The following is a 56078-nucleotide window of genomic DNA, read 5'->3' on the forward strand; positions in this document are numbered from 1 at the left end:
CAGCCGCGCGCGGCGGGCGTGTCGACGGCGGCGACCTCGGCCGGGGCGGCCTCGGCGATCTTCTGCCCGGGGCGCAGCTTCACCGTGCCGTCGACGACCACGCGGTCTCCGGCGGACAGGCCCTCCAGCACTTCGACGCGGCCCGCCTCGCGGGCACCCAGCTTGACCGGTGCCATCTGCGCCACGCCCTCGCCATCGACGCGGTACACGAAGCTCAGGGTGCCGTTCTGCTGGACGGCGATCTCGGGAACGACCAGCGCTTCGCGCTCCTGCTGGAGCACGTTCAGGGCCAGCAGCATGCCTGGCAGCAGCTTTCCGTCGGTGTTCTCGACCGCGGCTCGGACCATCACCGAACGGGTCGCGATATCGACGCGCGAATCGACGCTCAGGATCCGTCCGAGGAAGACCTCGCCCGGCCAGGCGTCGCTACGGGCTTCGACCACGAGGCCGTCCGCCAGCTTGGCCAGGTGAACCTCGGGCACCGAAAAGTCGACCTGCATGGTGTCGATCGCGTCGAGCGTCGTGATCGTCGTCCCCGGTCCGAGCAGCTGGCCGGGGCTGACCTCGCGGAGGCCGAGCACGCCGGCGAACGGCGCCACGATGACTCGGTCCGAGACGCGGGCCATCGCCTGCTGCACCTGGGCCTGCGCGGCGTCGCGCGCGGCACGCTGGGCATCGAGCTGGCTGGTGGGGATGAGCTTCTGCTCGGCCAGCTGGCGCTGGCGCTCGTACTGGCGCTGCGCTTCGCGGGCCGCGGTACGCGCCGAGTCGAGGTCGGCGACATCGCCCCCGACGTCGAGGTCGACGAGCACCTGGCCGGCCTCCACGCGCTGGCCGCTCTCGAAACGGACCCGCTCGACGCGCTCGGACAGCTTCGAGGTGATCGCGATCGATTCGCTGGCGCGGGCGGTGCCGATCGCATCGAGACGATCGGTCCACGTGGCCATCGCCGCGGGCTGCGTCGTGACTACCGCCGGCGGCCCACCGGGTCCGCCCTGGCCGCCGCCCTGGCCACCGCAGGCAGCGAGGCCGGCACAGCCGATCATCAACACGAAAGACCGCAGGTTCATTCGGATTCCTTGTACGCAACCCTGCTGGCCAGGGCGTTCGGGGGCGGAGGATGCACGAGAGGGCGTCAGGGTCGCATCGAAAGCCGTCGCACTGCTGCAACGGTGCATTGCGGTAGAAGGCTGGTGGACCGCGGAAACGACGACGCCGGCGCGGCGGCCGGCGTCACGTGGGGGGAAGCAGCCTTCCATCCCCCACCCGCCGCAGCGCGGCGGGCGTTCGTACCGATCAGCGAGCGCTGCTCGCCGAGCGGCGAGTGGTTACCCTTCCCACTCGCCAAGGGCAGCGAGGCCGTTTTCCTTCGCGCGGGCATAGACGGTCTTCTGGGCCTCGGCGACGTTGTTCGCCGGGTCCTTCGCCCAGATCTTGAGTGCGGCGGCCTGCATCGCGCGGCCGTAGCTGAAGGAGAGCGGCCACGGGTTGCCTTCGAGCTGGTTCATCTCGTTGAGGTGGCGCGTGGCCTGCTCGTCGCTCTGGCCGCCCGACAGGAACACGATGCCCGGCAGGGTGGCCGGCACGGTGGCCTTGAGGCAATGCACCGTCTGAGCGGCCACTTCCTCGGCATCGGCCTGCTCGTCGCAGTCCTTGCCCGAGATGACCATGCTGGCCTTCAGGATGGTGCCCTCGAGCATCACGTTGTGCTCGTACAGGGCCGAGAACAGGCTGCGCAGCACGGCCTCGGTGACGTCGTAGCAGGTGTCGATGTCGTGGTCGCCGTCGATCAGCACTTCCGGCTCGACCATCGGCACGATGCCGGCTTCCTGGCACAGGGCCGCGTAGCGGGCCAGGGCGTGGGCGTTCGACTCGATGCAGGTGCCGGTCGGGATGTCCTCGCCGATCGAGATCACGGCGCGCCACTTGGCGAACTTGGCGCCGAGCTTGGCGTACTCCTGCAGGCGCTCGCGCAGGCCGTCGAGGCCTTCGGTCACCGTCTCGCCCGGGCAGCCGGCCAGCGGCTTGGCGCCGGTATCGACCTTGATGCCCGGCAGGATGCCGGCGTCCATCATCACCTTGGCGAACGGCACGCCGTCCTTGGTGCTCTGGCGCAGCGTCTCATCGAACAGGATCGCGCCGGAGATGTAGTCGGACAGGTTCGGCGTGGTGAGGAGCATCTCGCGGTAGGCGCGACGATTCTCCTCGGTGTTTTCGATGCCAACCGAGGCGAAACGCTTCCCGATCGTGGCGGTGGATTCGTCGATGGCGATGATGCCCTTGCCGGGGGCGACCATGGCCTGGGCGATGTCGGCGAGTTCTTCGATGCTCATTAGCGGGGGCTCGTCGGGTGGGAGAGACCCAGGATTATAGCCGAGCCCCGGCCCCGCCCCGGCCCGGCCACGCCGGTCCGCCAACAGGGCGCGGCACCATGGATCAGAGCTCGCCGAGACCCTCGACGTGCCCGCCGACCCCGATCTCGAGCAATCGCAGCGTGTTGGTGGCGCCGCGGCGCTCCATCGAGTCGCCGTTGGTGACGATGATGCGGTCACCGGCATCGAGCAGCCCGAGGTCATGGAGCTGCTTCGCCGCGGAACGGGCCGCCACCCCGGGTGACAGGCCGCGGGTATCGAAGTGGATCGGGAAGACGTCGCGCATCAGCGACATCTTGCGCCTGGCCTCGTCGAAGCGGCTCAGGGCGAACACCGGCACGGCGGCGCGGAAGCGCGAAAGGTGGCGTGCCGTACCGCCGGATTCGGTCAGTGCGACGATGCCCTTCAATTCGATGTGCTCGGTCAAGAACATCGCGGCCATGGCGATGGCCTCGTCGGCGCGCGTGAGGCCGCGGCGGGCGGCTTCGAAATCGGTGTCGTGCCGGAACTGGCGCTCGGCGCCAAGGCAGATGCTGGCCATCGCCTCGACCGACTTCACCGGGTACAGGCCGCTCGCCGTCTCGGCCGAGAGCATCACCGTGTCGGTGCCATCGATGACCGAGTTGGCCACGTCGAGCACTTCCGCGCGGGTCGGGATCGGGTTGTCGACCATCGACTGCAGCATCTGCGTCGCCGTGATGACGATGCGGTTCCGCGCCACCGACTCGCGGATGATCTTCTTCTGCAGGCCGGGCAGCTCGGCGTAACCGATCTCCACGCCGAGGTCGCCGCGCGCGACCATGATCACCTCCGCGGCCTCGACGATCTCGACGAGGTTTTCGATGGCCTCCGCACGTTCGATCTTGGCGACGATCTGCGCATCCGAACCGGCGGCGCGCGCCAGCTCGCGGGCCAGCTCGATGTCGGCCGCCGAACGGCAGAAGGAGACGGCGATGAAGTCCACGCCGAGCTTGGCGGCCGTGGCGATGTGGCCGCGATCCTCGTCGGTGAGGGCGCCAAGGCTGAGGCCACCACCGAGGCGGTTCAGACCCTTGCGGTTCGAGAGCGCGCCGTCGGTCATCACCTCGGTGTGGACGACGTCGCCGACGACCTTCTCGACCCGCAGGCTGATGAGGCCGTCGTCGAGCAGCAGGGTGTCGCCAGGCCCCACGTCGCGCGGCAGGCCGAGGTAGCTGCAGCCCACCTGCGTGGCATCCCCTGGCGGCGCGTCGGCGCGGCACACGAGGGCGAAAGCCTGGCCGGCCTTGAGCAGAACCTTCCCTTCGGCGAACTTCTCGATGCGGATCTTCGGCCCCGGAAGGTCGGCGAGCACGCCGATCTCCCGGCCGGTGCGCGACGCCACCGCCCGCACCGCGGCGATGCGCTGGGCATGCTGCTCGGCGCCGCCGTGCGAGAAGTTCAGGCGGACGGCATTGAGGCCGGCCGCCAGAAGCGCGTCGATGACGCCCGGGGCATCGGTGGCTGGGCCGAGGGTGGCGAGGATTTTGGTGCGGCGCAGCGGCTGGCTCATGGTCACGCGGTGTTGGGGGCGATCCACCGTACGCTACCAGACCTTCACGGATCCCAATGCCATCGACGCCATGCACACGATTGCACTGCCCCCGGCACCTCGCCGTCGGCGCCTCGCGCTGGGTGGCGCGCTGTTCCTCGCCGCGGACGCGTTGTTGATGGGGGTGGCCATCGGCTGGATCACCCGAGGCGAGCACCTCGGCCTCGCAGCCGCGCTGGCCGCCGCCGGGGTGGTCGTCTCCCTGCTGCTGGCCCGGGCCCTCTCGCGTCCGCCGCGCGCGACGCTGTCCGCCGAGGCCCTGCGGGTCGAGGCCGCGCATCGAACGTTCGTGCTCGACCACGCCGCCCTGCGCGGCGCGCGGATCGAGGAGATCGACCTCGCCACCCTGCCTGCTTCGGCGTTACCCAAACCCCTCGTCTCGACCTCGCCCTGGCGGACCGGGGATGCGCTCGGCTGGCAAGCCGATGGCCGAGGGCAAGCCTTGTTCTGCGCGGTGACCCGGCTCGGTCCCGCGCTGCGGATCGATGCGGGTGACGCCGGCGTCCTGCTGTGGACGCCGAGCGATCCGGCGGCAGCGCGGCAGGCGATCGCCGACGCCCTCGCCGGGTGATTCAGCCGCCGCGGGCTTCGAGCGCGGCCACCGCCGGCAGGGTCTTGCCTTCGAGGAACTCGAGGAAGGCGCCGCCACCGGTCGAGATGTAACTGACGTCATCCTCGACGCCGTACTTGTCGATGGCGGCCAGGGTGTCGCCACCGCCGGCGATCGAGAAGGCCTTCGAGGCGGCGATGGCCCGGGCCAGGGCCTCGGTGCCCTTGCCGAAGGCGTCGAACTCGAACACGCCGACCGGGCCGTTCCACACGACGGTGCCGGCCGTCGCGATCAGCTCGGCGTAACGGGCGGCGGTCTTCGGGCCGATGTCGAGGATCATGTCGCCGTCCTGCACGGCGTCGACCGCGCGCACGGTCGCCGGGGCGTCGGCGGCGAAGGCCGGGGCCACGACGACATCATCGGGCAGCGGGATCGACGCGCCGCGGGCACGGGCCTTATCGACAATGCCGCGGGCCGTGTCGAGCAGGTCCATTTCCACCAGCGATTTGCCGACCTTGTGGCCCGCCGCGGCGATGAAGGTGTTGGCGATGCCGCCGCCGACGATCAGCTGGTCGACCTTGTCGACGAGGCTGCCGAGCAGTTCGAGCTTGGTGCTGACCTTCGAGCCCGCGACGATGGCCAGCAGCGGGCGCGCCGGGTGGGCCAGCGCCTTGGCCAGCGCGTCGAGCTCGGCCATCAGCAGCGGGCCGCCGGCGGCGACCTTGGCCGCGCGGATCACGCCGTGGGTCGAGGCCTGCGCGCGGTGCGCGGTGCCGAAGGCGTCCATGACGAAGACATCGCAGAGCGCGGCGTATCGGGCCGACAGCGCCGCGTCGTCCTTGCCCTCGCCGACGTTCATGCGGCAGTTCTCGAGCAGCACGACCTCGCCGGGCTGCACGGCCACGCCGCCCACCCAGTCGCGCACCAGCGGCACCGGACGGCCGAGATGGGCCGACAGGCGCTCGGCGACCGGCGCCAGCGAGTCCTCGGCGGTCCACTGCCCTTCCTTCGGGCGGCCCAGATGCGACGTGACCATCACCGCGGCGCCCTTCTCCAACGCCAGGCGGATCGTCGGCAGCGAGGCCGTGATGCGCTGCTCGGAAGTGACCTTGCCGCCCTCGATCGGCACGTTGAGGTCCTGGCGGATCAGGACGCGCTTGGCCGTGAGGTCGAGGTCGGTCATGCGGAGGATGGCCATTGGGGGCTCCGGGGCGATGGGAAAGGCGCGCATTGTCGCATCGTCGGCGGCGCGGCTAGCATGGCCGCATGGACGGAAAAGCCCCGCGCGCTGCGACCCTCGACGACGCCCTCGCGGCCCTGCGCCGCGGCGAGCCGATCGGCCTCCCCACCGAGACGGTGTACGGCCTTGCCGCCGACGCCCACGACCCGGCGGCCGTCCGACGCATCTACGAACTGAAGGGCCGGCCCTCGGACCACCCATTGATCGTCCACGTGGCCGACGCCGTAACCGCCTCGCGCTGGGCCGGCGCCTGGCCCGACGCCGCCGAAGCGCTGGCCGAAGCCTTCTGGCCCGGCCCGCTCACCCTGATCCTGCCGCGCGCCGCCAACGTGCCGGACGAAGTCACCGGCGGGCAGGACACCGTGGGCCTGCGCGTGCCGGCGCACCCCGTGGCCCAAGCCCTGCTGCGCGCGTTCGAGGGCGGCGTGGCCGCGCCGTCGGCCAACCGCTTCGGCCGGCTCTCGCCGACCACCGCGGCCCATGTACGCGAGGAGTTCGGCGACGCCGTGCCGATCGTGCTGGACGGCGGCGAATGTGAGATCGGGCTCGAAAGCACCATCGTCGATCTGTCGACCGAAACACCGCGCATCCTGCGCCCCGGCAGGATCAGCCGCCCCGAGATCGAAGCCGTGATCGGCCCCGTCGCCGAGGGCAAGGACGGCGACAGCCCCCGCGCCTCCGGCACGCTGGCCTCGCACTACGCGCCGCGCGCCGGCGTCGAGGTGCTGGCGCGTGCGCCACTCGTGGCCCGCTACCACGAGCTCGCCAAGCGTGGGCAGAAGGTCGCCGCCCTGCTGCGCGGCCAGCCCTTCAAGGACATCGACGGCGAAGTGCTGCCAAGCGACCTCGCCGGCTACGGCCATGCGCTCTACGCGGCGCTGCGCCGGCTCGACGCGCGCGGCTTCGACGTTCTGCTGGCCGAGCTGCCGCCGCACACCGCGGCCTGGGCGGCGGTGAACGACCGGCTGAAGCGCGCCGCCGCGCCGCGCGATGCCGATGGCACCTGAGGGTGCTCAGCCATCCACCAGCCGAACCTCGGCCGTCGCCAGCCGCCTCAGCGCGGAGCGCCGCTGCCGGTGCTCCCAGGTGTCGAACAGCACCCACTCGACCGGCCGCCACAGCGCCACCCAACCGAGGATGAGCAGGCCCTCGCGCAGCACCTCGGCCATGCCGCCACTTTCCGCGAAAAGCCCGCGAAGGCCGAGCGCGGCGAGCAGCACGATGACGCCCAGCAGCATCGCGAGGCGGTGCATGCGCACACGGGCAATGCGTCGCTTTTCCGCTCGCTCCCATAGCCATTCGAAGTGGGCATGCACGGCCCCGGCCACTTCCGCCTCGCGCACCACCAGGGCCGGGGGCATGCGAACACGGAGCCGCAGCGGCTCGTCGCCCGGCGCGTCCTCCGCGCACTCCAGCAGGTAGGCCTCGGCGGCGCGATCGAGCGCCTTGTCGCGGAACGGCGCCGGGTCGAGCAGGTCGTAGAGCTGCTCGAGCCGTTCAAGGCGGATCTCGATGTCGGCCACGGGCCGCTGCTGGGGCGGATTACTTCGCCGCCATCAGCGCCAGCGTGGTGTCGAGCATGCGGTTGCTGAAGCCCCACTCGTTGTCGTACCACGAGAGCACCTTCACCAGCGTGCCGCCCATGACGCGGGTCTGCGTGCTGTCGTAGATCGAGCTGCGCGGGTCGTGGTTGAAGTCGATCGACACCAGCGGCTTGGTGTTGACGCCGAGGATGCCCTTCAGCGCGCCGTTCGAGGCCTCGAGCACGGCGGCGTCGATCTCTTCCTTGGTCGTGGCGCGGGCGGCCACGAACGACAGGTCGACCACCGAGACGTTGATCGTCGGCACGCGCATGGCGAAACCGTCGAGCTTGCCGTTCAGCTCCGGCAGCACCAGGCCCACCGCCGCGGCGGCGCCGGTCTTGGTCGGGATCTGGCTCATCGTGGCCGAGCGGGCGCGACGCAGGTCGGAGTGGTAGACGTCCGTCAGCACCTGGTCGTTGGTGTAGGCGTGGATGGTGGTCATCAGGCCGTGGACGATGCCCACCTTCTCGTGCAGCACCTTGGCGAGCGGCGCGAGGCAGTTGGTGGTGCAGCTGGCGTTGGAGATGACGGTGTCCGAGGCCTTCAGCACGCCGTGGTTGACGCCGTAGACGACGGTCGCATCGACATCGCTGCCGCCCGGGGCCGAGATCACGACCTTCTTGGCGCCACCGGCGAGGTGCGCAGCGGCCTTGGCCTTCGAGGTGAAGATGCCGGTGCACTCGAGGACGACATCGACGCCGTTCGCGCCCCACGGCAGCTTGGCCGGGTCGCGCTCGGCGAACACCTTGATGCGGTCGCCGTTGATGACGAGGTCGCCGCCGTCCACCGCAACCGTGCCCGGGAACTTGCCGTGGGCGGTGTCGTACTGGGTCAGGTGGGCATTGGTCTCGGCGTCGCCGAGGTCGTTGATCGCGACGATCTGGATCTCGCCATTCCGCTGCGACTCGTACAGCGCGCGGAGGACGTTGCGACCGATGCGGCCGTAGCCGTTGATGCCGACCTTGATGGCCATGGAGCGCTCCTGTGGGCGTTGAGGGGGAAAGCGCGCTAGTTTACCCGCCCCGCCGAGACACTGCCCCGCCCGCCGCCCCATGCCCGTTGCACGCCGTTCCTCCCCGCGATCCTCCCTCTTGAACGCCGGCCTCCTCGCCGTCGCCACTCTGGCGTCGCCCCCGCTGGCGGCCTGGGGCTTCGACGGGCACCGCATCGTCGGGACGCTGGCGGAATCGGCGCTCAGCCCCGCCGCGCGTGCCGAGGCCCATCGCCTGCTCGCCGGCGAGCCGGAGCCCACCCTCGCCGGGGTTTCCACCTGGGCCGACACCCTGCGCGACGATCCGGCGTGGCGCCATACCGGCCGCTGGCATTGGGTGAACCTGCCGAGGGAGAACCCCTGCACCTTCGTCGCCGAGCGTGACTGCCCCGGCGGCGACTGCGTGGTCGGCGCGATCACCGCCCAGCGCGCGATCCTCGCCGACCGCGCCCGCAGCGACGCCGAGCGCCGTGATGCGTTGAAGTTCCTCGTGCACTTCGTCGGCGACGTGCACCAGCCCTTCCATGCCGGCTTCGGGTTCGACCGCGGCGGCAACCAGACCCAGCTGCGCTTCGACCGCCAAGGCTGGAACCTGCACAGCCTCTGGGACAGCGCGATGGTGAAGCATGCGGGCCTCGACCCCGAGGCCTACGCACGGCAGCTGCGCGGCGGGCCGGCGTTGCCGCCCGACGCCACGCTCGCATCGACTCGCCCGGAAGAGCGCTGGGCGATCGAAAGCTGCCAGGCGATCCACGACCACAGGCTCTATCCCGAGCGTCGCACGATCGGCCGCGGCTACCTCGAGCAGCATCGGCCCTTGGCCGAAACCCGTCTCCGGCAGGCCGGCAACCGCCTCGCGGCGCTGCTCGACGCGGCGTTGGCCCCCGCTGATTGACCTCGATCAAATGACCCGTTGATCGATATCAACGGTGCCTCGTGGCACTCGTCGGAGGATGGCCGGGACCGCACAACGGCCTTGTCCACAGGAGTCCCGAGATGAACCGCTTCCGCTTTGCCCCGATTGCCGCCCTCGCCGCCGCCCTCGCCCTCGCCGCGGGCTCCGCCCACGCCTCGGACGACTGGTTCGTGCGCGCCGGCGCCACCAACGTCAACCCGACGTCGGGCAACGGCACGCTCGCCGGCACGCTCGCGCTCGACATCGACAGCCAGACGACGCTGGGCTTCACGATCGGCCGCTACCTCACCGACAACGTCGCCGTCGAAGTGCTGGCGGCCGCGCCGTTCAGCCACACCGCGACGCTCAACGGCGCGCGCTCGGTCGACTTCAAGCACCTGCCGCCGACGGTGAGCCTGCAGTACTACTTCGGTGCCCGCGAGGCGACGGTGCGTCCGTTCGTCGGCGCCGGCCTGAACTACACGTGGGTCTACGACGAGCAGGAGCGCGGCCCCGTCGCCGGCACCCGCGTCGACCTCGACAACAGCTGGGGCTTGGCCGCACAGGCCGGCCTTCTGTGGAACGTCAGCGACACCTGGCACGCCACGGCCGACGTCCGCTGGATCGACATCGACGCCGACGCGCGCCTCAACGGCGCCAACATCGGCACGGCGAACGTCGATCCGCTCGTCGTCAGCCTGATGATCGGGACCACGTTCTGATCGACGGCTCGCCGCACGTCGGCCCGGGCTACGCTGTGCGCCCAACCGGCCGACGCGAACGCGAGCCATGAGCGCACCCCTGCTGCACCGGGCGTCCCGCGCCTCCCCCGCGGGATCGCCCACCTCCGATGCGGCGCTCGATGGCGCCATCGAGCACCTGCTGAAACACGCCGGCCACCATCTGGTGGTCGGCGCGCCTCTGGGCCTCGGCAAGCCGCACCGCGTGCTCAATGCCCTGTACGCCCGCATCGCCGCCGACCCGTCGCGGCGGCTCACGATCCTCAGCGCCCTCTCGCTATCCCGCCCGAAGGCGAAGGCCGGCCTCGAAGGGCGCTTCCTCGCGCCCTTCGTCGAGCGCCACTTCGGCGCGGATTTCGAGGACCCGGCATGGTTCCTCGCCCAGCAGCGCGACGCGCTGCCGCCGAACATCGAGGTGCAGGAGTTCTACCTGCCCTCCGGCGCCCTGCTCGGCTCGCGGCAGGCACAGCAGCATTACGCCAGCTTGAACTACACGCACGCGGCGCGCGGCATCGCGGCGCGCGGCTGCAACGTCATCGTGCAGTCGGTAGCCCGCGGCCCGGACGGGCGCCTTTCGTTGAGCTGCAACCCCGACCTCACCTTCGACCTCCTCGATGGCTTGGCGGCGCGTGGACTGCCGCGGCCGCTGATGCTCGCCGAGGTGCATCCCGACCTCCCCTACGTTGAGCGCGGTGCGTCGGTCGAGCCCGGCTTCTTCGACATCGTCCTGGAGCCGGGCCCGCTGCCGCCGCTGTTCGCCGTGCCGCGGCAGCCGGTGTCGCTCGCGGAATTCGCGATCGGTCTGTACGCGAGCACGCTGGTGAAGGACGGCGGCACGCTGCAGATCGGGATCGGCGCGCTGTCGGATGCCCTGACCCACGCCATCGTGCTGCGACACACGCGCAACGCGGACTACCGGCGGATCGTCGCGGCCCTCTGGCCCGATGCCGCGACCTCCGCGCTGGTGCGCGACACCGGCGGGCTCGCGCCGTTCGAGCACGGCCTGTTCGGCTGCAGCGAGATGGTGATGGACGGCTTCCGCGTGCTGGCCGAAGCCGGCGTGCTGAAGCGCGCCGTCGTTCCGGATGCCGCGGCGCAGGGGCGACTCAATGCCGGCACCGCCACGCCCGCCGACCTCGCGCTGCGCGAGGCGCAAGGCGAAACACTGCACGGCGGCTTCTTCCTCGGCAGCCGCGAGCTCTACCGCTGGCTGCAGCGCATCGGCGGCGCCGACAGTCCGTTCCGGCTGCGCATGACGCGCATCAGCGAGATCAACCAGCTCGGCACCGACGACGCCCGGCTGCGGGCCGCCCAACGCCGGCACGCCCGATTCATCAACACGACGATGATGCAGACGGTGCTGGGCGCCGCCGTGTCGGATGGCCTCGCCGACGGCCGCGTGGTCTCCGGCGTGGGCGGGCAATACAACTTCGTGGCGATGGGCCACGCACTTCCGGATGCGCGCTCGATCCTGCTGTTCCGCGCCGTGCGCGAGAGCGGCGCGGAGGTGTCGAGCTCCCTGCTCTGGCACTACGGGCACACCACGATCCCGCGCCACCTGCGCGACATCGCGATCAGCGAGTACGGCATCGCCGACCTGCGCGACCAGGGCGATGCCGACTGCATCCGCGCGATGCTCGCCATCGGCGACGCCCGATTCATGCCGGTGCTCGCGGCGAAAGCCGTCGCCGCCGGCAAGCTCGACTGTGCGGATCCGACCCCGTGGGCGCGCAATTCCCCGGAGGCGATCGAGGCCACGCTGGCGCCCTTCCGTCGCGACGGCCTGCTGCCCGAGTACCCGATCGGCAGCGACTTCACGCCCATCGAGCAGGATCTCGTCCGCGCCTTGGGCCGACTGAAGCGCGACACCGCGACGCGGGCTGGCAAGGCCCGGGCCCTGTGGGCAGCGCTGTGGCTCGACGAATCGACCGCGGACGCCCGCGAAGACGCGACCATCGCCCGCATGGGCTACGACGGCCGCGAGACCTGGCGCGAGGCGCTGCAGCGGAGGCTGCTCCGCGGCGCGCTTCGCGCGACGACCGCCTGAAACGAGCACGGCGCCCGAAGGCGCCGTGTCGCGAATCCCGCAGGTCGGGGTCGAGGTCGAAGGCAGCGCGAGGCCGCCCGCCCGTTCAGCGGAGGGCTTTCGCCGCCGCGACGACGTTCTCGACGGTGAAGCCGAAGTGCTTCATCAGGGTGTCGCCCGGCGCCGATTCGCCGAACCGGTCGATGCCGATCACCGCACCATCGAGGCCGGCGATCGCGCGCCAGTGCTCGGTGCTGCCGGCTTCGACCACCACGCGCTTGCGGCACCACGACGGCAGCACGCCCTCGCGGTACTCCAGCGGCTGGCGCTTGAAGGCCTCGAAGCAGGGCATCGACACGACGCGGGCCTGGATGCCTTCTTCGGCCAGCTTCACCGCGGCAAGGCGGGCGAGTTCCAGCTCCGAACCGGTGCCGACGAGGATCAGGTCGAACTTGGCCGAGGCCGGGTCGCTGAGCACGTAGCCGCCGCGAGCGATGTCGGCCACCTGACCGGCCGTGCGCTGCTGGTGGGCGAGGTTCTGGCGCGAGAACACGAGGCTCGACGGACCGTCGGCACGCTGCAGCGCGCAGGCCCACGACACCGCCGACTCCACGGCATCACCGGGGCGCCACACGTCGTGGTTCGGGATCAGGCGCAGCGAGGCGAGGTGCTCGATGGGCTGGTGCGTCGGGCCGTCTTCGCCCAAGCCGATCGAATCATGCGTGTAGACGTGGATGGCGCGCACCGGCAGCAGCGCGCTCATGCGCACGGCGTTGCGCGCGTAGTCCGAGAACACGAGGAAGGTCGCGTCGAACGGGATGAAGCCGCCATGCAGCGCGAGGCCCGAGCCAATCGCCGTCATGCCGAACTCGCGCACGCCGTAGTGCACGTAGCGGGCGTCGGCGTCGGTCGTGGTGACGGCCTTCTGGCCCTTCCACGTGGTCAGGTTCGAATGCGCCAGGTCGGCCGAGCCGCCGACGAGCTCGGGCAGGCGCGGCGCGAAGGCCTCGATGGCCATCTGCGAAGCCTTGCGCGAGGCGACGACCGGGCCTTCGGCCTGCAGCTTGGCGATGTAGTCCTTGGCGGCCTGGGCGAAGTCGGCGGGCAGTTCGCCGGCCATGCGACGCTCGAACTCGGCGGCGAGTTCCGGGTGCGCGGCCTGGTACGCGGCGAAGCGGGCGTTCCACGCGGCCTCGGCCTTGGCGCCGCGCTCGCGGGCGTCCCACGCGCTGCGGATCTCGGCCGGGATCTCGAAGGCCGCGTGCGGCCACTTCAGGGCCTCGCGGGTCAGGGCCACCTCGTCCTTGCCCAGCGGCGCGCCGTGGCTGCTTTCCTTGCCCTGCTTGTTCGGCGAACCGAAGCCGATGTGGGTGCGGCAGCAGATCAGCGTCGGGCGCTCGGCTTCCGCCTTGGCCGTGGCGATGGCCTGCTGGATCTCGTCCGGATCATGGCCGTCGACGTTCTTGATCACCTGCCAGCCGTAGGCCTCGAAGCGCTTGGCGGTGTCGTCGGTGAACCAGCCCTGCACCTCGCCGTCGATCGAAATGCCGTTGTCGTCCCAGAAGGCGATCAGCTTGCCGAGGCCCCAGGTGCCAGCGAGCGAGCAGACCTCGTGCGAGATGCCTTCCATCAGGCAGCCGTCGCCGAGGAAGCACCAGGTGTAGTGGTCGACGACGACGTGGCCGTCGCGGTTGAAGCGCTGCGCGAGCAGGCGTTCGGCCAGCGCCATGCCCACGGCGTTGGCGATGCCCTGCCCCAGCGGCCCGGTGGTCGTCTCGACGCCGGCGGTGATGTGGCGCTCCGGGTGGCCGGCGGTCTTCGAATGCAGCTGGCGGAAGCGCTTCAGCTCGTCCAGCGGCAGGTCGTAGCCGGCGAGGTGCAGCAGCGCGTACTGCAGCATCGAGCCGTGGCCGTTCGACAGCACGAAGCGGTCGCGGTCCGGCCACTTGGGGTTCGCCGGGTTGTGCGTGTGGTGGTCGTTCCACAACACCTCGGCGATGTCCGCCATGCCCATGGGCATGCCGGGGTGGCCCGATTTGGCGGCCTCGACCGCGTCGATGGCAAGGAAACGGACGGCATTCGCGAGGTCGCGGCGGGCGGGACGGGTCATCGGCAGGCCTGGGCAGGAGGCGGAGAGGGAGGCCGGCGACCCGCAGGCGCGGGGCGCGGCCGCCCATTGTCCCACCGCGAGGCACCTGACGTCGCCCTTGCAAGCTCGAGGCGGGACTGTTAACCCCGACGCCCCGTTCAGGCGGTCGGCGCAGACACGCCGTCGACCGGGTCCGGCGGCTCGCCTCGGGACACCACGACGGTGCCGACGAGGTCGCCGGTGACATTGACGGTGGTCCGGCACATGTCGATGAAGCGGTCGACGCCGAGGATCAGGGCGATGCCCTCCGGCGGGATGCCGAACATCACGAGGATGGAGGCGATCACCGGCAGCGAGCCGCCCGGCACACCCGCCGCGCCGATGCCGCCAAGGACGCACATGAGCAGCACCAGTACCTGCTGGCCGAGGCTCAGCTCGACCCCGAAGAACTGCGCCAGGAACAGCACCACCACGCCCTCGAACAGCGCTGTGCCGTTCATGTTCGCGGTAGCGCCCAGCGTGCAGACGAAGCGGCCGATGCGCCTCGGCGTGCCCAGCACCTCCTCGGCCACGCGCAGCGTCGTCGGCAGCGTGGCGGAACTCGACGACGTCGAAAAGGCGGTCAGGATGACCGGCTCCGCCTTCCTGAAGAACTCGATCGGGTTCATCCTACCGACGAACCAAAGCAGCAGCGGGAACACCACGAACATGTGGACCGCGAGGGCGCCGACCGCCACCGCGACGAACTTGGCCAGCGGCAGCAGGGCCGCGAAACCCTTCACGGCGATCAGGTTGAACAGCAGCGCGGCGACGGCATATGGCGCGAGCTGGATCACCTTGTTGATCAGCAGCAGGGTGATGTCATAGACGCCTTGGAGGGTGCCGACGAACGTGCGTACCCCCTCCGTTTTCACCATCGCCGCGGCGATGCCGAAAAGCAGGGCGAAGAACATCACCCCGATCAGGTTGCCCTCGACGCCCGCCTGCAGCGGGTTGCGCGGCACGATCGAGAGCAACACCTGCATCGCCGACGCCGCTTCGCCGCGTTCGACGATGCCGGCCGCCTGCGTCGACGACTCCGCGATGAGCTGCTGTCCAACCGCCGGATCGATTCCCACACCCGGCTGGAACACGTTGACCGCCACGAGCCCGATCGTCACGGCCATTCCCGTCACCGCGAGGATGAACCCGAGCGTTTTCAGTCCGATGCGACCCAACGCCTTCGGGTCGCCGATCTCGACCACGCCGAGCACCAGAGCCGAGAACACGAGCGGAAGCACCAGCATGAACAGCAGGTTCAGGAAAATCGACCCGACCGGCTGCGTCACCCACGTCAGCGTCGCGTCGAGCCAAGGCAGGACCTGCTGCGCACCGCTCGCGTCGATCGTTTGCCCGAACGTGAAGGCCAGACCGCCGGCCAGCGCGCCTGCGGCAAAACCGATCAACATCTTGGTGTGGAGGGCCATGCCCCCCGGTTCGTTCGTGTTGCCTAGGCCCATCGTCACCACCTCACACCCGCGCCGGGCGGATTTCGCCCAACTTCAGCCTGGCAAAGTACCTGTCTGCCTCCTCGCGCACCACAGGCAGCAACCGATGAACCCCGATCCGTTCCAGGCTGGCCATCGGGGCGGTCAGGCCCGGCGAGAGCTCGATGGGCGACGAGCGGCCCGTCCCCGCGTGGCATCGACGCGGGCTGGGGTCGAAGCCGGGAGCCGCCTACGTGAACAACATCCCGGGATTCCGGAGCAGTTCGTCGCGGGACCGCGGCCTGCCCACCAGCCAGCCTTGGGCGTAATCGCAACCGAGGCGCTTCAGCACCGCCAACTCGGCTTCGCTCTCGACGCCCTCGACCACGATGGAGGCCCGTAGCGCCCTCGCCATCGCGACGATGGCCTCGACGATCGCCATCGCGCGCGCGTCTCCGAGCATGCTGCGGACGAACCCTTGGTCGACCTTGAGGGTGTCGAAGGGCAACAGGTGCATCTGCGTCAGGTGCGAGTAACCGGTGCCGAAATCGTCCAAGGCCACCTTCACGCCATGGCCGTGGCAGAGGGCGATGAATCCCCGCATCAGTACCGGGTCCATCGCTTGGCTTTCGGTGATCTCGATCTTGATGCTGCCCCTCGGCAAGCCGGCCGCATCGATCCGCGCGATGACCCGCTCCAGCAACCCGGGCTCGCGCAGCTGCCTCGCGCTGACGTTCACCGCGACGAACAGCGGCCGTCCGGCGGCGTCGATGAAGTCACGGGCCGCCGCGCAGGCAATGTCGAAAACGTATTCCCCCACCGGCACGATCAGCGACGTCTCTTCCGCCAAGGCAACGAACTCGACCGGGGAGACCGGGCCTCGTTCCGGATGGTTCCAGCGCACGAGGGCTTCGAAGCCCGCGATCCGGCCGGACGCGACCTCCAACAACGGCTGGTAGCGGACGTCCAGGCCACCGTCACGAAGCGCCGCGCGCAGTTGGGATTCCAGCCTCATCTTGCCAACGCCCGCAGTGTCGTCCACCACGTCGGACGCGACCGGCCGCGTGGGGCCGCCCTGAAGTGCGGAAAGCACGCTTCGGTAGCGCTGCAGCGTGCCCTGCAGCAGTGCCCTGACCACGGGGTCGGCGCCCGCGATGCGCTCGGCGATCTGCGCACGGTCCAGCGCGATCAGTCGGCAGGCGGTCAACGCGACCGCGGTCGCCGTGCGCGGCGCCGAATCGATCACCGCCATCTCGCCGAGGATGGCGCCCGGCCCCAGAAGGGCCAGCAGCACTTCCTGCCCACGCTGCGTCGCGCGGATCTCGACCTGCCCTGCGTCGAGGATGAACGCGGTGGTGGGCGCATCCCCCTCGCGGAAGAGCACCTCCCCGGGTTGAAGTCGGATTTCCCCGCTCATCACGCCCTCCATCGGCACGGCACGGCCATGGCGCACCCTACAACGAAAAACGGGGCCGAAGCCCCGTTCTCCTGCCTGCGCCCCGAACGGGACGCCGCAATGGCGCCTTAGCGGCTGGCGCCCGCGACCTGAAGGATGCGAGGAGTAACGAAGATCAGGAGCTCAGCCTTCTCGCTGGTACGCCCCTTGTTTCGGAACAGATTGCCGAGACCCGGGATGTCGCCGAGGAAGGGCACCTTCGACAGGTCCTCGCGCTTCTCGAACTCATAGATGCCGCCGACCACGACCGTCTGGCCGTTGTTGATCAGCACGGCGGTCGTGACCTCGCGCTTGGTGATCTGCGGGACGCTGCCACCACCGGGAACCTCGATGAAGCCGGCCACCTCGTCCTTCTTCACGCCGAGGGACAGGAACACGCGGTTGTCCTGCGTGATGGTGGGCGTGACCTTCAGTTCGAGCAGGGCTTCCTTGAACTGCACGGTCGCGGTCTGCGAACCGGCCGAACCCGTGATGGTGACATAGCCGATCTCGTCGCCCTGCTTGATGATCGCCTCGCGCTGGTTGGCGGTGATCACGCGCGGGTTGGCCACCACCTCGCCGCGACCTTCCTCCTGCAGCGCCTGCAGCTCGATGTCGAGGTCCAGCTCGTTGCCCAGGATGGTGAAGGCCAACGCGGAGGCCGTGCTGTTCGCAAAACGCGTGCTGAGGATGTTCGTGAACGTCGGCAGCGGCGTGTTCGGCAGGGTCGGACGGGTCGCCGTCTCGCCATTCGCGATCGCCTGGTTGTACAGGTCCAGCTCGAACTGATAACGGGCCAGCGCAGCGTTGGCGTTCGCGACACCGTTCAGGTAATTCCGGTTGCTCTCCGTGCTACCCGAGACGACGACGTCGCTTTCCTGGCCGCTGAGGCCGAATCGGGCACCGACCTCGCGGGCGAAGCTCTCCTGCGCGATGACGATCCGGGCTTCGATCAGCACCTGGTCGACGGGGCGGTCGAGCACCGTCACCAGTGCCTTGATTTCCTCGACCTTCCTAGCCGTATCGGCCACGAGGAGAGTGTTGGAGCGGGTGTCGAAGCTGACGCTGCCGCGCGGGGACAGGAAGCCGCTGTCGGCCTCGCCACCGCTAGCGCCACCGCTGCCGCTGCCGCTGCTGCCGCCACCACCGGCCTTCTTCGCACCCTCCGTCAGCAGGGTCGCGATTTCCTCGGCATTGGCGTAGTTGATCGGAATGATCTCGTTGACGAGTTCGGCCTTACCCTCGAGGTCGATCCGGGCCTGTTCACGGGCCTTCTCGAAAGCCGCGATCTCGGCCTGCGGGGCCACCCACACGACATTGCCGTCACGACGCTTGTCGAGCGACTTGGCACGCAGCACGACGTCGAGCGCCTGGTCCCACGGCACGTTGATCAGGCGAAGCGTCAGGTTGCCCTGCACGGTGTCCGCTGCAACGATGTTGAGGCCCGACTCTTCCGCCACCAGCTGGAGGATCGTGCGCACCGGCACGTCCTGGAAGTTGAAGGTCACGGGCTTGCCGGCATAGCGCTGCGGCTGGGCGCCGGCGCCGGCCTGGCCCACGGCGGCCGTGGCGGCCCCCTTCGGCGTCACCTCCAGCACGTACTCGTTGCCGGTCTGGTAGGCGCTCGTTTCGAACAGGCCTTCCGTCGCGATCACCAGCTGCGTGCCGCCGTCCTTCGACGACGGGTCGAGGCGGGTGACCGGCGTGGCGAAGTCCGTAACGTCGAGACGACGGGCCTGCTCGGCCGGCAGCTGGGCGTTCTCCACATCAACGTAGAGGCGATCGCCGTCGCGGCGCAGGCTGGCCTGCGCCCCTTCCTGGTTGAAACGGAGGATGACGCGACCCGACCCATCCTCGCCGCGGCGGAAATCCACCGCGGAGACGCGGATGCCGGAATCGAGGCGCTTCGCCGGATCCGGTGACGACGCCACCGCGCTGGCCGACGAGGCCGCCGCGCCCGGCTCCAAGGACAGGACCAGCAGATTGCCGTCACTGCGCGTCGTGTAGCCGGCGTTGCGGAACAGATCGACGACGGCGCGGGTACGGCCGCCGGCCTCGACGACGGAGACCGCCGACGCGGCACCCGAACCCACGGCGAGACGGCGGGCGTCGAACGCGTTGTCGGTTTCCGGGAAGTCGATGGCGATGCGCGGCGGCACGTCCGTGGTGAACGCGTTCACCGCGCCCACCGGCTGGTCGAATTCGAAGGTGATGTCCACCTTGCCACCGCTGCCGGCGGCATAGCGCACGTCCTTCAAGGTGTTGGCCGCCAGGGCCGGGAACGTCGCCGTCCAAAGCAGGCAGGCGGCCAGAGCGGCACGGGCCGCGATTTTCTTCGTGCTCATCTGTGCGCCTTCAGTCGTCGAGGTAATCATGCGCGTCCCCATTACTTGTCATCCAAGGCCAAGCTGGCCTGCCGTTCGAGCCATCCACCCGCACCGTCGGATACCAGTTCGACGATCTCGATGCGCTCGGCGGCGACCGATGCCACGCGGCCGTCGCTTTGCCCCAGGTAATTGTTGACCCGCACGCGGTAGGTCACTTTGTCCGGTGCGAGGACCAGCGCGATGGTGTTCGCGCCGGTGCCGATCGTGCCCACCATCCGCAGCGCATCCAGCGGGAAAGCTTCGAGCGCTTCCTTGCGGCGGTTCGGATCGGGGCGTGGGCCGGCCGAGTCGCGATTGCCCACGGGCGCGGAGAACGGGTCTCGCAGCGTCTCGGCGGTGTACTCCACCGGCGGGAAGGTCCGCAGCGGCGGCAGCGGATCCAGCGGCGGTGCCGGGCGAGCCTTCACCTCTGCAACCCAGGATTCGAGATCGGCCGTGCTGCGACCGCAGCCCGCGAGCGCGAGGGCCCCCAAGGCGACCACGCCAATCCGAGCGAGCATACGTCCCATTTAGCTTCCCCCCTGCGGCGTCGCCGCTTCCGCGGCGGCTTTTGCGGCGATCTCGGATTCGTCCAAGTAGCGATAGGTCTTGATCGTGCCCTTCAGGCCGAGCGTGCCGGGCGGCGGCGCTGGCTCGCCTTGGCGCACTTCCTTGGGCGTCAACGAAATGTCGTGGAAGGTCATGATCACGACGCGGGGAAGCGAGGCCACGCCGCTGACGAAGCGCCCGAACTGGTGGTAGGTGCCGCTCATCTCCAGCGTGATCGGCTGCTCGGCGTAGAAGTCCTTCATCACTTCGGCGCCGGGCTGGAACAACTCGTTGTTGATGCCGGTCGCGCGGGCGGTCTGCGAGATGTCCACGATGAGGTCGGGCATCTCCGTCTTCGACGGCAGCTGGCGGAGCATCTGCTTCAGCATCTGTTCCATCTGCTCGAGCTGGGCCTTCAAGGGCTCGAGGTTCGCGGCCTTCGCCGCCTCCTTCTCGAAATCCCCTCGCAGCTGGACCTCCTCCGCCTCGAGGCCCTCGAGCGTCGTCTGCTTGTCGCGGATGACGAGGTACCAGCCGAGGAAGGCGATCACCAGCGCCGCGAGCACGCAGGCGCCGACCTTGGCTTCCTGCGGCCATCCCCCGGTATTGTTGAAGTCGAGGTTGTTGATGTCGCTGAGTTTGAACTTGCTCTTGGCCATGGTCGGGTCCTCAGGAGGCCTGTGCCGCGGCCGCAGGCGCGCTGCCCGGAGCAGCGGCCGGCGCATTGGTCGGCGTGCCGCCGGACGCGGCCTCTTCGGCCGCCGCCTCGTCGCTCGGCGAGCGCAGGGTCACGGTCATCTCGAAGCCGAACGGCAGCGAGCGGTCCGCCGGGGACGCGGGTGACGCACCGCCGCCCTGCGTGGTTTCGCCCGCCTTGATGATGCTCAGGCGCGGGTTGTTGATCAGGCCACTGGCCTCGAGGTTGCGCATGTAGGCACTGACGCGGGACTCGGACTGCGAGCGACCGGTCAACGTCAGCTGCTGGCCGGCCTGCTTGATCGTGACGAGGCGGACACCGTCCGGGATGGTGCGCACGAGTTCCTCGAAAAGGCGGACGTTCTGCGAGCGGTCCGCCTGGAGTTCCTCGATGACTTCCTTGCGCTGCAGCAAGCTCGCCTTGCGGGCCTCGACCTCCTCGATCTCCTTGTTCTGCGCCTTCGCCTCTTCGATGCGCTGCTTCAGGAAGTCGTTTCGTCCCGTCTGGCCTGCGAGCTGCTGGTCGTAGTACCACGAGCCAGCGAACACCAGCGCCACGCCGACGACCAGGGCACCGCCCAGCATCGTCACGAAGTCTTTCTGGCGCTGCTTGCGGCGCTCCGCGCGCCAAGGCAATAGGTTGATGCGTGCCATCAGTCGAAGCTCCTCAGGGCCAGGCCGCAGGCGATCATCAAGGAGGGCGCGTCCTGCTGCAGCGCGTGCGCCTGCACGCGCGGGCCGAGACCCATGTTGGCCAGCGGGTTGGCGACGACCGTCGGGATGCCGAGGTGCTCCTCGACCATCCGATCGACGCCGCTGATCGAGGCGCAGCCGCCGGCCAAGACGACCTGGTCCACGCGGTTGAACTCGGAGCCGGCGTAGAAGAACTGCAGCAGGCGGCTGACCTGCTGGACCATGGCTTCCTTGAACGGCTCGAGCACCTCGGGCTCGTAGCTCTCGGGCAGGCCGCCCTGCCGCTTGGCGGCGCCGGCCTCCTCGTAGCTCATGCCGTAGCGGCGCATGATCTCGTCGGTCAGCTGCTTGCCACCGAACACCTGCTCGCGGGCATAGATGCTGCGGCCGTTGCGGATGACGTTCAGCGTGGTCATGGTCGAACCGATGTCGACGAGCGCGACAATCGCGTCCTTGCCGACGCCAAGCTGGTCGGCGACGAGCTTGAAGGCGTTCTCGAGCGCGAACACCTCGACGTCGACGACCTTCGCCGTCAATCCACCGAGTTCCAGCGCCTGCTGGCGCAACTCGACGTTCTCCGTGCGCGACGCCGCGAGGATGACATGGACGTTTTCCGGGCTCGAAGGCACCGGACCGAGCACCTCGAAGTCGAGGCTGACTTCATCGATCGGAAACGGGATGTAGTTCGCCGCTTCGAGCTGGACCTGGTCTTCCATCGCGTCGTCGTCGAGGTCCGCCGACATGCTGATCACCTTGGTGATCACCGCGGCCCCGGAGACGGCGACCGACGCGTGCTTCACCTTGCTGCCGGAGCGACTCAGGGCGCGCTTGATCGCTTCGCCCACCGCCTCGACCTCGACGATGTTTTTCTCGACCACGGCATTGGGCGGAAGCGCCTCCACGCCATAGTGGTCGACCCGGTAGCGGTTGCCGACCTGGCTGAGCTGGAGCAGCTTCACGGCTGTCGAACTGATGTCGATCCCGACCAGCGGAACCCTGGATGGACTGAACAAACCCATCGGTTTCTCCCCTTCCCACGGGCGCTTACGTGAGATTAATGCGCCGGAACATTAAAAACAGAAAACTGTGTCAACCGCAACGCCTCCTTAACGACCCACCCCGCCCGGAGGCCGCCCGGGCGCGCCACAGCGCGGTCCCGCCCGCCCGTATACTCCGCCCTTCCCGTTCAGAGACACCCCCTGATGCGCCCTTGGTTGCGCTGGTTGCGACGCCTCCTGCTGGCCGGTCTCGCCCTTGGCCTCCTCGGCCTCCTCGCCGTTGGCGCGGTCATCTGGACCGCGTGGCCGCAATTACCGGACGTGCGTGAACTGCGGCAGGTCGAACTTCAGCTGCCGCTGTCGATCTACTCCGCCGATGGCAAGCTGATCGCCCTGTACGGTGAGACGCGCCGCTATCCGGCACCGATCGGCACCATTCCGGAACGGGTCAAGCGGGCCTTCCTGGCCGCCGAGGACGCCCGCTTCTACGAGCACCAAGGCCTTGATTTCAATGGTATTTTCAGGGCTGTCTGGCTGATCCTTTCGACCGACCGCGCACGCGTCCCCGGGGGCAGCACGATCACCCAGCAGGTGGCCCGCGACTTCTACCTGAGCAACGAGTACAGCTATGTCCGCAAGTTCAGGGAAATGCTGCTGGCCATCAAGATGGAGCAGGAGCTGACCAAGGACGAGATCCTCGAGCTCTACCTGAACAAGATCTTCTTCGGCAACCGCGCCTACGGCGTGGCGGCGGCGGCGGAGTTCTACTACGGAAAGTCGCTGGACGAACTGACGGTGGCCGAGGCGGCCACCCTCGCCGGGATTCCGAAGTTCCCGTCCAGCGCGAACCCGATCAGCAATCCGGCGCGAGCGATGGAGCGCCGCAATTACTACGTGCTCCCCCGGATGCTCGAGCTGGGGGTCATTGACCGCGCCGAGTACGAGGCCGCGCTGGCCGAGCCCAACAATGCCCGGCCGCACGAGCCCCCCGTGGAAGTCGATGCGCCCTACGTGGCGGAAATGGTCCGCCAGGCAATGGAGGAGCGCTTCGGCGCCAACGCGCTGACCGGTGGCTACAAGGTGGTCACGACACTGAAGTCGACCGACCAGAACGCCGCGGTCGCTTCGGTGCGCAACGGCCTCATCGAGTACGACCAGCGCCACGGCTGGCGCGGCGCGGAAGGCCGGATCGAGGACTTCGCCAGCCTCGATCCCGACAGCCTGCGTGCGGCACTGTCCCGCTTCCCGACGATCCCGGACCTGCGGCGCGCGGTGGTCCAGGAGGTCGATACGACGCGAGCGGTGCTGCGAACCGCGGGCGAAGCCCCACTCGACCTCCCCGCCAGCGGCCTGCGCTGGACCGGCCGCACGCCGGCGCAGATCCTCAAACCGGGCGACGTCGTCCGCTTCCGTCTCGACAAGGACGGCCAACCGCAGCTTGTGCAGCTGCCGCAGGCGCAGGCGGCCCTGGTCTCGCTGGAATCCGAGACCGGCGCGGTGCGTGCCCTGGTCGGTGGATTCAGCTTCTCGCAGAACAAGTTCAATCGCGCGACCCAGGCGCAGCGCCAGCCCGGCTCGAGCTTCAAGCCGTTCGTTTACTCCGCGGCTTTCGAACGCGGCTACACGCCCGCGACGATCGTGATGGACGCGCCCGTGGTCTTCCGCGACCGCGCGGGCAACGTCTGGCGCCCGCAGAACGACCGAGGTGATTTCGCCGGACCGATGCGCCTTCGCGAGGCCATGGTGCAGTCGCGCAACCTCGTCTCGGTGCGCCTGCTCGACGCCATCGGCGTGCAGTTCGCCCAGCGCTACATCACCCAGTTCGGGTTCGCGCCGGAGAGCCTCCCGCCCAACCTGTCGATGTCGCTCGGCACGTCCTCGCTGACGGTCATGTCGGTCGCGCGCGGCTATGCGACCTTCGGGAACGGCGGCTACCGCATCGATCCCTGGTTCATTGCGCGCGTCGAGGACCGCGACGGGGTGGTCGTGCTCGAACACCACCCGTCGCGCGCCTGCCCCAGCTGTGCCGGCATGGCGACGGGGATGACAGCCCAACCGACCGTCGTCGACGGCTTCAATTTCGGCGCCATGGCGGCGCCCGCGCCCGCCCGTACGGCCGGTGCGGGCACCCCGGCGACAACGGATGATTCCGAGGCCCGGCACGATATGCCGGGCCCGCCGGAGCGTTCGACCGCGCCGCGCGCGATCGACCCGCGCACGGCCTTCCTCGTGCGCTCGCTGCTGCTCGACGTGGTCAATCGCGGCACCGGCACCGCGGCGAAGGTGCTGGGCCGCGCCGATATCGGGGGCAAGACCGGCTCGACCAACGACCACCGCGACGCCTGGTTCTCCGGCCTCGGCGGCGACCTGGCGACGACGGTCTGGGTCGGCCGCGACGATTTCACGCCGCTCGGCCGCGGTGAGTATGGCGGTCGCGCCGCACTCCCGATCTGGATCGGCTACATGGGCGCCGCGCTCAAGGATGTCCCGGTCGCCGACCCCGCCCTCCCGACGGGCTTGCTCCGGGTCACGGTCAATCCGGCCACCGGCGGCTTGCTGCCCGATGGCGCGCCCGGCGGACTCGTCGACTACGTCAAGACCGAAGACTACGACCGCATGATGGCGAACGGTTTCGGCGTGGAGACCGGCAACGTGCAGGAAGAGGCCTTCGACGTGTTCTGACCCCGATTGCCGACGGCGCAACAACAAAGCCCCGCCAAGGCGGGGCTTTGTTGTTCACCGATGCCGAGGCCGGGGGCGGCCCCGGCGTGCCGGGTCAGCGCTTCTCGAGCGCCACGTAGTCGCGCGGCGTGGCGCCGGTGTAGATCTGGCGGGGACGGCCGATCTTCGCTTCCGGATCGACCTGCTGCTCGAGCCAATGGCTGACCCAGCCGGCCGTACGGGCGAGGGCAAACATGACCGTGAACATCTCGGTCGGGATGCCGAGGGCCTTGTAGATCAGGCCCGAGTAGAAGTCGACGTTCGGATAGAGCTTGCGGGCGACGAAGTACTCGTCCTTCAACGCGGCTTCCTCGAGCTTCATCGCGACCTCGAGCAACGGGTCGTTGACGCCGAGGTCGGCGAGCACCTTGTGGCACATCTCGCGGATGATCGACGCGCGCGGGTCGTAGTTCTTGTAGACGCGATGGCCGAAGCCCATCAGGCGGAAGGTGGAGTTCTTGTCCTTCGCTTTCTCGACGGCCTTGGCGACGTCCTCGGGCCGGCCGATCTCTTCCAGCATCGTCAACACGGCCTCGTTGGCGCCACCGTGCGCCGGCCCCCAGAGAGCGGCAATGCCGGCAGCGACGCAGGCGTAGGGGTTCGCGCCGGTCGAACCGACAAGGCGCACCGTCGACGTCGAGGCGTTCTGCTCGTGGTCGGCGTGCAGGATGAACAGCAGGTCGAGCGCCTTGGCGGCCACCGGCTTCAGCTGCAGCGGCTCGCTCGGCACCTCGAACATCATGTGCAGGAAGCGCGTGGTGTACTCGAGGTTGTTGCGCGGGTAGCGGATCGGCCAGCCGATCGACTGGCGGTAGCAGGCGGCAGCGATCGTCGGCACCTTGGCGATCAGGCGGACCGCCGCCAGGCGGCGCTGCTCCGGGTCGTTCAGGTCGAGGGTGTCGTGATAGAAGGCAGACAACGAACCGACCATGCCGCAGAGCATGGCCATCGGGTGCGCGTCGTGGCGGAAGCCCCCGAGGAAGGTCTTCATCGCCTCGTGCATCATCGTGTGGTGCGTGACTTCATGTTCGAAGCCGTCGAACTGCTGGCGGTTCGGCAGTTCGCCGTGCATCAGCAGATAGGCGACTTCGAGGAAGCTCGAATGCTTGGCGAGCTGCTCGATCGGGTAGCCGCGGTAAAGCAGCACGCCCTCGTCGCCGTCGATGTAAGTCACCGCGCTGCGGCAGCTCGCGGTGGCCATGAAGCCCGGGTCGTAGGTGAAGTGCCCGGTGTCCTTGGCGAGCTTGCCGATGTCGACGCAGGGCGCCCCGAGGGTGCCGCGATGGACCGGCAGGGACACGGCTTTGTCGCCGACGTTGAGGGTGACGGATTCGGACACGTTCGCACTCCTTGGACGGGGCGGGCGCAGGGAGGGCGCCTCGCCGCATGAAGACAGGTCGGACGACGGGCGTCCGTGGTCTTCACAAGTATCGCATAGGGCCCGGAGACGGTGTGCGGGGGACGCGAAGGCCTGCGACAAAAGTCGTAGTCCGGAAATGGCGAAGGCCGGCAGGAGCCGGCCTTCGGGGCAACACGCCTGCGCTCGTCGCGCGTGCGGCGGCTTACTTGCCGTAACGCTTGCGGAAGCGGTCGACTCGGCCGGCCGTATCGAGGATCTGCTTGCTCTTGCCCGTGTAGAACGGGTGCGAGGCCGAGGAGATTTCGATCTTGATCAGCGGGTAGGTCTCGCCGTCTTCCCACTTGATCGTCTCCTTGGAGCCGAGCGTGGAGCGGGTGAGGAACGAGAAGTTCGAGGTCACGTCCTGGAACACGACCGGCTGGTAGTTCGGGTGGATGCCATCTTTCATAGCGGGTCCCAGAAGCGTCGAAACGAGGAAAGGGCGGAAGTATAGCCATGCAGGCGAGGGACCGGCAAGCGAAGGGGGCCGTCCCGTTCAGCCACTCCCGGCCCTTCGCCCGGTCAGGCCAGTGCGAGGCGGAGCCGATGCTCGAACCGCGCCGTCTGCAGGCCGGCGAGGATGCGCGCATTCGCCGGCCGACCGGAACGGCCGGCCCAATCGACGACGGTCGCGCCGCGGGCGAGCCGCCCGCCCGTCTCGACCTCGACGGCGTGGCGATGCCAACCGGTGGCGGCCTCGGGCTCGAGCGCGGCGGCCATGGCCAGCCCGTCGGCCGAATGCCAGTGCGTCCCGCGCCGTCCTTCCGACCACTCCCTCGTGCGCTGTGAGATGGCCTTGTAGAACGCCGCCTTCGGCGTCGGTGCATCGAGCCACTGCTCGACCTCGGCGTGCGGAAGGCCATGGCGCAGCACGGCCTCCCAGTCGACCAGATCGAAGGCCGGGAAGGCCTCGAAGACGACATGCGCCGCCTCCGGGTCGAAGGCGATGTTGAACTCGGCGCTGACCGACGTGTTGCCCTGCCCCGTCACGGCACCCCCCATCACGACGAGACGGCCGATGCGCGACGGCAGGCTCGGGTCGAGGCGCAGGGCCAGCGCGAGGTTCGTCAGCGGCCCGAGGCAGACGAGCAGCAGGCCAGGGTGCGAATGGCTGAACCGGATCATCGCCAGTGCGGCGTGCTCGGCCTGCGCGACGCCCGTGGGTGCCAGGTAGCCGGTGTCGCCGAAGCCGTCGCGGCCGTGCACGTAGGCGGCATCCTCGGCCGGGAACACCAGCGGCACCGCGCAGCCCGGGAACACGGGAACGTCGACGCCGGCGACCTCGCAGAGCTTCAGCGCGTTGCGCACCGTGTGCTCGAGGCCGACGTTGCCCGCGGTGATCGTCAAGCCCAGCACCTCGTGGCCGGGGCTGGCGAACGCCATGAGCAGGGCCCAGGCATCGTCCACGCCGGGGTCGGTGTCGATCAGCAGCGGGATGCGGTCGGTGGCGGCCATCGGCAAGGCGTTCGGGGCGGTCGGCGGGCCGGCAGTGTGCCGCGGGCGGCGCCGACCTGCATCAGGCCGAGGCGTAGCGCGCCGCGCTGCCCACCCAGCGCGCGATGACGGCCTCGGCGATGGCCGGCGATTCGGCCAGCAGTCGCTCGGCCAGCGCCGCCACCTGCGGCAGCAGCCGGGCGTCACGCGCGAGATCGGCGATGCGGAAGGCGGCAAGGCCGGTCTGGCGCGTGCCCAGCAGTTCGCCCGGGCCTCGAAGCTCGAGGTCCTTCTCCGCGATGACGAAGCCGTCGTTGCTCCGGCGCATCACGTCGAGGCGCTCACGGGCGATCACCCCCAGCGGCGACTGGTACAGAAGCACGCAGCTCGAGGCGGCGCTGCCCCGCCCCACGCGGCCACGGAGCTGGTGCAACTGCGCAAGGCCGAGGCGCTCGGCGTTCTCGATCACCATCAGGCTCGCATTGGGCACGTCGACGCCGACTTCGATCACCGTGGTGGCGACGAGCAGCTGCACCTCGCCCGCCTTGAAGCGGCGCATGGTGTCCTGCTTCTCGGTGGGCTTCATTCGCCCATGCAACAGGGCGACGCGCAGCTCCGGAAGCGCTTCGGACAGCTGCTCGTAGGTCGTCTGCGCGGCCTGGGCCTCGATCTCCTCGCTGTCCTCGATCAGCGGGCAGACCCAGTAGGCCTGCCGGCCTTCGGCGCAGGCCTTGCGCACCCGCTCCACCAGCTCGGGACGGCGCTCGGCCGCGACGGCGACGGTGGTGACCGGCGTCCGGCCGGGCGGCAGCTCGTCGATGACCGACAGGTCGAGGTCGGCATAGGCCGTCATCGCCAAGGTGCGCGGGATCGGCGTGGCCGTCATGACCAGCTGGTGCGGCACGCGCTCGCCCTCGAGACCCTTGTCGCGGAGCGCGAGGCGCTGGTGCACGCCGAAGCGGTGCTGCTCGTCGACGACGACGAGCCCGAGCTTCGCGAAGGCGACGCCGCCCTGCATCAGCGCGTGCGTTCCGACCACCACCTGCGCCGTGCCGTCGGCGATGGCGGCGAGCGCTTCCCGTCGCGATTTGCCGGTGACCTTGCCGGCCAGCCAGCACACGCGCACGCCGTGCGGCTCGAACCAGCGCTGGAAATTCTGCAAATGCTGCTCGGCCAGCAGCTCCGTCGGAGCCATCAGCGCGACCTGCCGGCCCGAGGCGACGGCCTGCATCGCCGCCAGCGCGGCGACGACGGTCTTGCCGCTGCCCACGTCGCCCTGCACGAGCCGCAGCATGGGGGCGCCTTCGGCGAGATCGCGCTCCACCTCGGCGAGCACGCGCTGCTGGGCGCCCGTGAGCGCGAACGGCAGCGTGGCACGCAACGCCGCGACGGCGGCCGGCGCGGCCGGCAGCGGAAAGGCGCCGTGCTCGCGCAAGGCGATGCGCTGTCGGCGCAGGCTGAGCCCGTGCGCCAGCAGTTCCTCGAAGGCGAGGCGCTGCTGGGCCGGGTGGGTGCCCGACATTAGCGCCGCCACATCGGCCTCGACGGGCGGCCGGTGCACGGTCAACAGGGCCTCTCGCAGTCCCGGCAGGGCCAGGCCCGTCCAGGCCGCGGTGGGCACGAGTTCGAGCACCTCGCCGGGCGGCAGCTGTTCGAGCGCCAGGCGCACCAGCTTCGCCATCGAGCCGGGGCCGAGGCCCTCCACCAGCGGGTACACCGGGTCGAGCCGGTCGCTGAGGGCGGCGCCCTCGTCGTCGCCGAGCACCCGGTAGCTCGGGTGGATGATCTCCCAGCCGTTCTGGCCGGGCCGCACCTCGCCGAAAACGCGCACGCGGCGCCCGGGCTGGAAGGCCTGCACCTGCTGGCTGCGGAAGTGGAAGAAGCGCAAGCCGAGCAGCGACCCGTCGTCCCCGCCCAGCGTCACCTTCAACATCGGACGCCCGCGGAACAGGCGCTCGACGTGGCGCACGCGCCCTTCGGCCTGCAGGGCCGGGCCGGGGCGGAGGTCGATGATGGGCGTCAGCCGGGTGCGGTCCTCGTAGCGCAGCGGCAGCAGGAACCAGAGGTCCTGCAGGGTCTGGATGCCGCGCTCGGCCAACTTCGCAGCCACGGCCGGCCCAACGCCCGGCAGGCGCGTCACCGGCGCGTCGCCTCCTGCCAGCGCGGGCGCCGGCGCGGCCGTGCGGGGCATGGATCAGTCGAGGACGAGGATGCCGTCGACCTCGACTTCCGCGCCCTTCGGCAGGCCGGCGACCTGGATGGTCGAGCGTGCCGGGTACGGCGCCTGGAAGTATTCAGCCATCACCGCGTTGACGGTGGCGAAGTGCGAAAGATCGGTCAGGTAGATGCCGATGCGCACCAGCTTGTCCAGATCGCCACCGGCGGCCTGGCAGACCGCCCGCAGGTTGTCGAACACCCGGCGCGTCTGGACGGCGATGTCGCCACCGACGAGGTCGCCGGTCTTCGGATCGAGCGGGATCGCACCCGAGAGGTACACCGTGTTGCCGGCTCGGACGGCCTGGGAGTAGGGGCCGATGGCGGCGGGGGCGTTCGGGCTGGTGATCGGCGTACGGGACATGGCGGGCCTCGGCTTCGGAGGCCGGTAGCTTACAGCCGGCGCACCACGTGGACGACCTGCAGGCGACGCACGCGCCGCATCACCTCGGCGAGGTGGTCGACGTCGCGCACCTCGATGCCGAACTCCATCACGGAGAGGTTCACGTCGCGCTCGCGGTACTCCACCGAATCGATGTTCGAATCGCTTTCCGCGATCGCAGCGGCGACCTGGGCCAGGGCCCCGGGCCGGTTGTCGACCTCGACGCGCACGGCGACGAGGAAATCGCCCTTGACGTCGCGATCCCAATCCATGACCAGGCAGCGTTCCGGCGTCCGCGCGAAGGCCTCGACGTTCGGGCAATCGCGCCGATGCACGACGATGCCCTTGCCCGCGGAGAGGTAACCCATGATCGCGTCGCCCGGCAGCGGGTGGCAGCAGGTGGCGAAGGTCAGCACGCCGCGCTCGCTGCCGTTGATCAGGAGGCGTTCGGCCGATGCGGGCGCCGCGGTACCGGCACCGGTCGCGACCAGCGCCTGCGCCACCTGGGCCGGCATGCGGTTGCCGAGGGCGATGTCGGCGAGCAGCGCCTCGAGGCGCGGGTAGCGATGCTCGGCGAGGAACTCCTCGATGCGCTTGCCCGGCACCCGCTCGAGAGAGCTTTCGAGCCCCTCGAGGGCACGATCCAGCATCCGGTGGCCGAGGCTGACCGCGTCCTCGTGCTGCAGCTTCTTGAGGTTCGATCGGATCGCCGTGCGCGCCTTCGAGGTAACGACGAATTCGAGCCACTGCGGACGCGGCGCCGCGGAAGGGGCGGTGACGATCTCGACGTTCTGGCCGCTCTGCAGCCGCGTGTGCAGGGGCACCAGCTTCTTGTCGACGCGGGCGGTCACGGCCCGGTCGCCGATGCTGGTGTGCACGGCATAGGCGAAATCGAGCGCCGTGGCGTTTCGCGGCAGGGCGAGGATGTCGCCCTTTGGCGTGAACAGGTAGACCTCGGCCGGGAACAGGTCGACCTTCACGTTCTCGACGAACTCGAGGGACGAGGACGACACCGACTGCTCGCTGCTCATCAGGCCGCGGATCCAGTCCTGCGCGCGGGCCTGCGCGCTGCTCGCGCCCGTCGCGGAAGTGTTGGCCTTGTACGCCCAGTGCGCGGCGATGCCGCGCTCGGCGATCAGGTCCATCTCCTCGGTGCGGATCTGCACTTCGATCGGCGAGCCGTGCGTGCTGAACAGCACGGTATGCAGGCTCTGGTAGCCGTTGGCCTTCGGGATGGCGATGAAGTCGCGGAAGCGCGCCTCCAGCGGTTTGTAGAGCGCATGCACCGCGCCGAGCGCGTGGTAGCACTGCATCACCCGCTGAACGACGACGCGGAAGCCGAACACGTCCAGCACCTGCTCGAGCGTCTTGTGCTCGCTGCGCATCTTCGAATAGATGCTCCAAGGCGACTTCACGCGACCGACGATGCGGAAGGGCAGGCCCTCCAGGGAGAGGCGCTGCGCGATCTTGGCCTCGATGGTCGTCATCGCCTCGCGGCGCATCACCGGCTGGCTCGCCAAGCGACGCGCGATCACGGCGTACCGCCGCGGGTGGAGGGCCTTGAAGCCGAGGTCCTGCAGCTCGGCCTTGAACTTGTTCATGCCGAGGCGCTGGGCGATCGGCGCGTAGATCTCCAGCGTCTCGCGGGCGATGCGGCGGCGCGACTCATCGGCCATCGAATCGAGCGTCCGCATGTTGTGCAGGCGGTCGGAGAGCTTGATCAGGATGACGCGGAGGTCCGTCGCCATCGCCAGCATCATCTTGCGGAAGCTTTCGGCGGCCGCTTCCTGCCGGCTGGCGAAGCGGATCTTGTCCAGCTTCGTCACCGCATCCACGAGCGCCGCCACCGGCTCGCCGAAGGCCTGCACGATCTCGGCGCGCGGCAACGGCGTGTCTTCCAGCGTGTCATGGAGGATGGCGGCGCAGAGCGTCTCCCAGTCGACGCGGAGCTCCGCGAGGATCGCCGCCACCGCAACGGGGTGCGTGATGTAGGCCTCGCCGCTCTTCCGCACCTGGCCGTCGTGGGCATGCGCGCCCATCACGTAGGCGGCGCGGACGCGGGCGATCTGCTCGGGCGGGAGGTAGTCGGCCAGTTTCGCAGCCAGCGCATCGACCTGCTCCGGACAGGGGTCCGGCGCGGTCGGGGCGGCTTGTGCGGGCGCAGCGCTGGCACTCATAACTTGAATGTAAGGGCCGGACTGGAGCGCGGCAACCGCACGGAAACGACGAGGCCCGCCGAAGCGGGCCTCCGTTCACGCGGCGCAGGACCGCGCGGCGCACGTGTTGGCGTCGATCAGTCGTCGCCGCCCTTCATGTCGTCGTCCACCACCTCGGCGGCGGCCCACTCGAGGGCTTCACGCTCGCGACGCTCGCGCTCGGCCTTCTCGACCTGCTCGATCAGCGCCTCGTCGATCTGGCGGGCGGCGATTTCGCGAAGCGCCAGCACGGTCGGCTTGTCCTCGTGCTCGCTGTTGTCGAGGGTCGGCTCGGCACCCTTGGCCAGCTGACGGGCACGCTTCGAGGCCAGAACCACCAGCTCGAAGCGGTTGTTCACGACGTCCAGGCAATCTTCAACGGTGATGCGGGCCATGCGGTACTCCGGCGCGGCGGGCCGACGGGCCTGCCTTCAAAGACCGCGCAGCATAGCGGCCGGACCGCCACCGGGCAAGGAAGACCCCCGCCGGACGCTGAACGGAAAGCACAAAAAACCAATCGGATCAGGCACTTGCCAGCAGCTCAACCGTCGTAGCCGGCCATCAGGCCGGCGAACAGCCCGGCGTGGCGACGGACCTGGGCCTCCCGCCGCAGGCGGTGGGCGATGAAGATCGAGCGCAACTCGTTGGCGGCCGTGTCGAAGTGCTCGTTGACGATCCAGTAATCGAACTCGGGCGCGTGCGACATCTCCTCCTGCGCGGCGGCGAGGCGCTGGGCGATGACCGCCTCGCTGTCCTGCCCGCGGTTGCGCATGCGCGTCTCGAGGGTGTCGGTGGACGGCGGCAGGATGAAGACGCTCACCGCGTCCGGGATCTTCTGCCGGACCTGCCGGGCGCCCTGCCAGTCGATCTCGAGCAGCACGTCCTTGCCCGCGGCCAGCTGCGGCTCCACCGACTGCCGAGCCGTCCCTTTGTAGTCGCCATGCACCAGCGCGTACTCGAAGAAGTCGCCGGCGGCGATCATCCGCTCGAACTCGGCCTTGTCGACGAAGTGGTAGTGGTGGGCATGGCGTTCACCCGGGCGCGGCGCGCGCGAGGTGTAGCTGATCGACAGCGCGATGCCGGGTTCGCGGGCGAGCACGGCGTTCACCATGCTCGACTTGCCGGCGCCGGAGGGCGCGGCGACGACGAACAGGGTGCCGCGTTCTACGGGGGCGTGGGGATGGCTCATGCGGGGCGGCCCTCCGGCCTCACTCGATGTTCTGCACTTGTTCGCGGATCTGCTCGATCAGCACCTTCAGCTCGACCGAGGCCTGGGTCAAGCGCGCGTCGACCGCCTTCGAGCCCAGCGTGTTCGCCTCGCGGTTGAACTCCTGCAGGAGGAAATCCAGGCGCCGGCCCACGGCCTCCCCGCGCTTCATCGCATGGCGGGCCTCGACGACGTGGGTGGCGAGGCGGTCGAGTTCCTCGTCGACGTCGGCGCGCTGCAGGAGCAGCACGAGCTCCTGTTCGAGGCGGGCCGGATCGACCTCCACCTTGAGCTCGCCGAAGCGGGTCTCGATGCGCTGGCGGATCGCGCTGCGCAATTCCGGCAGCACGCCGCGCACGGTCGCGATGATGGCTTCGATGGCCTTGAGCCGCTCCTCGATGAGGCCGGCCAGCGCCTTGCCCTCGCGTTCGCGATGGGCGAGGAAATCGGCCAGCAGCGCATCGGCCAGGGAGGCCGCCTCGGCGCGCAGGGCGTCCATATCGGTGCCGGCGTCGGCCAGCACGCCCGGAAAGGCCAGCAGGTCGGTGAAGCTGGTTTCCAAGGTGCTGAAGCGGGCGGCAAAGGTCGCGTGCAGCTCGGTGAGCTGCTGCAGCCGCGCCTCGTTCACGCTGAGCGGGCGCAGGGCGTCGCCACTGCTGCGCAGGCGCAGGCCGAGGTCGAGCTTGCCGCGCGAGATCTTCGCCGCGACCTTCTCGCGCAGCATCGGCTCCAGCGTACGCAGCTCGTCGGGCAGGCGCAGCGACAGTTCGAGGTAGCGGTGGTTGACGGCGCGGAGCTCGGCGGCCAGCGTACCGGCGGCGGTGGCGCGTTCGACCGCGGCGAAGGCGGTCATGCTGCGGATCATTCGGGGCTCGCGCGGCGGGCGGCAGGGAGGCGGATGGTAAACTCCGCGCCCTTTCGCCACCACCGGCCCGCTCCATGACCGCCATCGCCCGCCCCAGTGGCCGCCAACCCGACCAGATGCGCGATGTGCGCATCGAACGCCGCTACACCAAGCATGCCGAGGGTTCGGTGCTGGTCGCCTTCGGTGACACCGTCGTGCTCTGCAACGCCAGCGTCGAGGAGCGCGTGCCCGGCTTTCTGCGCGGCAAGGGCGAGGGCTGGATCACTGCCGAGTACGGGATGCTGCCGCGCTCGACGAACTCCCGCATGGGCCGCGAGGCGGCGCAGGGCAAGCAGGGCGGCCGCACGCTGGAGATCCAGCGCCTGATCGGCCGCAGCCTGCGCGCCTGCGTGGACCGCAACGCGCTGGGCGAGCGCACCATCACGCTCGACTGCGACGTGCTGCAGGCCGACGGCGGCACGCGCACCGCGGCGATCACCGGCGCCTACGTGGCCCTGGTGGATGCGGTTTCCACATTGAAGACCTCGCGCAACCCGATCTTCGGTGCGGTGGCCGCCGTGTCGGTGGGCATCTACCGCGGCGTGCCGGTGCTGGACCTCGACTACGCCGAGGACAGCGACTGCGACACCGACATGAACGTGGTGATGAACGACGGCGGTGGCTTCATCGAGGTGCAGGGCACGGCCGAGGGCCACGCGTTCCGACGCACCGAGATGGACGCGATGCTGGCGCTGGCCGAGAAGGGCATCGCCGAGCTGGTGGCCGCGCAGCGCGCGGCGCTGGCGGGATGAACCGCCACCTCGCCCTCTTCGCGCTCGTGGTGGACGACTACGACACCGCCATCCGCCATTACGTCGACGACCTCGGCTTCACGCTGGTCTGCGACGAGGACCGCGGCAACGGCAAGCGCTGGGTGGAGGTGACGCCCTCCCCGGCCTCGCAGTGCCGCGTGCTGTTGGCGAAGGCCGCGACCGAGGCGCAGAAGAGCCGCATCGGCGACCAGACGGGCGGCCGCGTCGGTTTTTTCCTGCACACCGACGACTTCGACCGCGACCACGCGGCGATGACCGCCCGCGGCGTGCGTTTCGCCGAAGCGCCGCGCGACGAGCCCTACGGCAAGGTGGTGGTCTTCATCGACCGCTACGGCAACCGCTGGGACCTGATCCAGCCCGCTTCGGAAGGCGCCGACGCATGAAGGTCGTCCTCGCCAGCGGCAATAGGGGCAAGCTCGCCGAACTCGGCGAACTGCTCGCCGGCGCCGGCCTCGAACTGGTGCCGCAGGGCGCGCTCGGCATCGCCGATCCGGTCGAGGACGGCCACACCTTCGTCGAGAACGCGCTGATCAAGGCGCGCAACGCGTCGAAGCTTTCCGGCCTCCCCGCGCTGGCCGACGACTCCGGCCTGATCGTCGATGCCCTCGGCGGCGCGCCGGGCCTGATCAGCGCGCACTACGCCGGCGTGCACGGCGACGCAGCGGGGAACATCGCCAAGCTGCTCGGCGAGCTTCGAGGCATACCCGCCGAGCGCCGCACGGCGCGCTTCTATTGCTGCCTCGTGCTGCTGCGCCATGCCGAGGACCCACAGCCGCTGGTCGCCGAAGGCGAGTGGCCGGGCCTGATCCTCGACGCACCGCGGGGCAGCAGCGGCTTCGGCTACGACCCGGTGTTCTTCGATCCGGCCACCGGGCTCGGCGCCGGCGAAATGCCCGCCGCGATGAAGAACCCGATCAGCCACCGCGGCCGGGCGCTGGCCGTGCTGAAGGCGCGGCTGGCCGACTGGATCGCGCGCGGCGCGGCCGCCGGCTGAGCCATGCACACGCACGGCGAGCACTGCACCCCGGACTGCGCGCATGACCGCGCGAACGACGCCGCACCGCCCCTCGTGCCGGGTCCGCTGGCGCTCTACATCCACATTCCGTGGTGCGTGCGGAAGTGCCCGTACTGCGACTTCAACTCGCACCAGCGACCGCAAGAGCTACCGGTGGCCGAGTATGTCGCCGCGCTGGTGCGCGACCTCGAGTTCGACCTGCCGAACGTCTGGGGCCGCACGGTGCACAGCGTGTTCTTCGGCGGCGGCACGCCCAGCCTGTTCCCGGCCTCCGCCATCAACGACATCCTCGCCGCCTGCAGCGCGCGATTGCGCTTCGCGCCCGGCGCCGAGGTGACGCTGGAGTGCAATCCGGGCACCGCCGAGTTCGACCGCTTCGAGGGCTACCGCGCCGCCGGCGTGAACCGCCTGAGCTTCGGCGTGCAGAGCTTCGACGACGGCTGCCTAGAGGCGCTCGGCCGCATCCACGACAGCGGGGAGGCCGAGCGTGCGGTGAAGCTGGCGCAGGACGCCGGCCTCGACAACCTCAACATCGACCTGATGTACGCGCTGCCGGGCCAGACCATGGCCATGGCGCTGCACGACGTCGAGCGCGCGATCGCGCTGCAGCCGGCGCACCTCTCGCACTACCACCTGACGATGGAACCCAACACCGTCTTCGCCGCCCGCCCGCCCGAGGGCCTGCCGGACGAGGACGACGCCTGGGCGATGCAGGAGGCCTGCCAGCAGCGCATCGCGGAAGCCGGCTTCGGCCACTACGAGATCTCGGCCTACGCCAAGCCCGGCCGGCAGTGCCGCCACAACCTCGCCTACTGGACCTATGCCGACTACCTCGGCATCGGTGCCGGCGCGCACGGCAAGATCAGCTTCGGCCATGACGGCCGCATCCTGCGGCGCTGGAAGAAGAAGAACCCGCGCGAGTACTTGGCCGCCTTGGCCGCGGGATCGCCCGAAGGCGCGCACATCGGCGGCGACGAGGACGTGCTGATGCCGGCGCGCCCCTTCGACTACATGCTCAACCGGCTGCGCCTGCATGCCCCGTTCGCGCTCACCGAGTTCGAGCAGGCCACGGGGCTGTCGCGCAGCGCGATCGCCACGGAGATCGCCGCGGCCGAATCGCGCGGCTGGCTCGAAGGCAATGGCGAGGTCTACGCGCTCACCGCGCAGGGACGCAACTTCAACAACGACCTCGTCAGCCTGTTCCTCAAGGGCTGAGCCCAAGCCCTCAGAAACGCACGGGCGTCGCGTAGGGCACCGGCATGTGCAGGGCCTCGTCGCGCTCGATGCCGCTGACCAGATGGTGCAGCGCGCGGATCACGCCCGCATGCGTGAACCACAGCGCCGGCTCGCGATGCTCCGCCAGCGCAGCCGCCACGCGCGCCTCGAGGTCGAGGTAGCGCTCGCCCTCCGGCATCTGGAATCCGGCGGGATCCGCCGCCCAGGCGTCGAGCGCGCTCCGGTCGATGGCATCCCAAGGCCGCGACTCCCACTGGCCGAAATGCAGCTCGGCCAGACGCTCGTCGACGCGCACCCGACGAGCCTCCGCGCGCGCTTTCGCCAGCGGCCAGGGCGTCGGCGGAACCCCGCGGGGAGCGGCGACCTCGATGCGGAAGGCGCGCGCCGTGGCCTCGGCGAGTTCGCGGGCCCGCGCCAGCGGACTGCTGGCGATGGGCCAGTCCGGCAGGGCGAGGCGCAGCCGGCGTGCCGCGTCACTCACGTCGCGCGCATGCACGGGCAAGTCGCTGCGGCCGTAGCAAATCCCCTGCCCGCCCAGCACCGGCGTGTGGCGGATCGCGATGAGCGGTGGAACGCGACGGCTCACCACGACGTCACGCGCCGGACGGCAGCAGGCGCAGCGACGCGACGACCGCCAGCAGGAACGCGGCTTCGCCCAGCTGTTCGGCACAGCCCAAGGCATCGCCAGTGAAGCCACCCAAGCGGCGTCGGTACCAGCGGGCACACCAGGCGTGCACCAGCGCGACGCCCGCCGCCCCTGCCAACCACGCGGGCCAGAAGGCGGGCGTCAGGGCGGTCGCGAGCCCCAACGGGAGCGCCGACAGCAGCAGCGCCATGAGCAGGCTGAAGGGCCCCAACGCGACCGCCAGCGGCTTGCTCTTGCCGTCCTCGTCGCGCACGTAGTCGAGGCGCGCCATGAGCGCCGTTGCGCCGCCGCGCGCCACCGCATGGGCCGCGACCAGCGCGGGCACCGCGAACGCCAACGGCAGGGTCGCCAGCGCCGCCCAGCGCAGGCCGGTAACGAGCAGCAGAGCCAGTGCGCCGTAACTGCCGAGGCGCGAGTCCTTCATGATCACCAGCGCCTTGGCGCGGTCGACGTGCCCACCCAGCGCATCGAAGGTGTCGGCGAGACCGTCCTCGTGGAAGGCGCCCGTGACGACCGCGCCCGCCGCCAGCGCGAGCCCCGCCGCGATCGGCATCGGGAAGACCTGCGCCGCCAGCCAAAGCACGGCCGCGCTGAGGGCGCCGACCAGCAGGCCTACGGCGGGAAACCACTTCGCGGCGTCGTTCAACCATTCGGGGCGGAAGCCGTCGAACTGGGGCGTGGGCAGCCGGGTGAAGAACTGCACCGCCAGCCAGAAGCCCCGCCACTCGCGACGGATCACGCCGATCGAATCGGGGGTGTCGGCGCCGGGGCTCATGCGCGATCCGACACGCCCGCGCTATCGAAGGTGGCCATCTCAGCCAGCAAGGCGCAGGACGCGCGCAGCAGCGGCAGGGCCAGCACTGCGCCACTGCCCTCGCCGAGGCGCAGGCCCAAGGACAGCAAGGGTTCGGCGTCGAGCCTCGCCAACCAGCGCGCATGCGGCGCTTCGGCCGAGACGTGGGCGAACACGAGGAAAGGCTTCAGCGCCGGATCGATCGCCAGCGCCACGGCCGCCGCTGCGGTGGCGATAAAGCCATCGACGACCACCAGCACGCGGACCGAGGCGGCACCCAGCATCGCACCAGCCATCATCGCGATCTCGAAACCGCCAACGGCGGCCAGGGCGCGGAGCGCGACCTCCGGCGATGCGGCGACGAAGGCTTCCGACGGCCGGCCATCGAGACGGTTCACCGCCAAGGCCCGCCGGACGACTTCGACCTTCCGCGCGAGGCCCGCTTCATCCACGCCCGTACCGCGGCCGACGCACTCGGCCGCATCAAGACCCGTCAATGCCGCCATCAGCGCTGCCGAACTCGTGGTGTTGCCGATGCCCATCTCGCCCAACACCAGCACGGACTGCGCGGCGAGCTCCCGGCCGATCGCCACGCCCGCATCCAGCGCCGCGACGGCCTGCGCCACGCCCATCGCTGGACCTTGAGCGAAATTCGCGGTGCCGTCGTCGATGCGCCGCGACAGCAGCATCGGATGAGCCGCCAGAGGCGAGGCCACACCGGCATCGACCACCGCCAGCCGCGCATCGAACTGCCGCGCGAGCACGCTGATGGCTGCACCGCCGGCGAGGAAGTTCGCGACCATCTGGGCGGTGACCGCCTGCGGGTACGGCGATACCCCCTCGGCGACGACACCGTGGTCACCGGCGAACACGCGCACATGGGCCTCTGCCATGCGCGGGTCCGCCCGGTCCTGCACCAGCGCCAGCTGCAGGGCGAGGGCTTCGAGCCGACCGAGCGAACCCGGCGGCTTGGTCTTGGCATCGAGCGCGTGGCGCACGCGGCGCGCGAGTTCGCCGTCGGGTTCAAGCCGCGGCAGCATGGGCGGCTGGAACAAGCCATGGCGCATCGGACGGGCAGCGGTCGGCATCGGTATCGGCAGATTCACGGAACGCAGGACAGGGCGCGCAGTATGGTGGCCGTTGGAGGTTTTTCCCATGCTGCGATCCCGCACCATCGACTGCCCCTACTGCGGCGAACCGATCCAGGTGGAGATCGAGCCGGCCGACGAGGCGCAGCGCTACATCGAGGACTGCCAGGTGTGTTGCCGGCCGATCGAGTTCGAGCTGCGGCCGGGCAGTCGCGGTGGACGCCTGCGGGTGTTCCGCGACGACGAGTGAGCCGGCGCCTTCACCGATCCGCTACACTCTGCCGCGCTGAAGGTGTTCGGGAAGCCGGTGTGACTCCGGCACTGCCCCCGCAACGGTAATCCGCTGCCAACCTGCCAGATCGCCACTGGGGCCCACCCTGGGAAGGCGGCAGGTCGCGATGCATCCTGCATCGCAAGCGGAGAGTCCGGAGACCGGCCTTCAGACCGTCGACGCGCCGCATCCCGGGTGCGTCAGCGGTCATGGCGCGCTGCGGTGGGCGGCGAGGCGTGGACGCGGCCCCGCACCGACGCGGCCGCTCGACGTCCTTGCGTTCCCGCTCGCGCCCCCGCGGGTGTGCGCTGCAAACCAAGGATCGCCATGAACCGTTCTCCCCTCACCGCCGGCCTCGCGCTGGCGCTTGCCGTTCCCTCCGCCGCGGCCGCGGCGGCCGATTCCGCCGAAACCCTCGACGCCGTCGTGGTCACCGCCACCCGCTCCCCGGCGCCGGTCGCACGCGGGCTGGCCGCGACCACAGTGCTGGATCGCGCGGCCATCGAGCAGGCGCAAGCCCCGGACCTCATCGACCTTCTCGCGCGCCAGGCCGGCATCGACGTCTCGCGCACCGGCGGGCCCGGCTCGCTGTCCACGTTGTTCCTGCGCGGCGGGAACTCCAACCACGTGCTGGTGCTCGTCGACGGCGTGCGGGTGAATTCGGTGCAGCAGGGCCAGTACGACTTCGGCAGCCTCCCCATCGACCGCATCGAGCGCATCGAGATCGTCCGCGGTCCGCGCGCGGCGCTGTGGGGCTCCGACGCCATCGGCGGCGTCATCCAGATCTTCACCCGCGATCCCGGACAACGCGGCGCGCAGGTGCGCGTGGGCAGCTTCGACCGCTCGGAAGTCGCCGCCCAGTGGGGCGTTTCCGGTGAGCGCGGCAGCGTCGGCCTCGGCGGCGGGCTGCAGGACGTCGGCGGCTACAACGCCAGCACGCCGTCGAGCTTCAGCTTCGACCCGGACCGCGACGGCTTCCGCAACCGGCACGTGAGCCTCGGCGGTCGCACCACGCTGGGCACGCAGGCCCTCGGGGTGAACCTCCTCTCCACCGTGGCCGACATCGAGTTCGACCGCGGCCTGACGCAAGCGCATTCGGCCAGCGGCGGCGCGACGCTCGGCGGCCCGCTGGCCGCGCGCTGGTCGCACAGCCTCGCGCTGGGCGAGGCCCGCGAAGACCTCAAGACCCTGTCCAGCTTCGGCAGCCGTTTCGAAAGCCGCCGCCGCTCGGTCGACTGGCTGCATGACCTCGCCCTCACCGACCGCCATGCGCTGCTGTTCGGCCTGAACCACGTGGACGAGGACGCCGTCTCGCGCAACGCGACCAACGCGGTGGTCTACGACCGCAGCCGCGGCAACACCGGCCTGTTCACGGCGTGGCGTGGGACCGTCGGCGCGCAGCAGTGGGATCTCGCCGCGCGAACGGACGACAGCAGCCAGTTCGGCCGCACGAACACCGCCCAGGCCGCGTGGGGCCTTGCCCTCGGCGACGGCTGGCGCTTGCGGGCAAGCTGGGGCCAGGGCTTCCGCGCGCCGAACACCAACGAGCTGTATTCGCCGGGCTTCGGCGGACTGTTCGCCGGCAATCCGGCACTCGGCCCGGAGCGCTCGCGCAGCGCGGAGCTTGGCCTCGGCTGGCAGGGGACAACGGCGACGCTGGCGCTCTCCCTCTACCGCAGCCGGGTGACCGACCTCATCGCCTTCACGGGCCCCACCTTCGGCGCCACCAACATCAACCAGGCGCGCCTCGACGGCGCCGAGCTGGACGGGCGCTGGCAGCTGGGGCGGATCGACCTTCGAGGCAACCTCGGCTGGCAGCGGGCGGAAAACGCCGCCACCGGTGCCGCCCTGCTCCGCCGGGCCCCTCGCAAAGCGGCCCTGAGCGTCGATATCCCCGCCAACGCCTGGCTGCGATTCGGGCTCGACGCCACGGCGGCCTCGCGCCGCCAGGACTTCGACGGTGCGCTGGCCGGCTACACGCGCTTCGACCTGAGGGCCGAGGCCGCGCTCGGCGAGGACTGGGCCCTGCGCGCCCGGGTGGAGAACCTCTTCGACCGGCGCTACACCTTGGCCAGCGGATTCGCCACCCCGGACCGCAGCCTGCTCGTGGAGATCACCTGGCGCCCGGATCGCTGATCCGGCCACCACGCCTTCACACCGCCGCCCCGGCCCGGGGCGGCGACAACGGTGGCTGCCTGCTATATTCAGTTTCGTTGACTTTTCGCAATGGAACGTGCGCATGCCCGGCCCCGCGGCCTCCAGCTCGAACACCCCTGCCGGCCTCTCGAAAAGCACCCTGCCCCGCAAGGTGCGGCAGATCCTGCAAGGGTTCTACGAACTGGCGGCCGACGCGTTCGAGCGCGAGCTCACCGGCGCATTGAACGAATTCGAGCAACAGGCGTTCAACAACGCCGAGCAGGCCCGCAGCAACAACATCCAGGTCCGCTGGCTGGAGACGTTGCGCACCGTCCGGCGGACGCGACCCGACCTCGTGCCCCGCTTCCTGCAGGGCGTCGAGGCGCAGTTGGCGGCGATCCGCGAACCGTCGGCCACCGAGGCGGAGCGGGTCACGCAGCGCAGCATGGCCGAGCTGTCGCTGATCGAAGCTTCGGAAATGGACGAGTCGACGACGCTTGCGGAGATCGGCAGCCGCATCGAAATGCGCCACAGCCTGCCGATCTACCTGCTCGGCCAGCGCTTCGGCGTGCTGGCGGGCAAACCCGCGTTCGATGCGGAAGCCCTGCCTGTCGGCCCGCAGACCCTGTGCAAGATCCTGCGCACGGCGGCGGCGAACCTCGAGATCTCCTCCGAGCACCGCGTGCTGCTGTACCGCCTGTTCGAACGGCAGATGCTCGTCGAGTACGGCCGCTTGCTCGAAGCGCTGAACAACCACCTCATCAAGCACGGCGTGCTCCCGGGCTTGCAGTACATGCCGTTCCGCAGTCCGGCTGCCCCGCAGGCGCGTCCCGCGCCGAAGCCGGCGGACGGGCGGACAGCCGAGGACGAGGCGGCGGCGAAAGCCGCTGAGACGCCGGACGGCCGGACGACCGCACAGGCCCCGGCCTATGGCCGCAGCACCGGACAGATGCCGGCCTACGGGCGTCCGACCGGCCAGCCGGCGGCAACCGCGCGCGATGGCGGCGAGAGCGAAGCGCCGCTGCCCTGGCTGCTGCCCGGCGAACCGGCGGCCTGGGCCCCGGCCAGCCCCTCGGCCGCGGCGATGCCGCTGCCCGAGTTCGACCAGATCCGCGACCTGTTGACCTCGCGGCGCTCGATGCTCTCCAAGCTCTCGGGCGGCGGCGCGCCGGCAGGCCCGAGCGGCCCGGTGCACCAGCCCGCGCCGCAGGAAGTGCAGCACGCCCTGAGCCTGCTGCAGCCGAGCACCGCCACCTCGGTCAACATGGGCGGGCGCATCGTGCCGCGCACGGTGGCGCACCTGAAGCAGGACCTGCTGGCGCAGCTGCGGCGCAGCGCCCCCGCCGGCGAAACGCCGGTGCTGCCCGACGAGGACAACGACACCTTCGACCTCGTCGGCATGCTGTTCGACGAGCTGGTCAAGGACGTGCGCCCGAGCAGCCAGGCGTCGACGCTGCTGACCAAGCTGCAGGTGCCGCTGCTGCGCGTCGCGCTCTCCGACAAGCGCTTCTTCAACGACAGCCACCACCCGGCGCGGCAGATGCTCAACGCCGTGGCCGAAACCGGCGCCTACTGGCTCGGCGACGACGACGCGGATGGCGCCCTCGTCTCCAAGATGCAGGGCCTCGTCGACCGCACGCTGCGTGATTTCGACGGCGACATGTCGCTGTTCGAGTCGCTGCTGAAGGACCTGAGCTCGCACCTGCAGACGATCGCACGCAAGGCCGAAGTGGCCGAGCGGCGCCACGTCGAAGCCGCACGCGGCAAGGAGCGCCTCGCGCAGGCCCGCGACCGCGCCGCCGACGCGGTGAAGGAGATCACCGAGGGCAGCGAGCTGCCGGTGTTCACGCGAACGCTGTTGAACCAGGCGTGGACCGACGTGATGGCGCTGACCTCGCTGCGCCACGGCGAGGATTCGCCGGCGTGGACGCAGCAGCTCGAGACGGCGAAGAAGCTGGTCAGCCTCGCGAAGCCCGGCGCCGCCGCCGCGGCGGAAAGCGAAGCCCCCGCCCTGCAGAAGGAGGTCGCCGACTCGCTGCGCCAGGTGGGCTACCACGAGGCCGAATCGGACGCGATCGCGAAGCGCCTCATCGCCCCGACCACCGAAGCCGCCGCCGACGACGCCGCCAGCCGCACCGAGCTGCTGATGCGCATGAAATCGGCGAGCCGCCTCGGCACCACCGAGAAGCCGGCGAAACCGAAACCCGAGCAGCTCACGCCCGAGGTCATGGCGCGCGTCGCGCAGATCAAGACCTTGGCCTTCGGCACCTGGTTCGAGTTCGTCACCAACGCACAGGGTGACCGCGTGCGCCGCCGCCTGTCCTGGTATTCGCCGGTGAGCGGGACGGCCATGTTCGTCAACCACCGCGGCCAGAAGATCGGCGACCAGAGCATCGAGCACCTCGCCATCCAGATGGCCAACGGCCAGGCCCGCCTCGTGGAGGAGGAAGCGAAAGTGAGCCTGCTCGACCGCGCCTGGGGCGCGGTGATGAAGACACTCTCCGGCTTCGGCGGCGGCAAGCCCAAGGAGGCCGTGGCATGACCGGCCCGCACAGCGAGTACCGCCGCGCGAAGCGTCGCCGCGCCACGCACGACATCGCCGTGATCGACAACATGACCGAACAGGTGATCGGCAAGATCGGCAACCTGTCGGAATCCGGCGTGCTGCTGATCCTCGGCGCACCACCCTGCGCCGATGCGCTGTACCAGCTGCGTTTCGACCTGCCCGTCGGCGGCGGTCGCCCCCTCGAGGTCGAGGTCGGCGCGCACGAGCTGTGGCAGGACGACGCCGCCGCGCCGGGGCAGGTGTGGGCCGGCTTCCGCTTCATCGACGTGGCCGCGAACTCGCTGCAGAACATCCGGCAGTGGGTCGACCAGCCCGGCAGCGACTACGTCTGAGCCGGGCCGCGTGGCTCGGCGCGGCGCTGCTGGGGCTCGCCGCCTGCCAACCCGCGATGCCCTTGCGCGACGCCTGGCCGGTGTTCGGCAGCACGGCGGAACTGCAGCTGCCCGCTCGCACCGACGAGGCGCGTCGCGTCGACGCCCTGCGCTCGCTTGGCGCGCACTGGCAACAGCGCGAGCGCGACTGGCACGCCTGGGAACCCTCGGCCCTCACGGCCTTCAACGACGCGCTCGCCGCGAAGGGTGAAGCCGAAGCCCCACCGGCACTGCGCGGGCTGATCGCGCGCAGCCGCCCCCTCGTGGCCCGCAGTGGTCGTGCCTTCGACCCTGGCGTCGGGAGGCTGGTGGCGGCCTGGGGCTTCCACACCAGCGACTACCCGATCCGCACGCCGCCACCCGACGACGCGACGCTGGCCGCGTGGGCCGCGCGGCCCGATTCCCTCGACGACCTGCACTGCGATACCGACTGGCGCTGCACCAGCGCCGCGCCCGCGCTGCGGCTCGACTTCAACGCCATGGCGGAAGGGCTGGCCTTGGAGGAAGGCGCGACGCAGCTGCGCCGCCTCGGCGTGGCGCACGCGCTGCTGAACCTCGGCGGCGACGTGCTGGCGCTCGGCGACCACCACGGCGCGGCGTGGCGGGTGGGCCTCGATGACGGCGAGGGCGGCGTGCTCGGTGGCGTGGCCTTGCGCGACGGCGAGGCCTTCATGAGCTCGGGCCGCTACGCGAAGTACCGGGAGTCGCCGGACGGCGAACGCTGGCCGCATGTCCTCGACCCGCGCACGGGGCGCGCGGCGACGGGCGCACGCCTCAGCGCCGTGCTGCACCCCGACCCGGTGCGGGCCGATGCCGCGGCCACCGCCCTGATGGTGGCCGGGCCCGAGGGCTTCGAGGCCACCGTGCGCGGCATGGCGCTGGGCTGCGCCCTGCTCATCGATGCCGACGGCCGGGCTTGGTTGACCGCCGGCATGGCCCGTCGCTTCGCCTGGCAGCGCGACGTGCCGCAGGCGGCACGCATCGACGCGGGCGAGGGCTGCGACACGCCATGACGGCCGCTGCGGCACAATCGGCGCATCGCGATCCGCGCACCTGCCGCCGAGCCTTTCCGCCATGTCCCACCTCTACGCCGAGCACCTCGCCACCCTGAAGCAGCGCAGCGACGCCGCGCTGGCCAAGGCCGGCTTCGACCACCTCGTGATCGCGTCGGGCGTGGAGAAGTACCAGTTCCTCGACGACCGTCCCTACCCGTTCAAGCCCAACCCGCACTTCAAGCACTGGGTGCCGCTGCAGCAGCACCCGCACAGCTGGATCGCCTACACGCCGGGCCAGAGGCCGGTGCTCGCCTACTACCAGCCCGACGACTACTGGCATGTGCCGCCGTCGCCGCCGGAGGGCTTCTGGGTCGACCACTTCGACATCCGCATCCTCCGCGAACCGCACGAGGCCGCCGCCCATCTGCCCAAGGGCCGCGTGGCCATCGTCGGCGAGGCCGATGCGGCGCTCGAGGGCGTGGTGCCGAACAACCCGAAGGCGCTGATCGACGAACTGCACTACCAGCGCGGCTACAAGACCGCGTATGAACTCGACCGCATGCGCCGCGCCCAGCGCCGTGCGGTGAAGGGCCATCGCGCCGCCGAAGCCGCGTTCCGCGCCGGCGGCTCCGAGCTGGAGATCCACCGCGCCTACCTCGAAGCCACCGGCCACGGCGACCTCGACCTGCCCTACACCAACATCATCGGCCTCAACGCCCACGCCGCGGTGCTGCACTACCAGTACCAGTCGCCGGAGCGCCCGGCGAAGCCGCTGAGCTTCCTGATCGACGCCGGCGCGGAAGTCGACGGCTACGCCTCCGACATCACCCGCACCTACGCCGCGCACGACGGCGAATTCGCCGAACTCATCGCCGCCGTCGACGACGAGCAGCAGGCGCTGTGCGGCATGGTGCGCAACGGCGCCGACTACCGCGACCTGCACCTCGAATGCCACCTGCGCCTCGGCAGCGTGCTGCGCACCGCCGGCATCGTCGACATGGACCCGGGCGCGATGGTCAGCGAAGGCGTGACCAGCGTGTTCTTCCCGCACGGCCTCGGCCACCCGATCGGCCTGCAGGTGCACGACGTCGCCGGCCGCCACGACGCGGAAGGCCGCGAGATCCCGCGGCCCACCGGCCACCCTTACCTGCGCACCACGCGCACGCTCGGCCCGGGCATGGTCGTCACCATCGAGCCCGGCCTGTACTTCATCCCCACCCTGCTGGCCAAGCTGAAGGCCGGTCCGCACGCGAAGGCGGTGGACTGGGCGAAGGTGGACGCGCTGACGCCCTACGGCGGCATCCGCATCGAAGACGAAGTGGCGTGCACGGCAGGCGCCCCGGAGAACCTCACGCGGGACGCGTTCGCGGAAGCGTGAGCGCACCCGCGCCGCCGACCGCCTGAAGGCGGCCAGCGTGGGCGACGGTTCAGACCGGCGGCTGGTTGCCGTCAATCGGATCGTGGCTGATCACGGTGCCGGTGGCCCGGTCGCGCAGCACGATCGTGTACTTCAAGAGCACCGGCGCCGTGTTGAGGTTGATCACGCGGATCTGGTCGCGGCCGACCTCGGTGCGCAGGATCGGCGTGGACGGCAGGCCGTCCTCGTCGTAGCGGATGTCGACGAACTCGTAGCGCCGCGGGTCGGCCAGGGTGAACAGCGTCACTGAGTTGCGAAAGCGATCGCGAACAGTATTGGACTCGCTGCGCGCCACGAGCGTCACCTCGTAGCGGTTGAAGGCGAGGCCGCGATGCGCCGGATGGGTGCTGATCTCGCGGTGGCTGGTGACGTGCACCGGGACGACGATGTTCGGGTTGGCGTCGACCGTCGTCGGGCAGTCCGCCGGCGGGGCGGCGTGGGCCGCCCCTGGAGCGTGGATCGGGGTGTGGGCGCGTGGAGCGGTCGCTCAGCCCGGCGGCTGATTGCAGATCACCGGGTCCGGGCTGCTGTACACCACGCCGCCCAAACTGAGCTGGATGCGGAAGTCCAAGGCGTCGGAGACGGTGGCCGCATCGGCGATCACCAGCGCATTGCCGCTGCCGTTGGCTTTGAGCGACCAGCTGATGTCGACGGGCAGCGGCGGCATCACCACGGCGCCGACGATGCTCCAGCCGGCGGCGAACAGCGCCGGGGCCAAGGTGTAGGCGATGGTGGCGGCGCCCTGGCCGGTGGTCTCGGTGACGTTGCCGCCGCCGTTCGAGTAGGTCAGGGTGACGTCGGTCGTGCCCGGCACGATGGTGATGGTCTGGATGACGACACTGGTGTTGGCGGGATTGCTCATGCGCAGGCTCCATGGGGGCGCTGCCCGGTCACCCGCATCGACGACGCCGGCCCGGCAGCCGCGCGACGCTAGGGCATCGCGGGTATGCAAGGCAAGGCCGCTGTCCCTCCAGGCAGCATTGTCCGCGTCCGACAGTCCGGGCATGCTCAGCGACGCGAACACCCCGGACCGGAGCGGGGCCCGAGGACTTCGAAGCATGCGCAGCATCGGACACGCCGCGGGACTGGGCCTGATATGCCTTCCGCTGGCATTGACTGCGTGTTTTCTTTTCCCCTCCGCTTCGGCAGCGATTCCCTCGCAAACGGAGGTGGGACTGCCTTTGCAGCGGACCTTCAGTCCCGAGCAATACAAGGCCGACGCGCAGAACTGGTCCGTGGTGCAAACCGAGGATGGCACCATCCATGTCGGCAACAACCGTGGCGTGCTGAGCTTCGACGGGCAGGAATGGCGCTTGACGCGCATCTCGAAGAACTCCGCGGTGCGCTCACTTGCCGTCGATAACGCAACGAAACGGATCTATGTTGGCGGACGTGGAGAGTTGGGGTACCTCGAAGCCGGAGGGAACGGCGAGCTTCGATACGTGTCGTTGCTCGACCAACTGCCACCTAGTGCATACGGGTTCACGGACGTTTGGGCAACCATCGTCACTGATTACGGGGTCGTCTTCTCTAGCACGCAGCGCTTGATGCGCTGGAGCAATGACGGCTTCGAGGTTTGGGAGCCAAGGGAACGATTCGGCGTCGCCTTCGGAGGAACGCACGGCGTATTCGTGGTCGAAAGTGGCCGAGGGGTACGTCAGCTCGATGGAGATCGTTGGCGAATCCTCCCAGAGAGCCAGCATGTCGCTGACGCCAGACAGGTAGGCATCGTTCCGACTGCGGACGGCAACACAGAACATCCTTCCCTTATCGTCGCGAGCCCCAGCTTCGGATTCATGCGCTACGAGCATGGCCGACTCCAACCATGGCAAACCGCGATTGACGCCTCGCTGAGAAGAAGCGACTTGATGGTGAAAAGCCTCGCTCGCCTTCGGGACGGGAGCCTCTTGGTCGGCACGCTTAGCGATGGACTGCACATACTCGATTCAACGGGTGGACTGAGAGCCCACCTAGGGGAAGCCGATGGCCTCCCGGACGTCGCCGTGGCGGCAAGTGCGATAGACCATGAAGATGGCGTTTGGCTGGCTTTGGGTAACGGCGTGGCGAGGATGACGCTATCCGGCCCGCTAAGTCGCATCGACGAGAGGCGCAACGCTGGCCAGATGGTTATTGCGCTGCACAGGCACAAGGGCGAGCTGCAGATTGGCACAGAGCAAGGGGCATTCCGGGCACAGTTCAACACCTCGACCGTCCTCCACCCTGTGGAAAACGTCGACAAGCAGACCCGCAGCTTCCTGCCCACGGAGCATGCGCTGCTGGTCGGAAGCATGATGGGCGTGCACGCAGTCGACCGTCAGCAAGTCACGCACGTTCTCGACGCTTACGGCGCCCTCGCCCTCCTCGCCCCGCGCTCGCGCCCGGATTGGGTGCTGGTGGGCTTGGCCCAGGGCATGGCCCTGCTGCGCCATGACGGCGAACGCTGGCGCGACGCCGGACGGGTGCCGGGCCTGCAGGATGAGGTGCGCACGCTGGTGGAGGACGACGCCGGCCGCGTGTGGGTCGGCACCTACAACACCGGCCTGCTGCGCGTGGACCTCGCCGGCCTCGGCGACGACGGCACGGTGGGGGCGCTGCCCGTCGAGCGCTTCGGCCTCGACGACGGCCTGCCCAGCATCAACTACAACCTCGTGTTCCCGGTGGGCGGGCAGCCCGCCTTCGCCACGAGCGCCGGCATCTACCGCTTCGACGAAGCCACGCGACGCTTCGGGCCGGACCCGCGCTACGCCGGGCTGTTCGAGCGCCCGCGCACCGTCTACGTGCTGCACGACGACCCGGCGAACGGGCTGTGGGCCTACACCGAAGACCCGGCCACGGGCCTCAAGGAAACCGGCCTGGTGCGCACCTTGGCCGATGGCACACGGCAGTGGGACCCGCGCCCGCTGCGCGCCTTCACCGGGCAGGAGACCTTCGCCATCCACGCCGATGGCGACGGCGTGGCGTGGTTCGGCGTGGGCGACGGGCTGTTCCGCTACGACGGCCGCATCCCCAAGGACTACGCACAGCCCTTCGACACGCTGCTGCGGAAGGTGAGCGGCGCGCAGGGCAGGCTGCTCTACGGTGGGCACGGCCCGGCGCCGGCCGTGGCCCTGCCCTATGCGGCGAACTCGCTGCGCTTCGAGTACGCGGCGCCGAGCTTCGACGGCGAGGACGCCATCCGTTTCCAGGTGAAGCTGGAGGGCAGCGACACCGGGTGGTCGGACTGGAGCGCCGAGGACTACAAGGACTACAACAACCTGTTCGAGGGCGAGTACGTCTTCCGCGTGCGCGCCAAGAACCTCTACGACACCGTGGGCACCGAGGCGAGCTACCGCTTCACCGTGCTGCCGCCGTGGTATCGCACCGCCTGGGCCTACCTCGGCTACGCGCTGGCGCTGGGCCTGGCGGGCTGGGGCCTGCTGCGCTGGCGCCTGAGCCGCGTGATGGCGCAGAAGGCCGCACTGGAAACGACGGTGGCCGAACGCACGCGGCAGCTGGCCGAGCAGGCCGAAGCGCTGCGTGCCGCCAACCAGCGCCTGCTGGCGCTGGACGGCTTCAAGCAGGGGATGATGGGCATGATCGTCCACGACCTGAAGAACCCGCTGGGCGTGATCCTGCACGCGGTGGATTCGCCCTCGCTGGCCTCGCGCGTGGCGCAGGTGCGGCAGAGCGCCCGGCAGATGCTGACGATGGTGCTGAACATCCTCGACGTGCAGAAGTTCGAGGACACGCGCGTGGTGCTGGACGCGCAGCCGGTGCCGCTGGCCACGCTGGTGGCCGGGGCCGTCGAGCAGGTGCGCTTCCTCATCGAGCGCAAGAACCTCGCGCTGGCGCTGGCCGTGCCCGAGGGGCTGGCGGTGCGCGGCGACGCCGAGATGCTGGAGCGCGTGCTGGTGAACCTGCTCACCAATGCGGTGAAGTTCACTCCGCCGAACGGGCGCCTCGCGGTGCGGGCCGACGCGGAAGACGACGGCCGGGTGCGCCTGCAGGTGCAGGACAGCGGCGATGGCGTGCCCGCCGACCAGCGCGAGCGCGTGTTCGCGCGCTTCGGCCAGCTGCACGCGCGCGATTCCGGGGGCACGCGCTCGACGGGCCTCGGGCTCACCTTCTGCAAGCTGGCGGTGGAAGCGCACGGCGGCGCGATCGGCGTGACCGACGCCCCCGGCGGCGGCGCGGCGTTCTGGTTCACCCTGCCGCGCGCCGATGACGGCGGCGCGCCGATATCGGCGGCGGTCGTCGACGTGCCGTCGGCGGGTCTCGAGGGGCCGGTGCTCGACGCCGCCGACCGCGCGGCGCTGGCGCCGTTCGTGGCCCTGCTGCGGCCCATCCCGATCTACCGCTATTCGGCGCTGCGGGCGGTGCTGGACCGTCCCGACTTCCCGAGCAATCCGCGCATCGACGCCTGGCGGGCACGCGTGGCGCTGGCCATCGAAACGGAGAACGACGCGCTGCTGGCCGCCCTGCTCGCGCCCTGAGTCGGCCCGCCGCTCAGTCGGGCGACGGCGCTTCGCCGTAAATCGCCACGCGGTTGCGGCCGCGGCGCTTGGCGGCATAGAGCGCCTCGTCGGCATGGCCGAGCAGTTCGGTTTCGCTCATGGCCTCGTCGTAGACGGTGTCGGCCACGCCCACGCTCACCGTGACCTGCAGGGTGAGGCCGCCGTGCCGGTGCACGGCGCGCTCCACCGCGGTACGCAGGGCTTCCGCCAGCACCGAGGCCTCCCGCGCCGTGGTGTTGGTGAGCAGCACCACGAACTCCTCGCCGCCGAAGCGCGCCAGCAGGTCGCCCTTGCGGATGCTCGAGGCCAGCACCTGCGCGGTGTGGCGGATGACCACGTCGCCCACCAGGTGGCCGTGCTGGTCGTTGACGGCCTTGAAGTGGTCGATGTCGACCAGCAGGCAGCTGAAGGGGTGCCCGTGGCGCCGGCTGTTGGCGAACTCGCGGTCGAGGTGGTCGGTGAGGAAAGCGCGGTTGTAGATGCCGGTGAGGTGGTCGGTGATGGCCGCGATGTGCAGGTCGTGCTTCTGCTGGACCAGCAGCGCGTTCTGCCGCGCGAGCTCCAGCTCGTTGGCCTTGATCTGCCGGTAGCTGGCCGACAGCTGCAGCATCGAGCGGGTGCGTGCACGCAGCTCGATGGGCTCGACCGGCTTGCGCACGTAGTCGACGGCGCCCGCGGCGAGGGCGGTCTCGAGGTTTTCCGACGAAGTCATCTTGCCGGTGCACATGATCACCGGGATGTCGCGCGTGGCTTCGTTCTCCTTCAGCCGGCGGATCAGCTCGATGCCGCTCAGGCCCGGCATGTCCCAGTCGGTGACGATCAGATCGGGGAGATTCTCGAGCGCGATGTCGAACGCGCGCTCCGGACGGCTGGTGCGCAGCACGCTGAAGGGCCCGCCCTGCAGGACGTCGCAGATCGCGTTGAGGTGCTCGAGCTCGTCGTCGATGACCAGGATCTGGGGAGCCATGGGGTGGCGCGAGGGTCCGGGGCGGGCCGTCGGGCGCCGCGAAGCCCCCATGGTACGGCGTGAAGGCCGCGCTGCGCTCGCCGGTGGCGGTTCAGCGCGCCGGCGTCGCGGCCAGCCACGCCGCCAGGGCCTGCGCCAGCGCGTCGGGCGAGGCCTGCTCGGTGGACAGGCGCTGCTCGGGCGCGAGCGGTGGTTCGTAGTCGCTGCCGATGCCGATGGCGTGGCTCAAGCCACCCGCCTTCGCCTTGGCATAAAGGCCCTTGGGGTCGCGCGCGGCGCAGGTCGCGGGCGAGGCGTCGACGAACACTTCGATGAATTCACCGGGCGCGAACCGGGCCCGTACCGCGTCGCGGTCGGCGCGGTAGGGCGAGATGGCGCTGACGATCACCACGAGCCCGGCGTCGACCATCAGCTTGGCCACTTCGCCCAAGCGCCGCACGTGCTCGCGGCGGTCCTCGGGCGCGAAGCCGAGGTCCTTCGACAGTCCGCCGCGGACGTTGTCGCCGTCGAGCAGCATGGTGTGGCGGCCCTCGGCGTGCAGACGACGCTCCAGCGCATCGGCGAGCGTGCTCTTGCCCGCCCCGGAGAGCCCGGTGAGCCACACGCAGCGGGCCTGTTGCTGCTTGGCCGCGGCGCGCTCCGCCGGGCCGACGCTGAAGGCCTGCGCGTAGGCGCGCTCGCTGCCGCGGGCGATGGGCTCGACCACGAGGCCGGCGCCGGCCGTGGCGTGGGTCGCGCGGTCCACGAGGATGAAGCGGCCCAGCGCGTCGCCGTCGGCGAAGGGCGCCAGCGGCACGGGCTGGTCGAGGCTGAGTTCGACGCGGCCGATGGCGTTCAGCGCGAGCGCGTCGGCGCCGTGCGTGCCGCCGTCGTGGATGTCTCGCAGGTGCTCGATGGCCGCGACCGTGGCGATGGCCTGCTTCGGGCCCACGCGCAGCGCATAACGCTGGCCGGGCCGCAGCGGCGCGGCGTCGAGCCACACGAGGTCGGCGCGCAGGCGATCGACCGCGGACGGGGCGTGGTCGACACCGACGATCACGTCGCCGCGCGAGACATCGACCTCCTCGTGGAACACCAGCGTCACCGGCTGGCCGGCCTGCGCGTCCTCCAGCTCACGCCCGGGCCCGATGACGCGGGCGATCGTCGCGCGGGTGCCGGCCGGCAGCACCTGCACCGCATCGCCAACGCGCAGGCGGCCGCGCACCGGCGTGCCGACGAAGCCGCGGAAATCCTGGTGCGGGCGGTTCACCCACTGCACCGGCAGCGCGAACCCTCCCTCGTTCGAGGGGCTGCGCGCGGGCAGCGCCTCCAGCGCCGGCAGCAGCGGCGTGCCGCGGAACCACGGCGTGTGGGCCGATGGCGCCAGCACGTTGTCGCCGTGCAGGGCCGAGAGCGGGATGGCCTGCACCTCGGCGAAACCCAGCGCCGACGCCAGCGCGCGGTAGTCGGCCACGATGGCGTCGAAGCGCGCCTGGTCCCAATCGACCAGGTCCATCTTGTTCACCGCCAGCACCACGCGGGTGATCCCGAGCAGGCGGACGATGCGGCTGTGCCGCCGCGTCTGCGGCAGCACGCCCTTGCGCGCATCGACCAGCACGACGGCGGCATCGGCGGTGGACGCGCCGGTGGCCATGTTGCGCGTGTACTGTTCGTGGCCCGGGCAGTCGGCGACGACGAAGCGCCGCCGCGGGCTGGAAAAGTAGCGGTAGGCCACGTCGATGGTGATGCCCTGCTCGCGCTCCGCCTCGAGGCCGTCGACGAGCAGGGCGAAATCGAGGGCGCCGCCCTGGGTGCCCACGCGCGCACTGTCCTTGGCGAGCGTGGCGAGCTGGTCCTCGGCAAGGCTGCCGCTGTCGTGCAGCAGGCGGCCGATCAGGGTGCTCTTGCCGTCGTCGACGCTGCCGCAGGTGATGAAGCGCAGCTGCGGCAGGGCCTCGTGGTCGGCCAGCGCGCGGCGCGCATCTCCTCCGTCCATCAGAAGTAGCCCTCGAGTTTCTTCAGCTCCATCGAGCTGTTCGGGTCGTGGTCGATCACGCGGCCCTGGCGCTCGGAGGTCGTGGCCTGCAACAGTTCCTCGACGATCGCTTCCACCGAGTCGGCGTCCGACTCGATGCCGCCGGTGAGCGGGTAGCAGCCCAGCGTGCGGAAGCGCACCTTCTTTTCCGCCGGCCGCTCTCCCGGGCGCAGCGGCAGGCGCTCGTCGTCGACCATGATCAGGGTGCCGTCGCGCTCCACCACCGGCCGTGTTTCGGCGAAATAGAGCGGTGGCAGCTCGATGCCCTCGCGCAGGATGTAGAGCCACACGTCGAGCTCGGTCCAGTTCGAGATCGGGAAGGCGCGCACGCTCTCGCCCTTGTGGATGCGGCCGTTGTAGAGGTCCCAGAACTCCGGGCGCTGCGCCTTGGGGTCCCAGCGCTGGTGCGTGTCGCGGAAGCTGAAGACACGCTCCTTGGCGCGCGACTTCTCCTCGTCGCGGCGCGCGCCGCCGATGGCGCAGTCGTAGCCGCCGCGGGCCAAGGCCTGGCGCAGGCCCTGCGTGCGCATCACGTCGGTGTGCACGGCGGCGCCGTGGATGAAGGGGTTGATGCCGGCCTTG

The 56078-nt window shown here is 70.1% G+C and carries 49 protein-coding genes and 1 riboswitch (2 of these 50 cut by a window edge); of the genes, 17 read left to right on the forward strand and 32 right to left on the reverse strand.

Translation table 11 applies throughout. The annotated features are described in order from the left end of the window. The 3 genes from ACYVAK_RS01685 to pyk all read right to left on the reverse strand — a co-directional run. Nucleotides 1-1070: the 5' portion of an efflux RND transporter periplasmic adaptor subunit gene (locus ACYVAK_RS01685; protein WP_461057335.1), read on the reverse strand. It extends 1 nt beyond the left edge of the window; only the first 1070 of its 1071 coding nucleotides appear in the window; it begins with the start codon at nucleotides 1068-1070; the stop codon is cut by the window's left edge — 2 of its three bases fall inside, at nucleotides 1-2. A gap of 258 nt (nucleotides 1071-1328) precedes the next feature. Further along, nucleotides 1329-2333 (reverse strand): class I fructose-bisphosphate aldolase, encoded by a 1005-nt coding sequence (locus tag ACYVAK_RS01690; RefSeq protein WP_461057337.1) that lies wholly within the window; start codon nucleotides 2331-2333, stop codon nucleotides 1329-1331. Nucleotides 2334-2436: 103 nt separating this feature from the next. Further along, complete coding sequence (gene pyk / locus ACYVAK_RS01695) at nucleotides 2437-3903, reverse strand: pyruvate kinase (protein WP_461057339.1); 1467 nt, start codon at nucleotides 3901-3903, stop codon at nucleotides 2437-2439. A gap of 70 nt (nucleotides 3904-3973) precedes the next feature. Between pyk and ACYVAK_RS01700 the strand changes: the two genes are divergently transcribed. Then, on the forward strand, nucleotides 3974-4513 hold the full coding sequence (locus tag ACYVAK_RS01700) for a hypothetical protein (RefSeq protein WP_461057341.1): 540 nt from the start codon (nucleotides 3974-3976) through the stop codon (nucleotides 4511-4513). 1 nt (nucleotide 4514) lies between these two features. On the opposite strand, the gene ACYVAK_RS01705 is transcribed toward ACYVAK_RS01700, so the two are convergent. After that, nucleotides 4515-5690, reverse strand: coding sequence for a phosphoglycerate kinase (locus tag ACYVAK_RS01705; RefSeq protein ID WP_461057343.1), 1176 nt, complete (start codon nucleotides 5688-5690; stop codon nucleotides 4515-4517). Nucleotides 5691-5758: 68 nt separating this feature from the next. Between ACYVAK_RS01705 and ACYVAK_RS01710 the strand changes: the two genes are divergently transcribed. Continuing rightward, the gene (locus ACYVAK_RS01710; RefSeq protein ID WP_461057345.1) at nucleotides 5759-6739 is read left to right on the forward strand and encodes an L-threonylcarbamoyladenylate synthase; all 981 of its coding nucleotides are present in this window, start codon (nucleotides 5759-5761) and stop codon (nucleotides 6737-6739) included. A gap of 6 nt (nucleotides 6740-6745) precedes the next feature. On the opposite strand, the gene ACYVAK_RS01715 is transcribed toward ACYVAK_RS01710, so the two are convergent. Beyond that, on the reverse strand, nucleotides 6746-7255 hold the full coding sequence (locus ACYVAK_RS01715) for a hypothetical protein (protein ID WP_461057347.1): 510 nt from the start codon (nucleotides 7253-7255) through the stop codon (nucleotides 6746-6748). A 19-nt stretch (nucleotides 7256-7274) separates the two neighbouring features. Further along, nucleotides 7275-8288 (reverse strand): type I glyceraldehyde-3-phosphate dehydrogenase, encoded by a 1014-nt coding sequence (gene gap / locus ACYVAK_RS01720; protein ID WP_461057349.1) that lies wholly within the window; start codon nucleotides 8286-8288, stop codon nucleotides 7275-7277. Between the two features lie 118 nt (nucleotides 8289-8406). On the opposite strand from gap, the gene ACYVAK_RS01725 reads away from it, so the two are divergent. The 3 genes from ACYVAK_RS01725 (at nucleotide 8407) to ACYVAK_RS01735 (ending at nucleotide 11988) form a co-directional block, all read left to right on the forward strand. Continuing rightward, the gene (locus ACYVAK_RS01725) at nucleotides 8407-9201 is read left to right on the forward strand and encodes a S1/P1 nuclease (protein ID WP_461057351.1); all 795 of its coding nucleotides are present in this window, start codon (nucleotides 8407-8409) and stop codon (nucleotides 9199-9201) included. 101 nt (nucleotides 9202-9302) lie between these two features. After that, nucleotides 9303-9923, forward strand: coding sequence for an OmpW/AlkL family protein (locus ACYVAK_RS01730; RefSeq protein ID WP_461057353.1), 621 nt, complete (start codon nucleotides 9303-9305; stop codon nucleotides 9921-9923). Between the two features lie 67 nt (nucleotides 9924-9990). Then, nucleotides 9991-11988 carry an acetyl-CoA hydrolase/transferase C-terminal domain-containing protein gene (locus tag ACYVAK_RS01735; protein ID WP_461057355.1) on the forward strand — a complete coding sequence of 666 codons (1998 nt, stop codon included), beginning with the start codon at nucleotides 9991-9993 and terminating at the stop codon, nucleotides 11986-11988. An 85-nt stretch (nucleotides 11989-12073) separates the two neighbouring features. On the opposite strand, the gene tkt is transcribed toward ACYVAK_RS01735, so the two are convergent. From tkt to ACYVAK_RS01775, 8 genes are all read right to left on the reverse strand, one after another. Beyond that, nucleotides 12074-14077 (reverse strand): transketolase, encoded by a 2004-nt coding sequence (gene tkt, locus ACYVAK_RS01740; protein WP_461057357.1) that lies wholly within the window; start codon nucleotides 14075-14077, stop codon nucleotides 12074-12076. A gap of 137 nt (nucleotides 14078-14214) precedes the next feature. After that, nucleotides 14215-15522: a dicarboxylate/amino acid:cation symporter gene (locus tag ACYVAK_RS01745; protein WP_461057359.1), complete on the reverse strand. Its 1308-nt coding sequence runs from the start codon at nucleotides 15520-15522 to the stop codon at nucleotides 14215-14217. A 250-nt stretch (nucleotides 15523-15772) separates the two neighbouring features. Further along, on the reverse strand, nucleotides 15773-16939 hold the full coding sequence (locus tag ACYVAK_RS01750; RefSeq protein WP_461057361.1) for an EAL domain-containing protein: 1167 nt from the start codon (nucleotides 16937-16939) through the stop codon (nucleotides 15773-15775). 107 nt (nucleotides 16940-17046) lie between these two features. Continuing rightward, nucleotides 17047-19302 (reverse strand): type IV pilus secretin PilQ, encoded by a 2256-nt coding sequence (gene pilQ, locus ACYVAK_RS01755; protein ID WP_461057363.1) that lies wholly within the window; start codon nucleotides 19300-19302, stop codon nucleotides 17047-17049. A 41-nt stretch (nucleotides 19303-19343) separates the two neighbouring features. Further along, nucleotides 19344-19853 carry a pilus assembly protein PilP gene (locus tag ACYVAK_RS01760; RefSeq protein ID WP_461057365.1) on the reverse strand — a complete coding sequence of 170 codons (510 nt, stop codon included), beginning with the start codon at nucleotides 19851-19853 and terminating at the stop codon, nucleotides 19344-19346. Next, on the reverse strand, nucleotides 19854-20531 hold the full coding sequence (locus tag ACYVAK_RS01765) for a type IV pilus inner membrane component PilO (protein ID WP_461057367.1): 678 nt from the start codon (nucleotides 20529-20531) through the stop codon (nucleotides 19854-19856). Nucleotides 20532-20541: 10 nt separating this feature from the next. Continuing rightward, nucleotides 20542-21222 carry a PilN domain-containing protein gene (locus ACYVAK_RS01770; protein ID WP_461057369.1) on the reverse strand — a complete coding sequence of 227 codons (681 nt, stop codon included), beginning with the start codon at nucleotides 21220-21222 and terminating at the stop codon, nucleotides 20542-20544. Continuing rightward, entirely contained in the window at nucleotides 21222-22280 is a 1059-nt protein-coding gene (locus tag ACYVAK_RS01775) for a pilus assembly protein PilM (protein ID WP_461057371.1), read from the reverse strand. The genes ACYVAK_RS01770 and ACYVAK_RS01775 overlap by 1 nt, the downstream gene beginning before the upstream one ends. Before the next feature lie 183 nt (nucleotides 22281-22463). Between ACYVAK_RS01775 and ACYVAK_RS01780 the strand changes: the two genes are divergently transcribed. Continuing rightward, nucleotides 22464-24941 (forward strand): penicillin-binding protein 1A, encoded by a 2478-nt coding sequence (locus ACYVAK_RS01780; protein WP_461057373.1) that lies wholly within the window; start codon nucleotides 22464-22466, stop codon nucleotides 24939-24941. A gap of 94 nt (nucleotides 24942-25035) precedes the next feature. Here the strand turns inward: ACYVAK_RS01780 and ACYVAK_RS01785 are convergent, their stop codons facing one another. The 9 genes from ACYVAK_RS01785 to ACYVAK_RS01825 form a co-directional block, all read right to left on the reverse strand. Next, nucleotides 25036-26319 (reverse strand): citrate synthase, encoded by a 1284-nt coding sequence (locus ACYVAK_RS01785; protein ID WP_461057374.1) that lies wholly within the window; start codon nucleotides 26317-26319, stop codon nucleotides 25036-25038. Nucleotides 26320-26542: 223 nt separating this feature from the next. After that, a complete protein-coding gene (locus ACYVAK_RS01790) occupies nucleotides 26543-26788 on the reverse strand; it encodes a type B 50S ribosomal protein L31 (protein WP_461057377.1) in 246 nt (81 codons plus the stop codon). A 113-nt stretch (nucleotides 26789-26901) separates the two neighbouring features. After that, on the reverse strand, nucleotides 26902-27834 hold the full coding sequence (locus ACYVAK_RS01795; protein WP_461057379.1) for a nucleoside hydrolase: 933 nt from the start codon (nucleotides 27832-27834) through the stop codon (nucleotides 26902-26904). A gap of 61 nt (nucleotides 27835-27895) precedes the next feature. Then, nucleotides 27896-30004 (reverse strand): ATP-dependent DNA helicase RecG, encoded by a 2109-nt coding sequence (recG, locus tag ACYVAK_RS01800; protein ID WP_461057381.1) that lies wholly within the window; start codon nucleotides 30002-30004, stop codon nucleotides 27896-27898. Between the two features lie 3 nt (nucleotides 30005-30007). Next, complete coding sequence (locus ACYVAK_RS01805) at nucleotides 30008-30391, reverse strand: RidA family protein (RefSeq protein WP_461057383.1); 384 nt, start codon at nucleotides 30389-30391, stop codon at nucleotides 30008-30010. 29 nt (nucleotides 30392-30420) lie between these two features. Beyond that, nucleotides 30421-32586, reverse strand: a complete 2166-nt coding sequence (locus tag ACYVAK_RS01810) for a RelA/SpoT family protein (RefSeq protein WP_461057385.1) — start codon at nucleotides 32584-32586, stop codon at nucleotides 30421-30423. 116 nt (nucleotides 32587-32702) lie between these two features. After that, a complete protein-coding gene (gene rpoZ / locus ACYVAK_RS01815) occupies nucleotides 32703-32999 on the reverse strand; it encodes a DNA-directed RNA polymerase subunit omega (protein ID WP_297865445.1) in 297 nt (98 codons plus the stop codon). A gap of 146 nt (nucleotides 33000-33145) precedes the next feature. Then, nucleotides 33146-33793: a guanylate kinase gene (gmk, locus tag ACYVAK_RS01820; protein ID WP_461057388.1), complete on the reverse strand. Its 648-nt coding sequence runs from the start codon at nucleotides 33791-33793 to the stop codon at nucleotides 33146-33148. A 19-nt stretch (nucleotides 33794-33812) separates the two neighbouring features. Beyond that, a complete protein-coding gene (locus ACYVAK_RS01825) occupies nucleotides 33813-34676 on the reverse strand; it encodes a YicC/YloC family endoribonuclease (RefSeq protein WP_461057390.1) in 864 nt (287 codons plus the stop codon). A 74-nt stretch (nucleotides 34677-34750) separates the two neighbouring features. Between ACYVAK_RS01825 and rph the strand changes: the two genes are divergently transcribed. Genes rph through hemW form a run of 4 tightly spaced genes read left to right on the forward strand, consistent with a single transcriptional unit; the run spans nucleotide 34751 to nucleotide 37718 of the window. After that, a complete protein-coding gene (gene rph, locus ACYVAK_RS01830) occupies nucleotides 34751-35467 on the forward strand; it encodes a ribonuclease PH (RefSeq protein WP_461057392.1) in 717 nt (238 codons plus the stop codon). Beyond that, nucleotides 35464-35871 carry a VOC family protein gene (locus tag ACYVAK_RS01835; RefSeq protein WP_461057394.1) on the forward strand — a complete coding sequence of 136 codons (408 nt, stop codon included), beginning with the start codon at nucleotides 35464-35466 and terminating at the stop codon, nucleotides 35869-35871. Before rph ends, ACYVAK_RS01835 begins: the two co-directional genes overlap by 4 nt. Continuing rightward, on the forward strand, nucleotides 35868-36482 hold the full coding sequence (gene rdgB, locus ACYVAK_RS01840) for an RdgB/HAM1 family non-canonical purine NTP pyrophosphatase (protein WP_461057396.1): 615 nt from the start codon (nucleotides 35868-35870) through the stop codon (nucleotides 36480-36482). The genes ACYVAK_RS01835 and rdgB overlap by 4 nt, the downstream gene beginning before the upstream one ends. A gap of 3 nt (nucleotides 36483-36485) precedes the next feature. Further along, complete coding sequence (gene hemW / locus ACYVAK_RS01845; protein ID WP_461057398.1) at nucleotides 36486-37718, forward strand: radical SAM family heme chaperone HemW; 1233 nt, start codon at nucleotides 36486-36488, stop codon at nucleotides 37716-37718. A 10-nt stretch (nucleotides 37719-37728) separates the two neighbouring features. Here the strand turns inward: hemW and ACYVAK_RS01850 are convergent, their stop codons facing one another. Genes ACYVAK_RS01850 through cobT form a run of 3 tightly spaced genes read right to left on the reverse strand, consistent with a single transcriptional unit; the run spans nucleotide 37729 to nucleotide 40266 of the window. Continuing rightward, entirely contained in the window at nucleotides 37729-38325 is a 597-nt protein-coding gene (locus ACYVAK_RS01850) for a histidine phosphatase family protein (RefSeq protein WP_461057400.1), read from the reverse strand. A gap of 7 nt (nucleotides 38326-38332) precedes the next feature. Beyond that, nucleotides 38333-39160, reverse strand: coding sequence for an adenosylcobinamide-GDP ribazoletransferase (gene cobS / locus ACYVAK_RS01855; protein ID WP_461057402.1), 828 nt, complete (start codon nucleotides 39158-39160; stop codon nucleotides 38333-38335). Beyond that, on the reverse strand, nucleotides 39157-40266 hold the full coding sequence (gene cobT / locus ACYVAK_RS01860; protein ID WP_461057404.1) for a nicotinate-nucleotide--dimethylbenzimidazole phosphoribosyltransferase: 1110 nt from the start codon (nucleotides 40264-40266) through the stop codon (nucleotides 39157-39159). The genes cobS and cobT overlap by 4 nt, the downstream gene beginning before the upstream one ends. Before the next feature lie 67 nt (nucleotides 40267-40333). Between cobT and ACYVAK_RS01865 the strand changes: the two genes are divergently transcribed. The 6 genes from ACYVAK_RS01865 to pepQ all read left to right on the forward strand — a co-directional run bounded on the left by ACYVAK_RS01865 (nucleotide 40334) and on the right by pepQ (nucleotide 47983). Beyond that, a complete protein-coding gene (locus ACYVAK_RS01865; RefSeq protein WP_461057406.1) occupies nucleotides 40334-40516 on the forward strand; it encodes a CPXCG motif-containing cysteine-rich protein in 183 nt (60 codons plus the stop codon). 23 nt (nucleotides 40517-40539) lie between these two features. Next, nucleotides 40540-40721, forward strand: a riboswitch (cobalamin riboswitch). A 143-nt stretch (nucleotides 40722-40864) separates the two neighbouring features. After that, nucleotides 40865-42673 (forward strand): TonB-dependent receptor domain-containing protein, encoded by a 1809-nt coding sequence (locus tag ACYVAK_RS01870; RefSeq protein WP_461057408.1) that lies wholly within the window; start codon nucleotides 40865-40867, stop codon nucleotides 42671-42673. A gap of 103 nt (nucleotides 42674-42776) precedes the next feature. Continuing rightward, nucleotides 42777-45215: a DUF1631 domain-containing protein gene (locus ACYVAK_RS01875; protein WP_461057410.1), complete on the forward strand. Its 2439-nt coding sequence runs from the start codon at nucleotides 42777-42779 to the stop codon at nucleotides 45213-45215. Further along, the gene (locus ACYVAK_RS01880) at nucleotides 45212-45571 is read left to right on the forward strand and encodes a PilZ domain-containing protein (RefSeq protein ID WP_461057412.1); all 360 of its coding nucleotides are present in this window, start codon (nucleotides 45212-45214) and stop codon (nucleotides 45569-45571) included. Before ACYVAK_RS01875 ends, ACYVAK_RS01880 begins: the two co-directional genes overlap by 4 nt. Before the next feature lie 56 nt (nucleotides 45572-45627). Next, entirely contained in the window at nucleotides 45628-46623 is a 996-nt protein-coding gene (locus ACYVAK_RS01885; protein WP_461057414.1) for an FAD:protein FMN transferase, read from the forward strand. A gap of 61 nt (nucleotides 46624-46684) precedes the next feature. Continuing rightward, complete coding sequence (gene pepQ, locus ACYVAK_RS01890) at nucleotides 46685-47983, forward strand: Xaa-Pro dipeptidase (RefSeq protein WP_461057416.1); 1299 nt, start codon at nucleotides 46685-46687, stop codon at nucleotides 47981-47983. Nucleotides 47984-48032: 49 nt separating this feature from the next. Here the strand turns inward: pepQ and ACYVAK_RS01895 are convergent, their stop codons facing one another. From ACYVAK_RS01895 to ACYVAK_RS01905, 3 genes are all read right to left on the reverse strand, one after another. Beyond that, nucleotides 48033-48398 carry a hypothetical protein gene (locus tag ACYVAK_RS01895; RefSeq protein WP_461057418.1) on the reverse strand — a complete coding sequence of 122 codons (366 nt, stop codon included), beginning with the start codon at nucleotides 48396-48398 and terminating at the stop codon, nucleotides 48033-48035. Between the two features lie 111 nt (nucleotides 48399-48509). After that, nucleotides 48510-48884, reverse strand: coding sequence for a hypothetical protein (locus ACYVAK_RS01900; RefSeq protein WP_461057420.1), 375 nt, complete (start codon nucleotides 48882-48884; stop codon nucleotides 48510-48512). 484 nt (nucleotides 48885-49368) lie between these two features. Then, nucleotides 49369-49833: a hypothetical protein gene (locus ACYVAK_RS01905; protein ID WP_461057422.1), complete on the reverse strand. Its 465-nt coding sequence runs from the start codon at nucleotides 49831-49833 to the stop codon at nucleotides 49369-49371. A gap of 258 nt (nucleotides 49834-50091) precedes the next feature. Between ACYVAK_RS01905 and ACYVAK_RS01910 the strand changes: the two genes are divergently transcribed. Further along, entirely contained in the window at nucleotides 50092-52494 is a 2403-nt protein-coding gene (locus ACYVAK_RS01910) for a sensor histidine kinase (RefSeq protein WP_461057424.1), read from the forward strand. Between the two features lie 13 nt (nucleotides 52495-52507). Here ACYVAK_RS01910 and ACYVAK_RS01915 read toward each other — a convergent pair whose 3' ends face one another. The 3 genes from ACYVAK_RS01915 to cysD form a co-directional block, all read right to left on the reverse strand. Next, nucleotides 52508-53482, reverse strand: a complete 975-nt coding sequence (locus tag ACYVAK_RS01915; protein WP_461057426.1) for a GGDEF domain-containing response regulator — start codon at nucleotides 53480-53482, stop codon at nucleotides 52508-52510. Nucleotides 53483-53573: 91 nt separating this feature from the next. Further along, nucleotides 53574-55457, reverse strand: a complete 1884-nt coding sequence (gene cysC, locus ACYVAK_RS01920; protein WP_461057428.1) for an adenylyl-sulfate kinase — start codon at nucleotides 55455-55457, stop codon at nucleotides 53574-53576. Continuing rightward, nucleotides 55457-56078, reverse strand: the 3' portion of a protein-coding gene (gene cysD, locus ACYVAK_RS01925; RefSeq protein ID WP_461057430.1) for a sulfate adenylyltransferase subunit CysD. The gene runs 278 nt beyond the window's last position; only the last 622 of its 900 coding nucleotides appear in the window; its start codon lies off the right edge, out of view — the gene reads right to left on this strand; the stop codon is at nucleotides 55457-55459. Before cysD ends, cysC begins: the two co-directional genes overlap by 1 nt.

Source organism: Silanimonas algicola, assembly GCF_054777375.1.

Excerpts from the sequence above, each read along its gene's own strand:
- ACYVAK_RS01690 (WP_461057337.1), bottom strand. The coding sequence starts at position 2,333 with ATGAGCATCGAAGAACTCGCCGACATCGCCCAGGCCATGGTCGCCCCC.
- pyk (WP_461057339.1), bottom strand. The coding sequence starts at position 3,903 with ATGAGCCAGCCGCTGCGCCGCACCAAAATCCTCGCCACCCTCGGCCCA.
- ACYVAK_RS01700 (WP_461057341.1), top strand. The coding sequence starts at position 3,974 with ATGCACACGATTGCACTGCCCCCGGCACCTCGCCGTCGGCGCCTCGCG.
- ACYVAK_RS01705 (WP_461057343.1), bottom strand. The coding sequence starts at position 5,690 with ATGGCCATCCTCCGCATGACCGACCTCGACCTCACGGCCAAGCGCGTC.
- ACYVAK_RS01710 (WP_461057345.1), top strand. The coding sequence starts at position 5,759 with ATGGACGGAAAAGCCCCGCGCGCTGCGACCCTCGACGACGCCCTCGCG.
- gap (WP_461057349.1), bottom strand. The coding sequence starts at position 8,288 with ATGGCCATCAAGGTCGGCATCAACGGCTACGGCCGCATCGGTCGCAAC.
- ACYVAK_RS01730 (WP_461057353.1), top strand. The coding sequence starts at position 9,303 with ATGAACCGCTTCCGCTTTGCCCCGATTGCCGCCCTCGCCGCCGCCCTC.
- ACYVAK_RS01735 (WP_461057355.1), top strand. The coding sequence starts at position 9,991 with ATGAGCGCACCCCTGCTGCACCGGGCGTCCCGCGCCTCCCCCGCGGGA.
- tkt (WP_461057357.1), bottom strand. The coding sequence starts at position 14,077 with ATGACCCGTCCCGCCCGCCGCGACCTCGCGAATGCCGTCCGTTTCCTT.
- ACYVAK_RS01745 (WP_461057359.1), bottom strand. The coding sequence starts at position 15,522 with ATGGCCCTCCACACCAAGATGTTGATCGGTTTTGCCGCAGGCGCGCTG.
- ACYVAK_RS01750 (WP_461057361.1), bottom strand. The coding sequence starts at position 16,939 with ATGAGCGGGGAAATCCGACTTCAACCCGGGGAGGTGCTCTTCCGCGAG.
- pilQ (WP_461057363.1), bottom strand. The coding sequence starts at position 19,302 with ATGAGCACGAAGAAAATCGCGGCCCGTGCCGCTCTGGCCGCCTGCCTG.
- ACYVAK_RS01760 (WP_461057365.1), bottom strand. The coding sequence starts at position 19,853 with ATGGGACGTATGCTCGCTCGGATTGGCGTGGTCGCCTTGGGGGCCCTC.
- ACYVAK_RS01765 (WP_461057367.1), bottom strand. The coding sequence starts at position 20,531 with ATGGCCAAGAGCAAGTTCAAACTCAGCGACATCAACAACCTCGACTTC.
- ACYVAK_RS01770 (WP_461057369.1), bottom strand. The coding sequence starts at position 21,222 with ATGGCACGCATCAACCTATTGCCTTGGCGCGCGGAGCGCCGCAAGCAG.
- ACYVAK_RS01775 (WP_461057371.1), bottom strand. The coding sequence starts at position 22,280 with ATGGGTTTGTTCAGTCCATCCAGGGTTCCGCTGGTCGGGATCGACATC.
- ACYVAK_RS01780 (WP_461057373.1), top strand. The coding sequence starts at position 22,464 with ATGCGCCCTTGGTTGCGCTGGTTGCGACGCCTCCTGCTGGCCGGTCTC.
- ACYVAK_RS01790 (WP_461057377.1), bottom strand. The coding sequence starts at position 26,788 with ATGAAAGATGGCATCCACCCGAACTACCAGCCGGTCGTGTTCCAGGAC.
- ACYVAK_RS01795 (WP_461057379.1), bottom strand. The coding sequence starts at position 27,834 with ATGGCCGCCACCGACCGCATCCCGCTGCTGATCGACACCGACCCCGGC.
- recG (WP_461057381.1), bottom strand. The coding sequence starts at position 30,004 with ATGCCCCGCACGGCCGCGCCGGCGCCCGCGCTGGCAGGAGGCGACGCG.
- ACYVAK_RS01805 (WP_461057383.1), bottom strand. The coding sequence starts at position 30,391 with ATGTCCCGTACGCCGATCACCAGCCCGAACGCCCCCGCCGCCATCGGC.
- ACYVAK_RS01810 (WP_461057385.1), bottom strand. The coding sequence starts at position 32,586 with ATGAGTGCCAGCGCTGCGCCCGCACAAGCCGCCCCGACCGCGCCGGAC.
- rpoZ (WP_297865445.1), bottom strand. The coding sequence starts at position 32,999 with ATGGCCCGCATCACCGTTGAAGATTGCCTGGACGTCGTGAACAACCGC.
- gmk (WP_461057388.1), bottom strand. The coding sequence starts at position 33,793 with ATGAGCCATCCCCACGCCCCCGTAGAACGCGGCACCCTGTTCGTCGTC.
- ACYVAK_RS01825 (WP_461057390.1), bottom strand. The coding sequence starts at position 34,676 with ATGATCCGCAGCATGACCGCCTTCGCCGCGGTCGAACGCGCCACCGCC.
- rph (WP_461057392.1), top strand. The coding sequence starts at position 34,751 with ATGACCGCCATCGCCCGCCCCAGTGGCCGCCAACCCGACCAGATGCGC.
- ACYVAK_RS01835 (WP_461057394.1), top strand. The coding sequence starts at position 35,464 with ATGAACCGCCACCTCGCCCTCTTCGCGCTCGTGGTGGACGACTACGAC.
- rdgB (WP_461057396.1), top strand. The coding sequence starts at position 35,868 with ATGAAGGTCGTCCTCGCCAGCGGCAATAGGGGCAAGCTCGCCGAACTC.
- hemW (WP_461057398.1), top strand. The coding sequence starts at position 36,486 with ATGCACACGCACGGCGAGCACTGCACCCCGGACTGCGCGCATGACCGC.
- cobS (WP_461057402.1), bottom strand. The coding sequence starts at position 39,160 with ATGAGCCCCGGCGCCGACACCCCCGATTCGATCGGCGTGATCCGTCGC.
- cobT (WP_461057404.1), bottom strand. The coding sequence starts at position 40,266 with ATGCCGACCGCTGCCCGTCCGATGCGCCATGGCTTGTTCCAGCCGCCC.
- ACYVAK_RS01865 (WP_461057406.1), top strand. The coding sequence starts at position 40,334 with ATGCTGCGATCCCGCACCATCGACTGCCCCTACTGCGGCGAACCGATC.
- ACYVAK_RS01870 (WP_461057408.1), top strand. The coding sequence starts at position 40,865 with ATGAACCGTTCTCCCCTCACCGCCGGCCTCGCGCTGGCGCTTGCCGTT.
- ACYVAK_RS01875 (WP_461057410.1), top strand. The coding sequence starts at position 42,777 with ATGCCCGGCCCCGCGGCCTCCAGCTCGAACACCCCTGCCGGCCTCTCG.
- ACYVAK_RS01880 (WP_461057412.1), top strand. The coding sequence starts at position 45,212 with ATGACCGGCCCGCACAGCGAGTACCGCCGCGCGAAGCGTCGCCGCGCC.
- ACYVAK_RS01885 (WP_461057414.1), top strand. The coding sequence starts at position 45,628 with ATGCCCTTGCGCGACGCCTGGCCGGTGTTCGGCAGCACGGCGGAACTG.
- pepQ (WP_461057416.1), top strand. The coding sequence starts at position 46,685 with ATGTCCCACCTCTACGCCGAGCACCTCGCCACCCTGAAGCAGCGCAGC.
- ACYVAK_RS01900 (WP_461057420.1), bottom strand. The coding sequence starts at position 48,884 with ATGAGCAATCCCGCCAACACCAGTGTCGTCATCCAGACCATCACCATC.
- ACYVAK_RS01905 (WP_461057422.1), bottom strand. The coding sequence starts at position 49,833 with ATGCTCGTAGCGCATGAATCCGAAGCTGGGGCTCGCGACGATAAGGGA.
- ACYVAK_RS01910 (WP_461057424.1), top strand. The coding sequence starts at position 50,092 with ATGACGCTATCCGGCCCGCTAAGTCGCATCGACGAGAGGCGCAACGCT.
- ACYVAK_RS01915 (WP_461057426.1), bottom strand. The coding sequence starts at position 53,482 with ATGGCTCCCCAGATCCTGGTCATCGACGACGAGCTCGAGCACCTCAAC.
- cysC (WP_461057428.1), bottom strand. The coding sequence starts at position 55,457 with ATGGACGGAGGAGATGCGCGCCGCGCGCTGGCCGACCACGAGGCCCTG.